Genomic DNA, 42,117 nt, shown 5'->3' with positions numbered 1-42,117 from the left:
TGGATTACTTGGTCTGTTGTTAGTTCTTCAATTCCTTCATTAAGTAATTCAATTAATCTATCTTTATATTCTTTCTTTTTCATAGATTTCCCCTCCATGATCTTTTCAATAATTACACATAACGTTTTGACAGTTACCGAAGTGGCGCTTCTCAGCCATTTTGGTAATTGTCTGTTATGCGTTGTTTATCTGTTTACATATCCTTCATATTGTACTAATCGTTTATATGCTTAAAAAAATCTTTTTCAATTGCATTATAGGCATTCTCAAAATCTTTGAAATATACATCCTGATACTTGCTCAAAATACTACTGTTCCCAGGAATCCAAAGCGGTAATAAATTATAATGGCAAAAAACATTGGGAATCTCCTTACTTCCATTTATCATATTTTCATATTCCTCTATTAACTCACTAATTATATTTTTCTTGAACTCTTTCTCTATTAAACTATTGAACTTTTGCAAATAATCCTTATATCTTTTCAAATTTTTCTTAGTAGCTGACGTAGATGTATCCAAAATAACCATATAGAAAATCAGTGGTATCTTAATAGGTATTCCAAAATCTAACTTAACGTAATCCCAAGATGGAATATCCGTATCAAAATATGTAAAATGTTTTAAGAAACACTCAAAAGCAGCTTTCTTTAATTTGGGACCATAATCAAATTTATATCTTTTCCATTCAATGAAAACACATTCAAAAGTTCTACTATCATCGTAAACTTCATCTGGATTCATACCATCGAACAATACAGAATAATACATTTCTTCATTATCACGCAAAAGATTGATGACATCATCTGGAACTCTATCTGTCCATATCATGTTTCTATAATCCCAATACAAGCTATAAGCTTTCTCCTCTAAATTCGGGAAAGTACCACACGCTTTGCATTCTACAAAGAATGATTTCAGTAACTTATGATCATTTTTCGACACCAAAAGATCAGGCATATTTTGAATGTAAGATTGTACCGCATCACTGAAAGAATCTTTTTTACTAAACTCTACGTTCATGCAATATTCAACTGCTATATTTTCAATGCCTATTAAATTTACTGAATAACCTAACAATTCAAAATGTGTTTTTGCAACGTTTTCACCAAAATTCCCCTTCAATTTATTTAATATAAATTTATCCTTATCGTTCATTACAAGACTCCTTAATATATTTATTAGATATGATTATACTTTGACAACAAATATGTTTCAGACTAAATTACGCATAACGTTCCTGTATTCATGAACCCCAAAGGGGTTGTCTGCTGAAATGCCTCATCGGAATCCTTCCAGCAGACCAAGGCTCCATGAGGAGCCGTTGCTTGAATATTATGTTATCCGATGCCACTTTTCTTTGAATAGTTGAACTATATATTCTCTTTGATAGCTTGTTTAACTATTTCTTTCAGCACCTTGTAACAATCTTTCATTTCATTGATAGCTTTTGTGATTTCGCTATCTTCTTGTGTGTGGCCGACTTGATTTCTTAACCAAGTAAATCTAGTTTCAAGCCTCGTACTTCTCTTGCGAGTACCGTCTTTTTGTTCAATTAGCTTTGTTGATCGTTGTTTTAATTTTTTTTCATCTTTCTTTGCTTTCACAATAAATTTATCAACTTCCGACTGATAATCAGTCTTAAGAACTAGCATTAAAAGACTATACAAAAACATAAATTTCCCTAAATCATCATCGTGATTAATCGCTTGACGATACAGATCATAATAAACGTGATTTGTCTTATCAGATTTAGTCAAAGATTTTATTTCATCTAACTGGGTAAGGTTAAATTTAAACGGAACAGTAAGTACCATTGAATGATCACTAAAACCACTCTTATATTCAGCAAAATTATGTAAAGTTTGCTCTATTCCATGAACCTGGATTCCACTAGTAAATATTATTCCTTTTATGATTTGGTCAATCTTTTTTTCTGCAATTCTCTTAGCTAGCTCAAATTCAATATCGTCCGTAAAATCGATTTTGATAATAACTATTCCCATGTTTTCTTTATTATCAAAAGTTATAGATATGTGCTCAATTTCATTTTTCCTTGTCGAGAAATCTATCTCTAATACTTCTTTAGATATAGGTAAATTCGAATATGCTGTGTATTCAATAAACTTTTTCATTATTCATCTCCTCGGCTTTAAGTGGTTTCGGATAACGTTCCTGTATTCACGACCTCAGCATATGCTGAGGTGTCCGGCTCCTGCCGGACCAAGGACGAATGTCCGCAGCGTGAATATTATGTTAAGTGATCTTCCTCTGAATTACCTATCAAATACGTCTTGAAAATATTTATCCATTAATCCTTTATTCTTAAATCTGTCTTTAATATGTTCTTTAGATCTTAAACAAGCATTTCTATAACCTTCACTTCTCATATTGTCCGCAAGAAAAACCATTTCAATTATTGGATCACTTGGTTCCAGCTCGTATGCTTTTGAAAGCATGTTTTTCCCTATGCTTTCCCAATGCTCATAGTCTCCAAAATGATGAGGAAACAAAGTGATCATGTAACCGAAAATCAATAAAAACTGCGTCTCTGTCGAGAAATTACGTATCCCTTCTTCTGTAACTTCGCTTAATGTCAATTCAATGATTTCATAATCGTTATCATCAAGCCCCTGAGTAACAAACGTATTTCCAGATTCGACACTCAAATACCAGGATATAAAACCTAAATTCAAGCATATACTCAAGTCACGCTTCCCTTTGTCCCACTCTCTTTTCGTTGACAGAAAGGCTTCTTGATAATTTTTTGCAGTCTCAAATTGATTTAATTGATCTCCATTAATCATCCTCTAGCTTCCTTTCAATTTTGCCTCGGAATCTCACTTAACGTTCAGGCATTCACGAACCCTCACTGCCTTAAGCGACCAACGGGAGCGGCCGCGATGCGGTTAGGCAGTGCAGGGTTGTCCGCCTGTTAATCTTCCCTGAAAATCCTCGGGCGGACCAAGAGGCGCGACAGCGACCCGCAGCGTGAATGTTTTGTTATCGGATGTCAATACCTTCCTCGAACCTCTAAAAATCTTGGAGTCAGTTTCGCTTTTGTTTTTATATCTTATAGTTTTCTTGCCTTTATCACAAAAGTTACTGAAAGCATTTTTGCTCTCTTTGCCATATCGCTGTTATCATCCCGCAATTGCATAAACTCATAATCACATTCCTCAATCATTAGCTCAATTACAAACCCAGCTTTTGCAAGCGCGTTTACATAAGTTGACAGCATACGGTCCGCTAACAATAGCTCACCTTCATCAACTGCCACCGGATACCAACCTTCATTAAAGTAACTCTTATTAATTACAAACCTATCATTTTCTGTAGTAACCCATCTGTGTATAGGGTGAGACCAACTGAAAATAAATAGCCCGTCTTTTTTAAGGTAAGAAGATATTCGTCGAAAGGTACCCTCAAGATCGGTGGTCCAACCTATGGCATAAATTGAATAAACATAGTCAAAATAATCCGTCGGGATGCCGCATTCTTCTTCCATGGGAGAACATATCAATTTTGCTGCTATTCCACATGACTTCAAATGTTGCGCTGCCTTTTCTATTTGTCTTTCTGAAATATCCACAGCCCATAGTTCAGATGCGTTTCGTTCCCCTTGATATTGCAAGGATTGACCATTTCCGCAGCCGATCTCCAGCAGTTTTTTTCCTGAGATATCACCAAAGAGCTGGCAATTTTCTTCTGAGATAAATGCTCCATAATAAGGGAGCACGATTGCTTTTAAGAAGTCATTGCCTTTGGTATCCCAATATAGGCTGTTTGTTTTATGAACAACATTCTTTTTTAAGTCTTCCGAGCTGCCGACACCATTTTCCCCGTCAACAATAATGCTTCTTCTATTTAATGAATTCTTGTCCATGAAGGCACCTTCTCTTAGTAGATATTTATATTTGAGCATTTCAGATTTGCATTAATTTCTGATAACGTTTGTGTATCTACGAACCCTCACCACCTTAAGGACCGTAGGTCCGGCCGCGATGCGGTTAGGTGGTGCAGGGTTGTCTGGTGAATAGGCTTCCTCAAAATCCCTCTTGCAGACCAAGGCCGTCAGGACGCAGCGTATATACGATGTTAACTAATGTTCCGGCCTCCTTCGAAATAATCAATACTCTGGTCTTTAAATAGTTCTTTCAATTCCCTTGATGTTTCACTAACAAAGATCTTAATAATTTCTGCTTTAAAATAGATAGGTGCTATATGAGGTTCATTCTTTAGATCTTGCAGCCATCTCACCTTATTATCCCTATACTGATTGACTTCAAGCTGCGTAATGTAAGGATTTATTGTATATCCCTTAGCTTTTAAGAGTTTTGTAAACAGTTTTTCAGTACTTCCCATTGATCTTAAGAGATCAAATTCTACTTGGCTAACTTCAAGGTTATATGTCTTTCTAATATCATTCTTTTCGCCTCTGTAGTTTTTCTCAAAATCGAAATAGACGGTATCTGTCCACCTTAAATCTGTATAAATATGTGAAAAGTAACCTATAACAAAGTCCTTCCATTCTGGCCCCGCTTGCTTCAGTAAATATTCCTTGCACTTCTCCATGATCAATTCCTTGGCTGGTAATTTATCGTTATGTACGAGATGAGTCACACCTTTTTCTTCCCTGGATACCTTCCCTCTCATATGAATCGCATCCGGAGCAATACTGCCTAATAAAAAATTGGGTGAGGGGTCATTAATAGAAAGGTTTTCTGAAATTGCAAAGTGTACCATAGGCCAAGGCAAATTAATTCCTCCTTTGATATTTCCTTCAATCATGAACTTGTCGGAATTTCAGTTAACGTTCCTGTATTCATGAACCCCGAAGGGGTTGTCTGCTGAAATGCTTCCCTGAAATCTTCTCGCAGACCAAGGCTCCAAAGGAGCCGCTGCTTGAATATTATGTTATATGACGGAATCGCTTCTTCACTACTGGTTTTCTTCGGGTACATACTCAATTAAATCTGATAATTTGCAGTTAAATGTATCGCATAGCTTGAATAAAGTTTCCAGCTTTGTTGTTTCTATATTCGTTTCCCTATACAACTTGTTGATTGAATTCCGACTTAAGCCCGATTTCGCCATCAATTCTGTTATATCATCTATTCGATGTTCTGCCATGAGTTCTCGTATATTGCACTTGATTACGTTCATCTTTTCCCCTCCATAATTCTATCTTATCTCCCATACCAGCAATCATCAACGAAAAGCGAAGTTTTAACTCTATAACGTCAAATATTCACCTTGCAATTAACTTTATAAGGTTATATAATAACTCTGTAGAGTTAATTAGAGGAGGAATAACATATGATTAATACATTAGAATCATTAACAGAGCCGCTTATAAGAATACGTTTAGAATTACTCTATACTGAGCTTCTGGAGTGTCATAAGGAGTACACTCAGCTTTCTTCGGAGACAGATCAATATTTTAAAACGCTTCGTGATGCTTTGCCCGATCAACTTCAACATACGGTTTTTCTTTACGAAGACGCCCAAATTTCTCTACAATCCATCCTAGAAAGAAGTATCTACATACAAGGTTTCAAAGATGCTCTACAACTATTTAGTGAATTGCAAAATTCTAGTATTTAGAGGGTCATATGACCCTCTTTTTCTATTTCTATTTCTATTATTTCTGATTCTGTCGTATAACGTTCCCGTATTCACGACGTCCGACGAAGTCGGATGTGTCCGGCTACCTCTACTTCTCCGAAATCCCTCTGCCGGACCAAGGGTCGGGCTTGTCCCGCCCCGCTGCGTTGAATGCAATGTTATCAGATGTTGGGGCCCCCTTCAAAATACCTACATTATCTCTTGTATTATTGTTATTTCCATATCTTCATTCTTTCTTCTAAATTTGAAGTATGTAATTCAAGCTGTATTCCATCTGGATCTAAGAAATTGATTGTCCAACCTAATCCTCTCTGTATAGGGCCTCTCACTATGTGAACCTCATTCTCTTGAAGTACCTTAACAGCATCCATGAAATACTCCTCTTCAATATAAAAAGCTATATGGTCAAATCCTAACTTTCTCTCTATATTCTCAGAGTAATTTTCTTGTTCAACTAGGCAGATCCAAGCAGTTCCCCATTCTAAATATGCATCTTTATTTCCTTTATGTCTAATCATCAATCCAAGAATCTGAGTATAAAAATCCAATGATTTATCCAGATTCTTGACATTAATGGTCAAATGATTGAAGCCTTTAACTAACATTGTCTTTGCCTCCTCGAATTACCTAGATGTGGATCTCTGATCTTATATATATTATACTTAAAAGCCCCAATTTCTGATAACGTTTGGCATTCCTGACGTTCAAGCAGCTTAAGTGACCGCAGGGAACAGGTCGTCAGACTTAGCTGGTTGAATGTATCGCCTGAATAATCTTCTTGCAAATCCTCCTAGCGATCAAGGGCGAATGCCCGCAGTAGGAGTGTTGTGTTATCGGATGTTCGGGACTTCTTCGATTTAACTAAAGTTTAGTTTTTTTAGAGCTGGTTTAATGTTTTTAGTATTTCTTTAGTTATATCCTCAGATCCGCTAATATTCAGTAATTTAAAATATACACTTCGCAAAAGATTCTTGATGTTCCCTCTAATTATGTAATATTGCGGATATATTTCTAATCTTTCAATGCCCCCAAGCTGTTGCACCCAATTAATTAAAATATCTTTCATAAGGATATCACGCTTTACAATTTGAATTACTACTTCTGCCATTCTTTCATCTTCATCGTTTATAAAATAATAGTTATTAACACAAGCCTTTTCCCCTATCAACTCTAAAATAACCAATAAATGTTTCTGAGAATAATAAGATGCGGCTGAAATAGAATCTAAACCATCAGCAGCATGTGCAATCGAATGTGCCCATCCCTTATCTAATATATATCCTCTAAAATCCTTCTCAAGTTCAAAATATAATGTCATTCTAGAGTAAATATATTCATATTCATGTTCAGTTAAATAATTAAAAATATCGTTATAATGTAAAGCAAGCGGAATGAACAGGGCTGAAAAAGAACGTGTAAACACTGTATCTTGATCGTTATCACCAATTCCATAGAATAAATGATCATCATCTAAAGTCACGTATAATACTTGTCTGACTAATTCTATACTTAGTTCTTGATTCATTATCCATCTATATAAAGTTCCATAAATGAGCTTATCCCTTAATTCGTCATCAATCGACCCAATGTGTTTAATCATTTCATGAACTACTTGATCTATGTCTGTTCCATTAGGAACTTTATAATTATTATCTCTTACATCTTTTAGAAAGCTTTTAATGCTGTTCATTTATTTCTCCTTATTTTTAGGGTTCCCCCCGAATTTCCGATAACGTTCCCCTATTCACGACGCTTGGCGTATGCCAAGTGTGTCCAGCAGCCTCTGCTTCCCTGAAATGCTTCTGCCGGACCGAGGGCGTATGCCCGATGCGTGAATATATTGTTATCTGATTTCAGGGTAATCTATGAATAACTTTCAACAGTGTTTCAACTATGATCTTCAATCAGTATCAACTTCTTATCTTTCATTTGAAATATTGATTTCCCTTGAAGTTTTAATGTTTCTCCTGCCTTCATTCCATTAGGGAGATCACTGGACAATATTCCCTCATAATCAATGTCAACCTCTGCTTTATCTCCTGTGAAAGTAATGTTCTTTATTACTTGACGCCTTTGAGAAAATACCTGAATTGACTGCTCTGCTAATGTGCGAAATTCCTGAATCCCCTTTGTTTCCGAATTCACTTCACCTTTAGAAATGTTTCGAAAATGAATATTCTCATTCAAAACTCCTATCATTCCATCAATGTTAAACGTGTTATATGCGCTCAGGTATTTTTCAATAAGATCTTTTAAATTTGAGTTCTCCAAGTCGAATCACACTCCTAGATTTTGATATTACATATTTGTCCTGATTTCAGATAACGTTTTTGTATTCATGAACCCCAAAGGGGTTGTCTGCTGAAATGCCTCTCCGAAATCCTTCTCACAGACCTAGGCTCCAACGGGGCCGCAGCTTGAATATTATGTTATGTGTAGTTATCACTCCATTGATTGACATTCTAATTTACGCCTTCCAACCCATCTCTTTATACAATCTTCTAATCTGTTTTATAAAACTATCATCTTCCCTTCCCTTATTTATAATCTCTTCATCTGTGGTTACAGCCCATCTAAAAATTTGTTCAATGCTCCCGTAACTACATTTAAATCCTTTGGCCAACTTCAGTATGTTTTCTTTAGTTGCGGCAAATGATAATACTACTCTTAACTCTTCATCTGTCCAAGGTCTCCCCTTATTTTCTGTACTATACGCTTGTTTTTTCTCATATTCAAAAATCAATAATTTCGTTTTGTGGATTACTTGGTCTGTTGTTAGTTCTTCAATTCCTTCATTAAGTAATTCAATTAATCTATCTTTATATTCTTTCTTTTTCATAGATTTCCCCTCCATGATCTTTTCAATAATTACACATAACGTTTCTGTATTCACGACCCAGCGCACGCTGGGTGTCCGGCGAATGCCGGACCAAGAGCGAATGCCGGACCAAGAGCGAATGCTCGCAGCGTGAATATTATGTTATACGACGGAACATTACTTGAATTTACATGAAGTATTTGATTCGATTAATGTTTGGAACATGCTTGTTCTAAAGTTTCAATTCCAACGAATTTCTTTAGAGATGTTGGAAAAATTTCTTCTCCGAATTCTGATGTTTCTTGGAGTTTAGTCCATATGCCTAAACTGCTTTTATCATTTGATTCGTAACCTATCACAGCTTCTAACTTAGGAATGTTGAAATGTATTTTTTCCAAAGAAGCTTCTTTAATTAATCCCCAATTTGTAGTAACCATTTGTCGTTTTGTACTGTCACTTAGAAGTTTGCCTTTAGAATTAAATTCTTCTAAATCCAATATCCTTTTTGTGTATAATTCACTTTTCTTTAAATCTTCAAGTGAATCAAATAAAAGTTCTGAAATGAAATTGTTTTTGAAGTCAAAATCATTTATACAAAAAAAGTCCACTCCAAGATGTTTACATAACTTAACCAAGATTCTGGCTGTAATCTTACCATGATGAGGAATTATAGAAATGTTTTTAAAGTTTAAGTATGTCTCTGAATACATAGAATCTTTAGTTAACAGATATACCTTTTTCTTTATAATTTCTTTGTAGGTCAGTAAATCATTTGGCCCCTCTACTAAAACCACCTTTTGACTGAACACAATTTTATTCAAATTTGGCTCTATCATTTTAATGTAATTATTAAAGTCTGCTACTTGATCCAAAGAGAAACCTTCTAAATCAGCTTCTGAAATATTCTCATCTGGTTTGTTATATTTCAAAATTGTTTCGTGTGCTTCATCATCAAATTCAAAACGAATAAGTCCTCGTGTATCAAAAGCATCTATCATTTTGTCCGAGTGAGTACTATAGATAACTTGATGCCCTTTTTCTGCCAAGTTACAGAGTACAGTTTTGTAAAAGTACTCTTGATGATTTTCATGCAAGAAACTTTCAGGCTCTTCAAATAAAAATAAACATTTATCACTCTTGTTGCTCTCAGCAATTGCTTGAATGATAGCCATAACAAACATAGAAATATATCCATCACCGAAATGATCTATAGAAATAAGGTTTTCGGTATCACCATTTAAACCGATTTTAAAAATCATATCCAAAAAAATATCTTCATAATCAGGCAATTCAAAACCTATAAAAAAATTACTGTCTCTTAGATTTGTTGAATAATTTGACCTTATATCCTCAAGAAAACTGTGTAACTTCGAATCTGCTAGAACCCTATCAGTTGAATCCTTCACTTCTCCTTCAAAAGTTTTCCTTTTTCCTTTCATATTCGCATCTGCTTCAACAATTTTTTTAATATGTTTCGCTAAAAACGAAGTAAGATTTCCCCAGGTAGTCTTCTTTGTTGATAACTCTTTTTTTACATCATGAAAATTCACATAGAAAATCCTAAAATACTTTGCTGCTCCCGAAGCATCAGGATTTTTTGTTAATTGTTCCTTGTCACGAAAAGATCGGACTCCAGCGTGCTCAATTTCATTATCCACTACGCTTATTCTTAATGAATGAAATCCTTTAAGCTCTGCTTGGTTTCCGTCTCCTTTAACTTCTATGCTGCTTTCAATTTCAGTTTCAATAAAAGGACGATTATTGTAATCACGGTTGTGAAAATCGTTAATTGTGAATGTATCCTTATTAACATTTTTCTCTTTTATCCCATATAGAATTGCGTTGAGAAAATTTGTTTTCCCTGAATTGTTATACCCAACGATAGCTACAGGTTTCTTATGATTCTGATCAGGAAAATGTATTGTCTGTCTTGTTCCAAATGATCTATAGTTTTCAACACTAATGCTTTTTATTCTAATATAGCTCATAAATATCCTTCTCCTTATTTATTTGTTCTGTCGTATAACGTTCCTGTATTCATGAACCCCGAAGGGTTGTCTGCTAAAATGCTTCCCTGAAATCCTTCTCGCAGACCAAGGCTCCAAAGGAGCTGCTGCTTGAACACTATGTTAGGCGAGGCTAACGGCATCTTCGAATAAATTCACCAGTTCTTCGTAAGTCTTTTTACTCTTTCTTTGACAAAATTCACTAGTACCTTGATGCAAATCCGATGATAATTTCAGTTAGCTTGCGGAGAATACTTTTTATTTGTTTTTTGATCGTTTCTATAAAAACTTCAAAAATTTCTCCTAACGCTCTTTAACAACACGAACTCGAGCGAGTGCGGTTCTAATAATGCCATTCTGACGCCCCATAATGTTCCATGGACATTCTAATTAATTCATTCCAAAAATCTTCCAAATCACTAAATAGACGGTTTGGGTTTACTAATTCAATCAATTGTGAAATATAACTACTAAAGCTCAGTTCATCTGCATTGAAGGACTTCATAAATCTCAATTCATCTATTTCGCTATCAGTAATACCGAGTTTTTTGACTTCTTCTACCGTTTCGAAAACATGACTAACCCAAAGCAGGGAATAGAACGATTTATACATACTCCTCCCTTTGATATTGGATTTTATTAATATTTCCCTGTAAATTTTCCTGATTACGTCGAATATATATGCCGAATCAGGTAATTCATCTATTTCTTTTCTGACATACTTCGAGGTTTGAATATATCCACCCTCTACATCAATTACATTAGAAGGTCGGTATATAGCTCTGTCTCTTACATAACAAAGCTTTTCATAAAGCCCTTTAATACTTTCATTTGGTTTATTTTCATCAGCAAATATAAAGTTGTTATAAAGTATTCTAAATACCTCATCCAATTTTTCACTTTCTTCTCTTAAACAATCACAATATTCTTTAACGTCAGTATGTGTTATCAGTGTTGAAAGGTCTTGTTCAAGTAATTTAAACTCATTCCATACATTTGGTAATTCGGAGGGATCTGATAAATCATTAAAATTGACTCCAAGATTTACAATACCGTTCGAGCATAACCTTTTGGGAACTTTTAAGTTAAAACGCTCATCTAATAACATTAACGAAATAAATAAATGATACACCGAGTAGTAAGTCAAAACTGCCCTACTAATTCTTAATCCCCCAGCACTCTCTACATCTTTAACTGATTCAAGGGCCCTTAATTCTGATAAACCAATAAGACTTTTATGAAATGAAAGTGCAGAACATGAGCACAAATAAACCATATTGGTGATATTAGTTCTATCCAAATAATTGTATTTCCCACTTTGTATATATGTAAGTTCTTCTTTCATTACCTGTCTCCTTATATAACGTTTTGGTCTTCTAAAATCTATCTAACAAATCTTATACCAGCCATCTTCTCATTTTTATAGTTTTTCAAGAGTTTCACCTAACGTTCCTGTATTCACGACCCAGCGTATGCTGGGTGTCCGGCGAGCGCCGGATCCAGGGCGTATGCCCGCAGCGTGAATATTATGTTATAGGATGTTAACGCCTTCTTCGATTCTACTGAAAATTTCATCTTACTTTATAAGATTTATCCAATAAATTAGGAATCGAATTTCTATTCTGTAGATCGAATACTCTTTTAGCTTCTTCAAGTGAATTAGCAAATGGAGTAGTTGCTTCAGCCACATTTGTCTGTTGCGCTACCTTCCTTAATTCTTGGTTCTCTAAAATTTCTTTATCTAATCCTTTATAAATAAAGACATCTTCCGAATAGCTAAAAATTATATAATTAATCACTTTTAATTTTTCCTGAATTGTGAGCTTTTTAAACTGCCTAAAGAAAGTTCTGTATCTCTTCTCTTCATTTTTTATAAAAATCAATACAACGCTATGATCCTTAAATGGCAATACACTTATGTGCATTTCACTTAATAGATACTCTTGAGAACCGCTATAGATATCATTTATAGTGTTACCTTCAAAATCAGCTATTAATGATACACAATTCTGAAAAGCTATTGGAACAACATAGTCAAGAGATTCGAAATAAGCCGAGTAAAAATGATCATTCCATTTTGATACCGTAGCCTTTTTAGAGTATTCAAATCCCATAACATACTCTTTTAAATCAAGCTCATTAATAGAGTGAATGTATTCCACAAATTCGCCCGGTAACTGCTCAATATTAGGATATAGTGCATTTTCAAGTTCTCTTTTACTAATGTTCTTCAAATAGTTTTTCATAGCCATTTGTGAAAGCATTTTATCATTCGGCTCTTTAAAGTAGTTTTCAGGGTTTTCGTAATTTTTAAAAACTTTGCTATCGCAATCGTTACATATTATTTTAAATGTCCCTGCTTCATTGATCCCTTTAGGTTTATCAAACATAACTGAGTCAATTAAATTGCCTGAATAAAGTAGGCGGCCATCTATTGCAATATTGTCCAAACAAAATCTTGGAACTGAATGGGAATTACAAAAACTACTGCACTCAGTATTACAGATATAACATCTCAATCTTTTAGAATCCGCCCGGCTCTTTTTCATTATTGTTCCTGTTAATTTGTTGAATTCAACTTTTATATTTTTGAATGATTTTATTTCAGATTGTGAGAGTCCTAAAGATCTCATTCTTACTTCTTCATTCATAAGTATTCCTCCATCATTCGAAGTTGCGTTAATTTCCGATAACTACTTATTTACGAACCTCAGAAAAAATGTTCTCTTTGTCATATTCACGAACTTCGTGAATCCTGCACTTTGTTCCTGATTCCCGCACTTTCTGCGTTTCAATCCTTCACCCTGCCCAGCCGATCCAACAAACTTTGAATCCGCCCAATGCCCCGTCTACTCACATGTGTACCGCTCCGTAGTTTGTACACTCTGACGCTCCAGCAGTTCCTGAATATAGCGAAGATCAATCCTATTTCTCCAGCAAGTGGGTCGCAAAGGAATGCGTCAGCGAATGAATGCTCATCTGTCTGCGAATATCCGCTTCAACCAGCGCTTTTTTCAAACACTTTCTGCGCTGATCGTTCTGTCAGGTGACGGCCTTCCCTCTGCCCTGGAAACAGCCAGTTTTCCGGCAGCTATCCCCTATGTACTGCTCGACCGCCGCAAACGCCGCTTCGGAAAGCAGCGTTTGCCGAACCTTCCTGCTTCATTCCGATAAAGTAGGTAATCTTCATCTCGCTTGTCTCCTTAGTATATCAGCCGTTCAAAAATTTGGAAATCTAATTTCACACAAAAAAAGGGCCTTAAGATGGAAATTCACCTCAAGGACCTGATTCTTTCGGATCAAATTATTGATCCTTTAAGTTCAATTTTCATTATCATAATTACTTAAAATGAGACTCCGAAAACAGTGGAATAGTGTAACGTTAATCTCTTGTATAAGAATATGCGGCTAAAAAGCGTAGTTTCTCGCCATTTTTTTCAGATAAACCGCTTGTATTACAATCATATATAAAGAACAACGAATTATATTTACCATCTATTTTACTCAAATCATGTAATAGTGGAGATAAAAAAGAATCAACATAGGAAACATCTTTTATACCATCATCTGACCCATCAACCAGAAAGACTCCTTCAGCAAAATCTTCGCCAAAATCATCTATTTTATGATCATTTAAAAAACCGCTAAAAATATTCTCATTCTCATCTTCCGGGTATTTGATCTCAACATATTCAAACAACTCATCTTCAGAGGCAAAGTGACCGTACCAGACGGACACCATATTTTTTTCAAAGCAATTCATATCTTCACCCCGCTAATATTTCAGTTTATACGTATGGTCTATCTGTATCCCGCACCAGCTACCATGCCCTCTACCCCACAACAGCTGTTGAAGCTAAAAAGCCCGCTGAACGCGGGCTTTGCTGTATATTTAGCCAATATCATGCCTAGTAGACTTGTTACTCAACCTTAAACTGCTTTAATTCGTCTTGCAGCTTAGTGGACAATTGGTTTAATTGTTTGGAGAGTTCAGCAACCTGTTCGAAGCTCTCCAATTGTTCCTGCGTGCTAGCGCTGACCTCTTCGGTTGAAGCGGAATTCTCTTCGGTGGTGGAAGAGATGATCTCCAGCGCCTGCAAAATCTCATCTTTGTGCTTGTGGACTTTGGAGGTGTTGGTGCTGATCTGGATCATTCGTAATTTCAAATCTTCCAAATCCTTGTTAATGCTAAAGAACACCTGCTTCGTGTCCTCTACCGATCTGGCATTTTCTTCTGCAATTTTCAGACCATGAACGGTATGCTCAACCGATACACTGGTTTTTTCTTCAATCACACGGACCTTCTTGTAGATTTCCTGTGTCGCTAGTGCCGTCTGCTCAGCCAGCTTGCGAACCTCCCCGGCAACCACAGCAAACCCTTTGCCCTGTTCTCCTGCACGCGCAGCTTCAATAGAAGCATTGAGCGCCAGTAGGTTGGTCTGTGTTGCAATTTGGTTGACCGTATCCACGATCCCCGAAATCTCATGACGGCTCAGATCGATATCCTGAATGATGGCCGACATCGCTTGGGTAGAATTGTGATTTTCTTCCGCCCATTTGGATAGCTGATCTACTACTGCAAGCCCTTGTCCGCTTTGTTCGGCAGAGGTTTGCACCATCGATTCGATGGCTTTCGTATCATTGGCAATTTCGTCAATTTGGCCGGATAAGGCTCCGGTTTTTTGTAAAATGTTATCCGTTTCGATGGATTGGTAGTTCGTTGCATTGGCTATTTCATTAATTGCTGTCGCAGTATCGTTCATCGTGATTGCGGTTCTGGAAGAAATGGATTGCAAATCATTTGAAGACTGATTCAAGACTTGAGCTGAGCCGCCTACCATTTGGAGCATGCCTTGAATTTTTTGAACCATATTGTGAACCCCTTGAGAAATTTGCCCAATTTCATTGTTGGAATGCGTATCAAACGGAACGGTCAAATCTCCATTTTCAATCAGCTTGATTTTGGCAAGCAATTTCGGGATTGATCTCAACAGATAGCGGAGCGTTATATAACAAATCACAACGAGCAGAATGGTGGCTGCAGCAAAACCGCCAATCGTAATCCAGGTAAAGGCTTTTAATTCTGCGAGCGCCTCTTGTTCAGAAATAGTTACACCTACGGACCACCCCGTGTCTTTACTGGTTGCATACCCGATATAACGACGTTCCCCATTATCATTAATGAGCTGTACTCCGGACTCACCAGCAATCATCTTCTTTCCGATCTCCCCAAGATCACCTGTGCTTTCGTTAATCTTTTCTTTCAGCACTTTATTTTGATCGGGGTGATACAAAATATCACCTGTTTTGGATGCAAGAATTGAATAGCCTGTGCTTCCAAGCGAATAGCTTTGCATAACGGCAGGGATGTCTTTGAAAGCAATATCGACAGCAGCAAATCCGATTAATTGGTTACTGCTATCTTTGATCGGATAGAAAATGCCCATGAGCACATTACCCGAATTGACGTCCTTATAGGGTTCTGAGTAGTATAAACCGTTTGCTTCAACTGCCGGTTTAAAGTACGGGCGTGTATGGATATCGAAATCCGGTTTGGAAGCAACACCATCATTCTGAAGAAAGAAGCCTTTACCAGATATTCCTGCAATCCAGGCGTCGGCAAAAGATGGCTCTGCCTTTACAATGGCTGCCAAAGTCGCTACTGTTTCCGCAGCATAAGGAGAAGTTTTCACCATTTCTGCCGATGGGGTGGTTTCTAAATATTGCTTAAAAGTGTTGTTCGTTGACATTTGCTGGACAAGTGAGCCCTTTTCCTTAAACAACGCATCGAATTGACTAACGATGGCCTGCGTCTTGGTCTGGAGCATGGCCTCTTGCTGCTTGACAAGTATGCTTCGCGTGCTTGCAAACATGAACGTCCCCAAGATTGCAAAGACGACAACGATAATAACTAACAAGACCATGGCCAATGTGTTCGCGATGCTGGATGATCTGAATTCGCGCTTCTTCATATTTTGTGACATGCTGCCATCTCCCCGAGAAATATTGAGCAAAAAGCTCTTAGATAATATGTCGGAAATTCGCAGCTGTTTGAATAGGTTTTTAGTATACACAATTTAAGGTTTTGCTATCTGATTCCTCATAGATTCCCACCTAACCTGTTCCGCAACTCCAGCAAAAGATTAGGGCAGCACAAAGAGCCTCCGTCAGACGTAGGCTCTTTACTAAAAGCTATGTATGAACGCAGGGTTATGTGGACTTAAAGTGTACGAGCGATCAGTAAGCTCAACCCCATTATTCTCTATCATTAGCCTAGCTGCATCGTTGTGATACACGTATCGTTTTTCTCATATGTAGAGAATTCAGTTTCAGCCGTTTTACCTTCATGATTGACGCTAATGCGGTAGGTTTTATCCCTGGGCAGCCATAGATCAATAAAACCATTGGGTTGTGATTTCATGGCAGCATTCTCCATGATGACATTCCCTTCGGAGTCGTGAACGGTCACATTGAATTCTCCGTTTTTTATTTCGCCTTGGCAGCCGGTTAGACTATGAGTTGCACAAGGGTGGGTCTCTTCTACATATGGCGCAATCGAAACAAAAAACTCGTTGTCAGGCAAATTATAAGTTATGGGTTGGGCATTGTCTCCATTAACAATTAACTGACTGGAATTAATGGAAGCGGATTGACCTGTTCCCTTGCCTGCGCTGAAATCATGCACCAATTGCTTGATATCTGTTGTCCCGAGCTTGTCCGCTCCTTCTTTCTGCATATTTCCTGCAATCAGGTACGTGCCCAATGCCGCAACAACCAACCCTGAAGCGACCAAGATTCCTTTTTTCATCTGGAGTTCATCTCCTTGTCCGTTTTTAAACATTATAATGTAGAACGCGCCGTAACGGACAAAATACGGTACTGAAGTCACCAGATATTCACATCTTTGCTTTTTATCCAGACGTATCTGCGTTACATTAGATGATCCCCAAAGAGGGGCAAGGAAGTATGAGCAACTCTACTGTCTCAACGTACAAACACCCCACCACTCCTATGGAGCTATGGGGCACAATTCTTTTTAACGATCCCGGTTCACAATATAATTCATTAGATGCTTCAGAAAAGCGATATTGCGTGGCACCTCTTTTAATGCTTCCATGGCAAGGCAGTAGTGCTCCCACATTTCTTTACTGGCACCTTTGTAACCAAGGATGGACACGAAATTCGAGTTATTGTTATCCGAATCCTGGCCCACAGGTTTTCCAAGTAACAGCGTATCTCCTTCCACATCAAGCAAATCATCTTTAATCTGAAAAGCAATCCCCATATGATAGGCAAATTTCTGCAAAGCAGCAATCTCTGATTCCTCGGCCTGTGCGAGCATGGCTGGCATAACGAGACAAGCCTCGAACGCCACTCCTGTTTTGTAAAAGCACATCATATTCAGCTGTTCCAAGGTCAAAGCCTTTCCTTTGGAATCCAGATCCATCGCCTGCCCCATACACATATCCTCTGCCTTACGAGCCGAGTATTGGATCAAGGCAAGCACAGTCTCAGCATTGAACTGGTTCAGTGACGATTGCTCCCCGATGGCCTTCTGGATCAGATATAGTCCGGTTAATTCCGCAGTAGCGCTATTGTGCACCTGATGTAATGTCTGACGCCCTCTACGGGTAGACGCGTTATCCTGGGAAGGCAAATCATCAAAAATCAGGGAGGCTGTATGCATATATTCCAATGATCTTAGAAGAGGCACGATTGCCGAAGCGTCTAAGCCATATTCATTCACACCCATGACCCAGGTCAATATAGGACGTATCCTTTTCCCATCCCCCTCAAGACTATAATTGGCAGCATCAATAAGATGTTCTTTCATGGCCTCGATCCCAGAAGGCTTGGTAATTTTCAATTGGTTGTTAATTTGGTCACGGACTGTTTTGACCATATTCATAAAGTCTTCTTTTTCCCTTGAATCATTTTTCAGTTGGGTAATCATCTGGTCTCGAAGCAGCTTATCCAAAAAATCTACATCCTCTGCTTTGCCCACTATCTTCTGGATGAGACGATTAAATTCCGGATTTCCGGATGCAAAAATCCCCATTATTTCATTGTACTTTTCTACACCTACCCGTTCTTTATAACGTTTGAGTCCATTTATTGCACGGTCCAGTATCACCTCGCGAGCCATAGCATCCGAGTCATATACGTTATGGATCAAATTCGAAATGACCGCCCAGTATAGTTCGAAGGGATTGATCAAATCCGATCTTTGATGATGATATTTTAAATAATAGGTATAGGGTGTTACCGCACCGTCCCTCATATCGTCGGCCATATCTGCAAAATCATCAGCAAGCTGGTTATAGATACCATAATAGAATGTTCGTTGCTCAAACCCTCCATCCTCAGGAGCACTAATCACGGAACGGACAATCAGGCGGGAAGAAGCAGATTTTAAAATAACGGGTATATAAAGCTCTTCATTGGTGTAATTAGCTTGTTTTATATCCTTATCCCGGTCGATATCTTGAGAATGAAAGAAAACATAGGACTGCTCGAAAAAGGTTTGCTGTGTGTCTGGCCGCTGATGTGCCTTAATATACTCAAAAGCATCCGAGAGCTCCGAATGGATATAGCGAATGAACTTCATATGATCGCCGGACCAGTCGCCCAGTTCTGGCACAGATCCGGTAAGAAGCGCGGTACGTATCATATGGGAATATTGTTCTTTCTCTTGAACGGTCAACAGCTGAGAATCGAGCAGATCATCAATAAAAGGATAAGTCAACCCATAGGAATACCCAAGCCTGATGGCTTTATCCAGTCTGCGCGAACGTTCAACAGGTGACACGGCTTCGTCCATTTCTTCCATCACATGCAGAATAACCCCAATGATGATTTTAATCAGTTTGCGCTGGGCATGCTCTGCATCCATTTCCTCAGGAATATGAGAAGCTACAGAGTTAAGCTTGTTGATTAGCCAGATTACAGTGGTTTCGATCCCTTCCTTTTGAGACCACCGATACACCCCGGCTAAATTCATAAACTCCGCTTGATCTCTCCTGTTAGCATGGGTGGGTTGAAGCAAATATCTTTTTACGTCAGCAATGACGCGCTGAATCCGGGTCTGTGTGTCGGCAGAATCTAGAGCCTTGCCTAGATCCCTCATGTAAATATAAGAGACACTCCGCTTCAGATATTCATCTAACTTCCCCGTGTAACTCAGCCATTGAATATATCTGTAGTAATCCCGGGTATCCGGCTTTCTCTTTTTCCGCGAAAAGAAGGATAACCATGAAGAAGAATGGATATGATTCCTTTTCCATATATGGATATCTTTTGTGATAGAGGTTACATAAGTTTTATTCTTGACCTGATTATAGAGTGATGCAAAATACTGAAGCGCCTTCTGCTCAGCCAGCTGATATCCTGTATCGGCTTGAAATTTTCCATTCATATGATGCATTACCTCAACTTCTCATTTTGTTAAACATGGTTGCATTTCTCCCTGAGGGAACGAATTTGGATCATGTTTTTATCTTTATACGGAATAAAGTCTGTGAAGTTACGAATAGATTATATCCTTCTATATATATGCTACAATTTCAGAGTAGAACGAAAATAATGATAGGGAGGCATAACGTTGAGTATTAATCTAGTTAAAGGACAGAAGGTAGACCTAACCAAAAATAATCCATACTTATCCGTGCTAAAAGTAGGCCTTGGATGGGACCCTATGAAGGGTAGAAGCATGGATATTGATGCGTCAGCGCTGCTTCTTAATGAGAACGGCAAGCTGACCCAGACGAAAAATCTAGTATATTTCGGAAACAAAAATAGCCCTTGTGGGGCCGTCGTACATAGTGGTGACAACTTGACAGGACATGGCGACGGTGATGATGAAGTCATTACCGTCTCCCTCCAGCAACTACCACCGGAAGTGCATAGAGTCGTATTTATTGTGAATATATTCCGTTTTTTCAGCTTTGGTAGACGTAAAGATTTCAGTATGGTGAACAATGCTTATATTCGAGTATTGGATGCGTCCCAAGATGAAGAGATTCTCCGATACAACTTGACAGAGGACTATAAAGGGATGTGTAGTATCCGTGTAGGTGAAGTATACCGCTATGGAGGGGAGTGGAAATTCGGTGCTATTGGAGAAGGAAGCACCATTACCTCCCTGAATGAGCTTGTAAAAACGTATGAATAAGCATTTTTGGTGTTAAGGAAAAACCCACGTCTGACGTGGGTTTTTACGCTAACTCTCCTATAGTCACCTGATACAGCAGAGAACCTTCACGGAGCAGCAGGCGGTCTTTTCTGAAATCCTGTTCGTGCGGCTGAAGGAACTCTTGATCGTCATTTAAAAAACGAATGTGTTGTCCTTTGCTCAAGCTGCCTGGCTTCACATTCTTTTTCAAGACATATTGTCCGTTCTTTCCATACCCGCCATCGAAGAAAAAGTGATACCCATCTGTAGCCACCCCGGAGCAGCCGGAAATGCTCGGATTCATAAACGTAATATTCGTACGGTCGCTACCGGAAATACGCCCTAACGAAAAGTCTGAATAGTAATAAAACCAGATTTCCTGTTCGCTGACCACGTTCAAAGCATAGCAATCATGAATGTCTGCCGCTTGGTTTTCATATATTTTGTGTCCTTCTTTATTCCAGGCGACAAGGCCGGAGGACCCCACAGGCTCATTCCAACCATAATTCCCAAATATACCTTCATCAAAATAACTGGTCCAGATCGTACCTTCCCCTGTAACCTGAACACTCTGGATACCGTCTCCAAGCAGCAGTTCATTCACAGTACGGCCTTCATAATCAATAATTTTACCATTTAGATCGTATTGGCCGGGTCCATAATAATGACAACGCGCTCCGACGAGTAACAAATGATGATGTAGAGGCTGTACATAATGATAGTTAAACTGCTGTCCCTCCACATACACTTCTTCAATATGATCGTCTAGAATGAGTATCTTGTAAGTACGTCTCTCTTTAAGAGAGGCAGGCGGGAACATCCCCCGCACTCGTTCTGGGACTTTATCAATTAGCAAAATATACACGCGCCCATCAGGGCCAAATTGGGTCGAAACGATCTCAAACCCTTTAGTATATTTGGAAATATCGATAAATGAATGAAGCTGTTTATTTAGATGCGACAATGTAGTTCCTCCTCTGAAAGATCAGTAAAGTGAAGTATGATTTGTACTGGACTTCATTTTGTCATAACAACATGCTACTGAGGAGGGCGAAAGTATGGCGATATGGATAGTAATCCCAAGAGATGAGTCATCGGCAAAAAGATAGTGAACAAAAAAACAAGCTGGGTTCTGCTCATAATAAAAGCAACCCAGCTTGATCTTTATGGATGTTCCTCTTAGAGTGTCTGGCCCTTGTCGGCCTTCTGCCATAAAGCCTCCGTCAGCTCATCGATCGTCTCCTTCATCGCCAGCTTCTCGCGCCAGTGACTCGGGATACCGCTTTGCCCGTAATAAGCTCCTGCAATTTGTCCGTACACCGCCCCGGTCGTATCGGCGTCATCCCCCAGATTTACGGCCAGCAGTGTCCCCTCCTCAAATGAAGCCGAATGGTGAAATGCCCACAGCGCAGCCTCAAGGGAACGAATGACATAGCCAGTTCCTTGTATTTCAGGCGGTTCCTTAACCTTGTAAGATCCCTGAATGATTTCTTCAATGGCTGCCGAATAAGCTGGCTGTTCCTGCCGCCGCCACTTATAGCAGATGTCGGCTGATAACATGGATTCTTTGTCCGCTCCCCGCAGACCTGCCACAAGAATGGAAGCAAGCACAGCACAGGCCTCCACACTTTCGACTGCTCCATGGGTGGTTCGCGAGCTCAGCTCGGCGTACATCACGGCCTCTTCTGGCTGGTTCGCATAGGCCATGGCAACAGGTGCAAGCCTCATAATCGAGCCATTACCAGCAGTCATGGGGTCAACGGACCCACTGTACGGCTCTCCAGTGGCCTCGAAGCGATGCAATGCTGCTCTCGTCGCACCGCCGATATCAAAGCACGTTCCCGTGCTGCTCATATATCCCAGGTGATACCAATTGGTGTAGCGACGCATTTGGTCCGCTGGATCAAAGCTATCTTTTTGCACCATGCTCTCGGCTAAACAAAGTGCCATAGACGTATCGTCGGTCCACTGCCCCGGCTTTAACCCAAAGACACCGCCGCCCACGATATCCGTTACAGGTTCAAATGTACCTGGACTGCTGAATTCCACAGTGGTTCCCAAAGCATCACCCACGGCCAGTCCAGCGAGACTTCCATAAAAACGATCCTTGATCAGTGCCATTTTGATGTACACTCCTTTAATAATTGTTATAGCTAATGCATATATTTCCATATCACTGGAAGGAAGAAAATCCGGTAACGCCATTTATTCGTAGCTTAAGGCTGTACAACCGCTATCCGGTTTTAATTCAATGAAAATTCCTGCCTCTTGATGGTAAATGAGTGGAAATCGCTCCGTATCTACATCTTCACGCACACCTCTTGAAAGCCGCCATACCTGAAGCGGGACTCCTTTCCCCCATAAGAATAATCGGTCGCCAGAAACGACCATATCCGCTTGGGGATATGGATAAATCCCGTCTTCTTCAGGCTTACAATTTAAAGGCGGGATTGCAGGAAGCACGCGTCGGTACCCGGGCTGAGTCATATCGAATAGGACAACCGCCGGTTCCACTCCTTCCTCTCCCCAATCTTCCTCCTCCAGTAAATCGGCATCCATCTGTCCCCAAACCGCCAATCTATCAGGTCCTGTCCAGCACACTGGCCCATCCCAATCTATGGTTTGCCAAAGATGGCGAACTGACGGACCATTCTCCGATTCCCATGAGTTCAGCAGCCAATTAGATAAGGACCAAGTTCGGACTACTCCTAATGGAGCCCATACCCATCCCGTATCCGCAATCCACTTTCCCTCTGGAGAAGTCAGGAGCCTCCCATGAAAATAATCTAGATAATGCTCATCTTTATTTTCGCTGTTATAAACTGGGGTAGGTCTTGCTGTCAAAAGCCTCCCCGTTTCTACATCCGTCAGATCCAGCCGATTCCATTCCGTCCCATGAACAAGGATACATGCACCGTCTTGATGTACAAAGGCCAGGGGAAACATACTTTTATCGTAGTGGTATTCGTCCCGTGATAATTGCATTTTTTCTTGAGCATGGACTAAATCATACACTGCCGCATGTCGGCCAAATCGATTGGAGATCGCCACGTACTTGCCGTCAGGACTGGTAACCATTTGGACAGGTTGCAGGGGATTAAAATCAGGAATACAAATATGTGTGCATAATTCTGCGCTGCCAGAGCGAAGTTCTAGTCTCCACAGTTCTGCCTGTGTGTTTAGTGCTAGTAGGGATATGCTTTCCTGAGAGCCACCCTTTAGTGGATGAATGGCTGTAAGACGTCCGATAGTCTGTGGTAAATCAGGTAAAGAAACGTGATGAAATGGCATCATTTAACCCCTTTTAATCTGGATAAATAATAATTTATACCCGTATTTGTGAAGCTGGATTTATCGACAAAAAATCTGAGTTCAAGCAATGCAGTCAATACTTTCATAAAAACTCCCGGTTTTTTCTTACATAATAGTTTAAGATATGTAATTTCGCTAGGATTACTTTTGAGAACAAAATAGGAGTAATTCATCAAGATCATAGTGGAGATGAACTGCTCTGTTGGAGATTGATGCTCATTGATACAGTCGATCAGCACCTCTAATACCCTATTTTTATTAGAGTTATAGGCTTGTATAAACATCGTTGCTTCTGCAAACGGCTTGTTGAAATCGTCATACGGAAAATCATATACATCATGACTGCCTAGGATGAAGCTGACCAACTGACCTTGCAAAATTTTTATTTTTCCTAGCGCTGCCCGGGTATCCATATCCATCTCATTTTTGTTAATATGCTCATGCAACATGTCAATTAGAATGTGCATATCATACTGCTGCGCGTCTTCCAACCTGTACATTATCTTATTATTTTCAATCGTTAGACGATCATAAATGTCATCCCCTAAACCCAGTTCAAATAAGAGATGGTGAAGAAAAAATAGCCTGTCCTGAGTAAGCGAGAATTCCTTCCCTCTCTCTGCTAGATGTGAAACTTGATATTGATAATAAACACAACATAAGTTTTTCCGGCTATAAGCAACATCTTTATGTATATCAAAAACGTTAAACATGAGCGAAAGCAATCGAATCAGACGTTCAGCATCCGCTAAGCTTAGAATGGGATGATTCATTTTTGTAAATAGCGACCTATCAAACAGATCATGCCATCGCACTAAAGAAATATGACTCTGCTCATTTATATTCAGAGTTAGTATTCTTAAATTTTGCTCTTGATCAGGATAGGAATAAAATAGATATTCATGATCTACATCAGAAATACGCTCATTAAAATAGGCCCTTAATTTGTAATCGTATATTTTAAAAAAAGACATTTCTCTCCTCCTTGCACCTTATTTTCGAACTCCTATATTGTAAAATTAATCTGGATCGACTGGCAAGGCGGCATAAATACAGAAACATATGTTCTTTATTTCTATATTATGATATCTTTATGCTAGGAATGAAACGTTATGACGAAGGTCATAGCCTACGATTAGAAAGGAATGAACACCTATGAAACAGCTAAGCGAAGCTCTGACCCGGTTTGTACAACAACAAAACCTGTATAATGCAACCTACGGGCTGTTCCAAGACCACGACATCCAGCCCCGGACGGAGAACCTGACAGATTGCTGGGACAACCGCATACCTATATCCCCTGAGCTTGAGTACCTATATAGCCATTATGAAATGATCGATGCTAAGGCAGCGGGAACACACAAATTAAAAAATGCAGCCGTTGAAATCGGGGATGCTGCTGTTCTCTTTTTTGTCGCACCAGAACATTTATATCGCCAACAGCTGGGCTATCGCTTCATTACATCTGGAGAGCTTGTTCATGAGTCATCTTCGTGGCCCTCCCACCATGTTGTAATTGCCACGTTTAATGATGATCCAGTCATTGTCGATACTAGCGCACCTGCTTCCCCTGTATATGCTGCAATTGAAGGTGGCGCAGCGCAGCAAGTTGCTGACTCTTTAGCTAACTTCTTTACGGCTCTTTCCATCCTGATTGAAGGTGCCTGTACCTTTAAGGGAGAATTGATAGATGAAGATACATACGAAACCAAAGCAGAATATATCGAGCACGTAAAACCATTGCTACATCATTTGTTGGGCGAAAACCAAACCACGTATTTGCTGAATTACCTATCCTTTTGTTAGAAATCCTATTTGTTAAAGAGAGGTGGGGCTTTTTATGATCTATATCGCATTACTGCGGGGCATCAATGTGGGCGGCAATAACAAAATCGAGATGAAGAAGCTCAAGCAAACGTTTGAACATGCAGGTATGGGGCATGTGACGACTTACATTAATTCTGGAAACATTATTTTTTCCAGTCAGGAGCGGCCCAACCAGGAGTTATCGTCCATACTGGAACAGGCGATTCTGGAGGATTTTAGCTTACCCATCCGTGTTATTGTTCGTAATATGAAGGAGATTCAGACCATTATAGAGGCACTGCCGAATGAATGGTCTAATGATACACAGATGAAAAGTGATGTAATGTTTCTGTGGGATGAAATTAACGATATTTCCGTTCTGGACAAGCTTCCTTTAAAACCGGGTATTGGGCATGTCATCTATACGACCGGGGCCGTTCTGTTTTCTGTCAGCAAAGAACAAGTCACAAAAAGCGGGTTAACGAAATTAGTCGGCACCAAGCTGTATCAGCAAATGACGGTGCGGAATGTGAACACAACTCGACAGATTTACAAGCTGATGCAAATGGCTGAACAGGAAGAACTACGGGATACGAGCTCTTGACTGTAGTCGTGTTTAAATAGGGAGGGATAGGCAAGATAAAAAACTCGACAAAACTCATTAAAAAAATGGTCTACATAAATCAACAATTTCTAATACTATAGGCATAGAGATTTTGCTAAACTAGAAGGCTTCTCAGACGAAGAGGAACACCTATCATCAGCATGAACTAAACACTGAATAATGGGAGAAAAAACACTGTGACAAACCTACAAAATCAAAAACAAGTATATATAATCCACGGATACACAGCTTCGCCAACAGATCATTGGTTTCCTTGGTTACAAGATAAATTACAGGAAGACGGGGTTTCGGTAAATATACTAGATATGCCCAACTCGCAAGCCCCCAAACTTAATGAGTGGATTGAGCATCTATTGCAAAATATTAAAGCTTTACATAAAGACACCTATTTTATTGGTCATAGCTTGGGTTGTGTATCCATATTAAGGTACCTGCAGCAAGTCAATATCCCGGAACCACTAGGTGGTGCCGTTTTCGTTTCCGGTTTTACTGATCCATTGCCAAGCCTGCCGTCATTAGATGAATTTACAAATGACCATTTGGATCATCAGCAGATCATGGATTCGCTAAAAGCGCGTGTAGTTATAGCTTCAAAGGACGACGCGATTGTCCCCTTTGCACTTAGTAAGAAACTAGCGGAAGATATCCAGGCTGATTTTCACGAATTAGATCATGGAGGACACTTTTTACAAAGTGACGGCTTTACCACCTTACCGATCGTCTCTCAAGTTTTAATGGAAATGATAAATGAAAATAAGTAGCGTTAAAAACCCGCAAAATAGACCTGGCAAAAAGGGTCCAGCTTGCGGGTTTTACATTTTCTACTGGATGAATTAGGGGGAATAAAGCGTATGTTTAGTCAAGATATCAATACAATGCCCATTTTTCCGTACACAGCTCTATAAATGAATGGGCAACCTGTTCACATTCGTCATACCCCAAGCTACCAGAATGAGCAAAAAGAATGGGATATTCGTTGTTACTTTTTTCCTCTCTCATATCAAACATATAGTGGTTTCCGCTACCATCCATCGCAAACGACACGGCACCCGGCATATACTCTGGCAGCTCGTAGGCGAGGTTCATTTCTCTCAAATCTTCAGTATTGAAAAACTGGAAATAACGTTCTCCATTCTGAAATTCACCGCCATTAGAATATTTCAGCAATTCTATGTAACTATCAGGAAATTGTCCTTGGGGCAGATGCCAGCCCACAGGATCTAGCGGTTTATATTGATCATAAAATGGAGACGATTTCGGGAAAGGGTTCACTTGTCTTTGTTGGATTTCGTGAATCTCCTGCTCCGATAGCTTGATGTTCCATGTGCTCAAAAAATTCGCGATTTGTTCACCAGTTGCTTCCGGACATTTTATAAATTGATGTTCAAAGTGAATACTCCACATAATAACCACCCTCCTACCTTGACGTCTCTAAAAGTTGTTTTTGCTACCTTTTTCAACCTTTTCCATCTTTTCCAAGCCACTCAGCCACACTTTCATGAGGTTGAAGGTTCTCACGTTTATAGTAAAAAACGGTCTTGAGCTCGTAATCCAAGCTTTCCGCAGCAATGAAAAATCGGGTACCAAACGTTTGATCCTCCATACAAATCACAGGCCCCTCAAGAAATCCGTAAGAGACAGTTTTTAACATTTCCAATTCCTTGTCATTAGCCAGTCTAAAGCATTCAATTGAAAATACACCGCCCGGACAGGAAAGAAACGAGACCTCGTAAAATGTAATCTCTATGTTGTGATAATAGCTAAAGTCAAAGCTCCCTGCTAGTACCAGCTTAGGGCGACTTGTATAATCATAAATGTAGTAATGGTCAATGTTATTTTGAGAAAGTATTTCATTCAGCTGCATCAGTTTGGATTGAATGGAATGATTCATGATCTACGCCTCCTCATCATTAGCGGGGCTAGCCCCTATCTATTACCGCCTGCCATGCTTCTGTTACAGCTATAGGCGATTTTTGGCTGGTCTCTCCGCCACCTTCCTGAGTCCATAGCGGCGGATAATAAGCAAATACCTCTCCTGGCTGAAGTTGCTCCATATCCGACTGCCAACCATTCCAGCGGAATGTCTGGTAGAACAAGCCCAAATCTCCCTCAGCCAACCAGCTCAAGAAACCGGAATAGGCCAGCTCAGTGGATTCCCACTCCAATGCATCCGGTGCAAAATAGTAGATATGGCCGCTACGTCCAAACTTCCCTGTATCCAATCCAAAGAAGCCACCTGCTGCATCATAGGCCACAATCAGCATTCCCCCAAGTGCAGGAACGCTCGCTGGCTCTTGCAGCCCGTTCCACGAAGCCAAACTACCGTAAATTTCAGGCCCACCTGCACCCAGTAAGGTGATCCATCCGTGGTCAAATATGATCCCTCCTGTTTCATAGGCAACCGTTCCCAAGTACGATTTTGTGCTCACTTGCAAACGGTAGAGCGAATCTCCCCTAGCAGATTCCGATTCTGCCGGTACAATGCGAAATGGATTATTCCCTTCTTGCAGAATGTTTCTGACCTCTTCCCATGCATGGTTGTCCTGATCCACCAGCTCATCAACCGTTAACGTATGCATATCCATTCTCCTTCCTGTATTCCGATATCTATCTTTCAACCTTTGAACTGATTTTCGAAAACCTGCGTTTGCTCTAAAATCACCCACTGATTCAGCTCGTCGTAGCCCTGGACAATCGCCGTGATCTCATGCCTCGGATACATCCACTCAGATGGGGTCTTTTCCGCATATGAATGGGTGTCTGCCAATCCGACTGTATTGTGCTGGAAAATATGAATAAGTGTTCCGTGTGGAAAAAAGGCTTCAATATATCCAGTTACCTTAGTCCCAACCGGCAGTGCGGTTTTGACTTGATGCCATTCCTTGTTGGAGGTGTGAAGATTGCTGGACCAGATGTCTTCAAACTCTTTTTTTGTAATTTTCGTATAATAGGGCTCTGTATCATCAATCGCTTTCTCTGCTAACAAGAAATGATATTGCTCGTGCTTACGATTAGAAGCAATAAAAGTACCGTCATCTTGGATCACAATTTGCCGATAGGCTACGCCGTCTGAGTCTATTTCAAAATACCAGGTTCCCATGCCTGGTTCCGGACAATCTTTAAGATATTTCATTCGTACCTCCTAAAAGGATGTATAACCGTGTTATTTCATCTTTCTTTTTCCGCTATAAGTCCTTGTCAAATATGCGAGATATTCCGAACGCGTCAGTCCTCCTGTTTGGCGATTGAACTCATCGTACGAAATGTCTTCCGGGAATCCGAATTCGGCCAGTGCTTTTCGACGCTCCTCCCGATACAACGGATTATCCAGCGTTTTGTGCCACTCCCGCTCTTCCCAAGGACCAAAACAGTCCGTAATAATACCTGAATACACACCGTTATTTAGAAATTTTCGTGAAGACTTGAACACTGTCTCCTCTTCCGGTTTGGAAACCGTACCCGTTCCCCAGGATAGACTATATGTTCTGTCTTTTCTGCTATCCGTGCTATAGCCGTAACCGATCGGGAACACAATATCCTCTTCTACCAACGGTTTATGCCCTACCTGCTCGTAGGACCCCCGCATAAAGAAATCATCCATGACAATCCAGGTTGTTTCGGATAATGGGGCGGATGTGATAGATTCCAAAGCTGTTGAACGGTCACGACTTGTACACAAATACGGACGTACGAACAAAGGCATTGTCATGACACTATTCCATATGCTCTCCTTTGCAAACAACTGATCCTTTTGCATTTGGCGCAAATCTCCGACGACCAGTACATAGCCATCTGTAAAAAGGTCTATTTCCACGCGGAAGATGTCTCCCGGAATGGTTTTATAACGCAGGTTTTTCATATGCTTCAATCGTTCCACCTTACGATCATAGTCGTTAGGTCCAAGCGACGGGTAACGTTGAAGCCAATCGGTGATCTCTTCTTTACTATGTAAATGCTCACATCCAGTGATGGGCAATCTCACGCCAGTTTTGCTATTCACAGCAGTAACATAACTAATATTACGATCTCTTCGAATGCCTGCTGAAAAGGACACACCTTCTGCTGTGATGCTCGAAACACTTGTATAATTCAGTTTTTTCTCTTTGCCACGAGCCGTTTTAGGCAGAACAAATGCCCGATCACGAGTAAAAATCTCTACATCAGCTTCTCCATAAGCATCCTCTTTGGAAGAAATTCGCTTGCGAATAACATCTCCATCCATACAAATAAAATATCCTTCTTTAATTTCTACTACGTCCCAATGTTCTTCCAGCGTCTCCAGCCCAAAATAGGGTCGTAACGCGTTCGTTAACCAACTATTCATCTGCTCCTCCTGTTCCGAGTACAATTCAGTAGACTTCATTTCTGTTCTTCCAGAAATTATAACATAACACGGCATGTAGCTCGTTTATTCATACATTGTTCCAGCTTGGACCAACTCCTCCTGAATCCAGCTACTGCTAGTAGACAGTTGGAGCAAGTCGGCCGTGATCTGTTTAACCTGTTCTTGCAGCACGTGTGGCTGATCTGTTCCTTCCAGAAAGCGACTCATAAAATGAAGAAAAACGTCTACCTTCCTAAGCAGCATTAACACAGGCAAAGCGTCAACCTCGGATTGGCTTAAACGAACTTGACGGCTGAAGCCCCGGCAAAAATCACGAACAGCTGTCGTTTCCTCCGGTTGTCCCAAAAATCCTGATAAAATGACCGCCGGATCCATGACCCGAACGTCCAGCGTACAAAATTCAAAATCAAGCAGTGCAGCCACCTGACTAGGGTCAGAATCCTTTACCAACAAATTGGAAGCGTTCAAATCTCCATGTACAAACTGATGCGGCAACTCTTCCAATGCACGAAGCGAATTTGTAATCTCTTCATATACTTTTCCTATCAGGCGCAGCTCTTCATGTAAATTCTTGAGAGGCTCCGGCGGGTTTAAACAAAAGCCTTGGATTACTTCCGGGCTACATAATGGATAGGATTGCTGCAAAGCATAATACGGCCGATAGACTGGGGTCATATCAAGATTAAGTGTTGCAAGCACGGCAGACAATTCACCAGCTGCCTCGCCAAAAGAATGGGCAAAGCTAGGATCCTGCTCCGATGGGGATGTGCCTTCTATGTATTCGAACAGACACACATATTTTCCACTATCCTTCTCAACCTGTGCAAGTGTCTCTCCCGTAATCGTTCGGATTGGCATTGGAACCCTGAATGATAGAGAATGCCTGCTCAGTTCCTGCAAAACCGCATGCTCAAATTCTATTTTGTTCCGATCCCTGTGTGTATCGTAGATGCGCAGTACCCCACTTCGCCCACCGCTCTTAACAAAATACGTCGTATTATTCCAACCTCCGGTTCGTCTCTGTAGTGTCCCGTCCCACTCCGGCCAGTGCCGTCTTAATACCGCTTCCAAAATGTATCCTCCCTATTAAACATCCGCTTATGAATTTGCCGATATTATAACAAATATAGACGCCCATTAGAATTGGACGTCCTTGTGTATCCTTCATTTCCTCATTTGTTTGTTTCGGATATTCTGCGGGGTGGCACCATACGCTGTTTTAAATTTTTTATAGAAAAAACTCATGCTGTTATATCCGACCTGCTTAAAGATCATTTCGAATGGCAGGTTGGTATTGACTACCAAAGAATAGGCCGCATTAAGTTTAATGTTGGCAATAAGCTGCGTGTAAGTAAGACCGGTTACTTTTTTCAACTTATTACTTAAATACGTACTATTGTAATTAAAATGAGTAGATAATTGCTGGAGGCTTAAATGCTGATAATGCTCTTCCATGTAATTCAGAATAGAAGTAATATTACTTTCCTGCTGGTTTAAGTGAATATTATGCTCGCTTTCCAATACACGGACCAATTCCCCAAATACAATGGACAAATAAGCCTTGACCAGCTCCATTGAATCCTCTTGCCTGGAAAAATATTCGATCAAGATTCTACGCAATATATATTGAAGGTTTTCATTATGCTGTGACTCAAAAATAATAAAGTGATTATGATGCTGATGCTGGAGGACTGAATTGGCAAGAAACTCGCCGATCAAACTTTTTTTCTTAGATAGCCGCTGTAGAAATAGGGATGAAATCGTTTCTCTTTGCAGGAGGATATTAATCAGTATATCGTTTTCTCCCAAAGGTGCGATGCTGTGCGGTACATCCTTATCGAGGACACACACTTGGCCTTCACAAAGCTCAATTTCTTTACCCGCTATGATTTGGTTGCACTTACCTGAGTAAACATAGTTTAACTCAATAAATTCATGCATGTGCTCCAGCATCGGAGCAAACCTGTTGTGCTTGCTAATATAAATATCATGTTCTCCGAAGAAAAATAAAGCAGGCATTCGATACATATTCTGATTTATATCAAAAAATCGCTCATTTTCCGATTCTTTGGAGAGATCATTAATCACTTGATTGTTTTGCTGTTGTAAAAGTTCAATTTCAGTTTTACTTCTCAGCAACTGATCCAACTCATGAAGGTTCATAAACACAGACTCCTCCTTCAGACTCCCATTAACTGTGAACTGCCGTCTGTGTTTTGCTTCCCTTTCCTCTAATAGCGATTCCCAGACAGAGGAGCGCAGCAATCATAAATACAATCGCAGAGACGAGAAAGGAAAATGAGGCAGTTTCATTCCCAGACAACACCCCAACTAACTTGATAACATAAGGCGAAGCAAACGCTCCCAAATTGGAGCCTACCATTGCAATCGAAATAGATATCGTCTCACTGCCTTTAGGTACGATTTTAGTTAGTATCGTAAAAATATAAGGAATAAACAGCGCAAAGCTAAAGCCAATGATCAGCATGGCAACCGTAACCATGGTCACATTCTGAGCAAACCACAGCAGGACAAAACCTGTCGCTGTTAATAAACTGGAGATAAAAGGTGCGTAATTTCTGAACCATTTATATATTCTACCGAACAAGAAGCCTGCAATCATAGTTGATAAGGAGAACAGCGTCAAAGCGGTCCCTAAAAACCCTGCGTTAGGCATACTCTTTTCAGCAATCATAATACCTGTTTTGGTATACACAATCATGATAAAGGTCATAAACAGGAAAAGTGCAGCCCCTAATCCAAGTACAGGTAGGGACATTCCCCCACTCTTTTGGCCCGTTCCTGTCGTGCTCACTGTAGGCTCCTCACGCTCTGGTTCAGGAATGATAAAAAAGAACAACAGTGCGATAGGAATCGTGATCGCATAGCACAAAAAGGCAAACGGCCAGTCGATTAGGGCAAGCTGTCCTGCCACAAAGGTAGCCAAGCTGCTTCCGAGCCCTTGTACAGCGCTTTGAAAACCTACCAATTGAGCACGTTCATCCCCTTCAAAAAAATCACTAATTAAACTGACAGCCAGCGAATTGAACATCCCCAGACCTGCACCTAGCACCAAACGCAACGCGAGAATCCATGTAATGTTCGTAGTGAGCATAGGAAGTATTCCGCCGATGACCACGAGCAAAAGTCCTAGCAGGACTGTATTTTTTTTACCCAAGCGGGAAGAGATCGGGCCACTCAACAGCACAAACAGCATCATCGAGAAAGATGGGATTGTAACTATGCTTTCAATCAGTGAACTGGAGACTCCCGGTAATTGGTTCAGCATCATCGGGATGATAGCTGAAATAGCACTCGCTGATGTCAGGACTAAGGAAATGGACAACAATGCTGTTTTAAACCATATTTTGTTTTTAATATTCATCAAGCTTCTCACCTCTAGTCTATGTTATTTAGCCTCTGGTTGTATTTGTACTGGAACGTATACTGTCCAGATCCGACGGTAAACGTCAATTCATGATCTCCACTCAGTTCGAAAATCGCCTGTTCTCCGGGAGAACCTGATTTCCCGGCCAGCTCTTGTGGCACATTACCAGGCGGATACTGAATCGACGGGTATTGCTTAGTAATGGTCTGTTGTAATGCATCTGGCTCTAGAACGCCCGGAAGCGTAATCTCAGCTGTCGTATTATGTGGTACGTGAACCGTCATCCGCATTTCTTCATTCACGATTTCCCAATGGACAGCAACCTCACCATAAGGTGTCTCCAGCTTGCCATGGGCCGAAGTAAGATTAACAGGCGGTTTGGGTGCTAACCGTGACTTTTTGTAGCCCGCTTCAAGCACATCGATACCGGCAATATTTTGGTACATAAAGTCTCCAACTGAACCGTACGAATAGTGATTGAACGAGTTCATATCGGTGCTCCAGAACGAGCCGTCCACTTTGATACTGTCCCAATGCTCCCACATGGTCGTTGCTCCCCGTTCAACCTGATAGAGCCAAGAAGGATAATCTTTCTGAAATAAAATTTTATAAGCTATATCTGTATAGCCATTGTCGGATAAAACCAGGCATAGATAGGGTGTGCCTACAAAGCCAGTATCCAGATGCATATCATTTTTTTCTATCAGCCGTACGAGCTCCTGAACCACTTGCTTTTTATATTTTTCTGGTACCAATCCGAAGTGCAAAGCCACAACCTGTGCAGTCTGGGTATTAGAAGTCAGTTTGCCAGCGTCATCAAAATAACGGTTCGCAAAAGCGCTTCTAATCCCCTCATGCAAGCTTTGATAAGTGTTGTAATCGGTATAGCGATTCAGCAGTTTGGCGGTCTGCGCCAAGATATGAGTCGAATACGCAAAGTATGCAGTCGCTACCAACGTTCCATCGGTCGCTCCAAAATAGCTTCCTTCCTCGCTATCCAGCGCCAGCCAGTCTCCCAGCTGCAAACCAGTATCCCACAAATGTTCCTCGGTCCCCTGGGCACGAATATAATCGACCCATGCTTTCATACTGTCATACTGCTGAGCTAGAATTTGCTTATCCCCATAACATTGATAGATCGTCCACGGACATATAACTGCTGCATCTCCCCATGCGGCTGTCGTTTGGTCCATATTGTCTGCAAAGGTTCCTTTGAGGACATCCGGCACGACAAAAGGCACAGCCCCATTCTCCAGCTGGTTGTAAGCCAAATCTTTCAGCCACTTTCGAAAGAAGGAAGCACTATTCATATTGAAGCTGGCCGTTCTGGCAAAAATCTGTGCATCGCCGGTCCAGCCTAATCGCTCATCACGCTGCGGGCAATCGGTCGGCACATCCAGGAAGTTCCCTTTTTGTCCCCATACAATATTGTGCTGGAGTTGGTTCAGCTTTGGATCGGATGTCTCGAACAAGCCAATTGTCGCCATGTCTGAATGCAAAACAACGCCTGTAAAATCTTCAATGGCTACGCCAGCCGGAAAGCCCTCAAGCTTCACATACTGGAAGCCTTGAAAAGTGAAATGCGGCCTAAATATCTCCGTCCCCTTGCCGCTGCAAATGTACGTAATCTGCTGCGCTGCATCACGAATATTATCTCGGTAAAAGTTCCCTTGCTGATCCAGTACTTCACCATGAACCAGATTCAGAACCGTACCTTCGGGGGCTTCCACTTTAAATTCCAGCCAGCCTACCATATTTTGACCCAAGTTAAGTACTAGTTCGCCTTTAGGAGTCCAAATCAGTTCAACAGGCTTTAATCGGTTCATTACACGGACAGGCTCGTTCTCCTGAGCAACCAGATGACTTAACGGAAACGGGGCGACCTGCATCATTTTCCGTTCGTTCAAGAAGCGATGTTCGGCTGCCTGCTGCTCCAGTCGAGCATCATAGATTTCGCCGTTATAAATATCTGACATCAAAATGGCACAGCTCGTTTCCTCCCAGGAAGAATCAGAGCAAATGAGTTCTGAACGGCCATCTTCATAGCTAATCTTCATTTGAAATAGCAAAGCATTCGTGTTCCCGTAGGTATCCTTGCGCTTTTGCCAGCCTAGATAGCCGCTGTACCAGCCTTCTCCCACCGTGGCTGTGATGCGGTTATGTTGTTCTCGAACGGTAGAAGTCACATCATAGGCTTGCACCTGAACACGATCGTTATAATCTGTCCATCCCGGGGTAAAGTAGGCATCGCCTACTCTTTGTCCATTGAGCTCCAGCTCATACAGACCAAGGCTTGTGGCATAAATGACTGCTTTTTTCACTTTTCCCTCAACTGAAAAACACTTGGAAGCAGCAAAAGGGGCTCTTGTCTGAAACTTTTCATGGATGCTTCGCTCCTGCACTGTAATCCATTGTGCCTTCCAGTCCTGCTCATGGAGCAGCCCCATTTCCCAAAAGCCAATCTCACTCCATTCCGATTCCTCGGGTTCGGTGTCACCCGCTCCCTGAGCCCATACTTTTACCCGGTAATAATATCTTTGTCCTGATTCGAGTGGAGGACCTTCATAGGGAAACAAAATGGATTGTTCCGAATAGGAAAAATGATTCCAGAGCAGCGGTTCAAAAGCGGGATTTATGGCTACCTGCAATTGGAAGCGTTTTTGGAAAACGTATATGTTGTCAGATTCAATTTGCCAACTTAATCGAGGCTTTAGACAACCCAGTCCAATCGGATTGTTTACATGTTCACATCTAAGCGCTTTCACTTTTAGCATCTTATGTCCTCCCTGAGATCTTCTTTTGTGTTTCTATACTCAAATTAAAACGCTTCCATTAGTTGTGCGCAATGTTGTATCCCTGCATGTTGTATGCTTGATTTACAGGTGTTGAATGTCCATCCCTCATATCGAATCTTAAAATGGGTCTATTAGAAAAATATGTACGTGTGACAGCGCAGTACTCAAAAGGAAAACTCTTGTTTTTTGTACATATGGATTGTAGTATTAAGCCGATCAGTGAAAGGAGAATTACAGTAATGGAAACGAACTACAGAAAGCTGCTGGATCAGATGATCGCACCCTATGATGAAATGCTGCAGATTCTAATAAGTGATCACGCCGATTTTTCGAAGGTTGACTATTTGGAGCAACACAGTGAGGAATATGGAAAAAGTGATGCCAATTATACCAATCGCTTGAAGGTGCTTTTGGCTATGTATAATCGTGAGGATCGAGATTCCCCGCATTACGAACCGATTGTGAGAAGGCTGCTCGTTAATGAGATTATAGATAGGGAAACGAACAGTTTTCAGGGGATTGGCGATGCTCTATACTACGCCGTTTTTTTACTGCAAAAATATGAGCGTGAGCAGGACCAAGTTTTGTTCCAGCAGGCCAAGAAGGCCAATTTTGATACATATGCCGGGTTTGACCCTGCGTTGATTTTGGAAACATATTTATTCAGCAAAGATACAGCTGATCTTGAAGATTGCATCAATATCGCGAGTGAACTCGGGGAAGATGTATACCTATCATTATTTATTGATTTGTGGATCAGAGAGCAGACGGATTGGGACAAAGAAAATTTGCGGACACTCGTTTATCATGAGAGATGGCGCAACCATCCAGAAGGTGAAATTGAAGCCCTCAAAAAGCTGGCTGAAATGGAGAAAATAGAAGAAAATTCTAGTAACTACTGTTCTACTGCATCCAGCTTGGCAGAAAAGCTCATTGAAACAGGACGATGGGATGAAGCTTGGGAAACGATGGCAACCATCATTCCGCTTATTACTAAGGAAAAAGAATGGTTCCTGTACGGACTTGGCCGCAATATAATCACAGCCTGTATCCATATCATCATGCATTTTGGAGCAAAAAGCCGACAGGCTACTTCGTTATGGCAAACAATAAAAGGGGTTCTTCAACCTGCCGCTAACAATATGGGGACCATTCAATATCAGCTTGCTGTATCTGTCAGCAAATTTATGGGTGATACCAAATTGGAGCAAAAGTTACTCCGGATTCGGAAGCAACGTCAATAATCCAGTTGCCATAAGGAGCCTGTCGCATGCAATGTAAAGAACGAGGCATTTGACCCAGCAGCTCGCTTTCCAGTTGCCCCTCGAAGCGAGGGGCAGCGAAAATACGGATTGCAGTGCATTGCCTTCCTCTACAGATTTCCGGTCACGATAATACCATCTGCTTGCTTCAAATGCGCTCTGACCCATGCTGTAAAGGAATCGATAAATATGCGTAATTCTGGCTCCTTGGCAGGCCAAGCATCCAATTCTGTTAATATTTCATGCCATACCGACGCCTGAATCGGATTATCCCAGCAGGCATCAAAAGCCTCATACGTTTCCCCCGTGTCAGGATCGACAAGTGGGTATTTGGACTTTAACACAGACAGCACGATATCAAAGTCATCTGCGTAGATGAAGATCATCTCCTCCAGCTTTGGCTCATCTGTATCCCCATAGCGCAGCGGTTCAAAAGTATATCCAATATTGGCTCTTGGACCACTATAGCGATAGATTAGTGTCTGAATCTCTGTTTTTCCTTTCTTAGTCACTCTCTCTTACTCCTCTCTTCGGCTACAACTCGAACCAATCCGCAGCGCATTTCTCTTCTTCCAGTGCCCTACACATTCCTTCCCTCAACCTTATCGCATCTCCGCCGCCAATATGAAATAGACAATAGATATAAGGTTCATCATCTTCTAACCCTTCAATATTTCTTGCCTCTTCCACTGAAATCTGAAGCGCTTCAGGCCAATCAGAATTATTCTGAAGCAGAACAAAACCATCCTCATCCCTTTGCATCCGATATCCCTCAATCCTAGGCAATGCTTCAGCTAAGCGTTCCATTAGCGCTTTAATATCCTTAACATCTGCGACCTTAATCCCATACTCCCAACCCATCTGCATTCCTCCAATTTTATGAACTCCTCCTTATTAGAACCACCCCTAAATTGGGTTTCACCTTCTCATTCACCTCAGGAAATTCACTTGGATTCAGTCATAGTCCGCATATAAGAGGTATTCCTTACAATGCCTGCACTGAAATAAATAACCCCGGAACGATCCGTCACGTTTCATGCTTTCCCGTATTCGACTCTTAGCCTCTTCTTCATTATACAAAGCCAGAATAGGCATAAACATCAGGTTGACATCATTTTCTATCCCTCTACTGACAAGCTCCTACCAGCCCACAAAATCTATAAAAACACAGTAGTCATCACAGTGATCCAGCCACGCGGCGGTCTGCCATGCCTCATAACCGGGAGTCCGATGCAGTAGCTCATCCAGCTTTGGTTCCTCCAATTGTGCACAGCAAGCAGGGTCATGAAATGTTCCCTGTAGCATGCTCGCAGCGCTACCATTCGCAATACACCAAGGACAGATCGCCTCATAAGATAATGCTGTATAAAAGGGACCCGCGTACCAGATATCGGTCTGCCGTCCACAACAGGAACACGTTTTCAAAAAGCCTGATTTAAGGATCTGAGTGCGTACAGGGTCTTGATGATAAGTAAACACAGGGAGATCGGAAGTTTTCTTGCGCTTGGCTACTTTGATTAAAGGCTTAATCACCGGCAGTCGAATCGGGCTATTAATCATCTCTTGAATACTCCACTGTTTCTTCAAATCTGCTTTATTTTTCCGGTTCATGACGGACATAAAAACCTCTAGCGCCTCTTCGTATTGATGCAGGTGAAGATACAACTCTGTCAAAATTCTGGCAGCCTGCTCGCTTTCTAAGCCCTCAAGCTCTTCCTTCAATTGGTACATGGCTTGTACAGCCTCGGGACTGGGTGCGTACAAACTATATCTTTTGTTTAGTGCCACCCATTTTTGCTGGATTTCCATAAGCCCCCCACTTCCTTCTGATTTTCCTGAAATTTCTTATAACTTATTATAATAGATATAGGCTTCCGGTGAGTATACCCCGGAAGCCTATGGATTCATCTAACCAATCTTTTATTTATTTTGCCTTATGAGGAACAGGCTCACTATTCCCGTTTCTTTTTCTCACTACCCACATAATAACAGCCATAACAGCTACCAAGACTGCTATAAGCGTAAAGGGAATATATTTGTCCACTCGATACAAGGTGGTCGTCAAAATAGGAGCAATGATCGCGGAAATTCCCTGTACCGCAGCTACCAGCCCCGCTGCTCCCCCTTGCTGCTCTTGACTGACTGAAAGCGAAGCACCTGCCATAAAACCGGGCATCAGTAAGCCTGTGCCTATGCCAAACATAAAGAACGCTGCATAGTAAACGACCAAGCTGGCTGAAATCAGAAATAATGCCATTCCAGCAATCAGGAATAGAGAACCAAGTAAAATCATCGGCTTAGGCTGCCATTTAAGCCATTTCATCTGGATGATCTGCACAATCAGCATCGCTGCCCCGGAGAACATAAGTCCAAAGGACACGACTCTTGCTGTTTCTTCGGATGTAAGACCTAACTGATCTTGAAAATAAAAACCACCTATAACCTGAATAGTCACAATACTTATCATCGTAACCAAGCCTGCAAACAAATACATTCTTAGACCTGGCTGGAGGGGGTTAATTCGAGCGGGTTTTTGCTGAATAACGGGCTGGGCCGCCGGAATCGCCAGCAGAGACACCACGAATGCAACAGCGGCAATGACAATTCCAAAATATAAGGGCCATAACAGCCCTATTAAAGTAAAGGCACCTGCAATCGCGGGACCAAATACCAGCCCAAGCCCATTCGCCGCACTAATAATAGCCATACCACTTCCACGCTCTTCTCCTTCCGTTACATCTCCCATATAAGCTTGGGACGATGACAACACCGCCGGGATAAAGCCACCAATTAAGCCGCGTGTAACAATCAGCAGGACTAACAGCAGCCCCCCACTGAGCCAACCATTTAATCCTGCAAAAAGAGTAAGTGTAAACAACAGGCAGCTTACACACATCCCTATGAAACCAAGCAGAATCACCGGCTTGCGTCCCTTTGCATCACTTAGATTTCCCCATACTGGAGCCATTAAGGCCATCGTTATAGAACCAAGCGATATAATTAATCCGGAATGGCTTTCTCTTAAGCCTAATTCACGAATAAGGGGCGGCATAATTGGAGCAATGAGCATGAGCCCTAGCATAGCCACAAATACACTGAAAAAGATGCTCCCTTTTATTCTATTCATCCTCGCACACTCCTCTGTTAAAGATTCTCTCTATGCAGAAGTATACGGAGCATACCAAAACGCTACTGCCTATAGACGGATAAATTTGCGGTTAAACGGATTTAATTTTGCGTATAAAACAGCAGCCAGTCTTCAGACAGTAAAAAATGGCCTGCATTCTATGGCCCAATGGGCGTCGTTAATTATAGAGTCGCTCTTTCGTTGTGAAATGAACTACATCGGTCTCTTCATCGCTGACTGGATGGAAGGGCTTCATTTCCTGGCATGTTATTACGATATATGATGTACAGTCTTTTGCCTTTAGTAATTAGCGTAGCTGTGGGTTGAGTCTGTATATCGATGTCTAAGGGGGAAATCTCAGTGAAAACAAAAATAGGATCAATCATGAAGGTAAGATCGTTAAGAACGAAGTTAACCATAATGTGCTTGATTATTTTAATTGTACCCACATTCGTGATTGGAATCAGTTCTTATGTTGTTTCCAAGAATGAAATGAATGAATCAGGCAAAGTAGCACTTAAGAATAGTGTGCAAATGGTAATTGGTATGATTAGTTTCCTCAATGGGCAAGTCGAAGCCGGTAATTTAACATTGGAAGAAGCACAGGAAAAACTGCGCATCGAGCTGCTCGGTGTAAAAGATGCTAATAACAAAAGACCGGTAAAGATTAAATATACTGTAGGTAAAACAGGTTATCCGTGGGCAGTCAACCAAGATGCCGTTTCAGTGATGAACCCTTCAAATGAAGGCCAGGATTTAATAAATGCCGTATCGGAAGACGGTGTGCATGTGGGAAAAGAGTTTGTAGAAGCCGGTACAAACGGCGGTGGATTCGT

The 42,117-nt window shown here is 40.9% G+C and carries 41 protein-coding genes and 1 pseudogene (1 of these 42 cut by a window edge); 8 read left to right on the top strand and 34 right to left on the bottom strand.

Features of this window, described 5'->3' with window-relative positions; translation table 11 throughout:
- Nucleotides 1-214: 214 nt before the first annotated feature.
- The 6 genes from ACWA2B_RS24325 to ACWA2B_RS24300 all read right to left on the bottom strand — a co-directional run bounded on the left by ACWA2B_RS24325 (nucleotide 215) and on the right by ACWA2B_RS24300 (nucleotide 5,164).
- Nucleotides 215-1,156 (bottom strand): hypothetical protein, encoded by a 942-nt coding sequence (locus ACWA2B_RS24325; protein ID WP_449292703.1) that lies wholly within the window; start codon nucleotides 1,154-1,156, stop codon nucleotides 215-217.
- Between the two features lie 215 nt (nucleotides 1,157-1,371).
- The gene (locus ACWA2B_RS24320; RefSeq protein ID WP_449292702.1) at nucleotides 1,372-2,133 is read right to left on the bottom strand and encodes a hypothetical protein; all 762 of its coding nucleotides are present in this window, start codon (nucleotides 2,131-2,133) and stop codon (nucleotides 1,372-1,374) included.
- Between the two features lie 141 nt (nucleotides 2,134-2,274).
- Entirely contained in the window at nucleotides 2,275-2,805 is a 531-nt protein-coding gene (locus tag ACWA2B_RS24315) for a hypothetical protein (protein WP_449292701.1), read from the bottom strand.
- 266 nt (nucleotides 2,806-3,071) lie between these two features.
- Entirely contained in the window at nucleotides 3,072-3,884 is an 813-nt protein-coding gene (locus ACWA2B_RS24310; RefSeq protein ID WP_449292700.1) for a class I SAM-dependent methyltransferase, read from the bottom strand.
- 212 nt (nucleotides 3,885-4,096) lie between these two features.
- On the bottom strand, nucleotides 4,097-4,789 hold the full coding sequence (locus ACWA2B_RS24305; RefSeq protein ID WP_290415792.1) for a hypothetical protein: 693 nt from the start codon (nucleotides 4,787-4,789) through the stop codon (nucleotides 4,097-4,099).
- Between the two features lie 150 nt (nucleotides 4,790-4,939).
- The gene (locus ACWA2B_RS24300; RefSeq protein WP_010345209.1) at nucleotides 4,940-5,164 is read right to left on the bottom strand and encodes a helix-turn-helix domain-containing protein; all 225 of its coding nucleotides are present in this window, start codon (nucleotides 5,162-5,164) and stop codon (nucleotides 4,940-4,942) included.
- Nucleotides 5,165-5,317: 153 nt separating this feature from the next.
- On the opposite strand from ACWA2B_RS24300, the gene ACWA2B_RS24295 reads away from it, so the two are divergent.
- Nucleotides 5,318-5,605: a DUF6809 family protein gene (locus ACWA2B_RS24295; protein ID WP_029515468.1), complete on the top strand. Its 288-nt coding sequence runs from the start codon at nucleotides 5,318-5,320 to the stop codon at nucleotides 5,603-5,605.
- 233 nt (nucleotides 5,606-5,838) lie between these two features.
- Here ACWA2B_RS24295 and ACWA2B_RS24290 read toward each other — a convergent pair whose 3' ends face one another.
- The 7 genes from ACWA2B_RS24290 to ACWA2B_RS24260 all read right to left on the bottom strand — a co-directional run bounded on the left by ACWA2B_RS24290 (nucleotide 5,839) and on the right by ACWA2B_RS24260 (nucleotide 13,101).
- Nucleotides 5,839-6,231 carry a VOC family protein gene (locus tag ACWA2B_RS24290; RefSeq protein ID WP_209950156.1) on the bottom strand — a complete coding sequence of 131 codons (393 nt, stop codon included), beginning with the start codon at nucleotides 6,229-6,231 and terminating at the stop codon, nucleotides 5,839-5,841.
- Nucleotides 6,232-6,503: 272 nt separating this feature from the next.
- A complete protein-coding gene (locus tag ACWA2B_RS24285; protein WP_069010391.1) occupies nucleotides 6,504-7,316 on the bottom strand; it encodes a DUF2785 domain-containing protein in 813 nt (270 codons plus the stop codon).
- A gap of 197 nt (nucleotides 7,317-7,513) precedes the next feature.
- Complete coding sequence (locus tag ACWA2B_RS24280; protein ID WP_209950154.1) at nucleotides 7,514-7,897, bottom strand: nuclear transport factor 2 family protein; 384 nt, start codon at nucleotides 7,895-7,897, stop codon at nucleotides 7,514-7,516.
- A 196-nt stretch (nucleotides 7,898-8,093) separates the two neighbouring features.
- On the bottom strand, nucleotides 8,094-8,465 hold the full coding sequence (locus ACWA2B_RS24275; RefSeq protein WP_449292699.1) for a hypothetical protein: 372 nt from the start codon (nucleotides 8,463-8,465) through the stop codon (nucleotides 8,094-8,096).
- 188 nt (nucleotides 8,466-8,653) lie between these two features.
- A complete protein-coding gene (locus ACWA2B_RS24270; RefSeq protein WP_137078961.1) occupies nucleotides 8,654-10,432 on the bottom strand; it encodes an ATP-dependent nuclease in 1,779 nt (592 codons plus the stop codon).
- A 361-nt stretch (nucleotides 10,433-10,793) separates the two neighbouring features.
- Nucleotides 10,794-11,795, bottom strand: a complete 1,002-nt coding sequence (locus tag ACWA2B_RS24265) for a hypothetical protein (RefSeq protein WP_137078962.1) — start codon at nucleotides 11,793-11,795, stop codon at nucleotides 10,794-10,796.
- A gap of 226 nt (nucleotides 11,796-12,021) precedes the next feature.
- A complete protein-coding gene (locus ACWA2B_RS24260) occupies nucleotides 12,022-13,101 on the bottom strand; it encodes a hypothetical protein (RefSeq protein ID WP_449292698.1) in 1,080 nt (359 codons plus the stop codon).
- A 316-nt stretch (nucleotides 13,102-13,417) separates the two neighbouring features.
- Here ACWA2B_RS24260 and ACWA2B_RS24255 point away from each other — a divergent pair, with 316 nt between their 5' ends.
- Entirely contained in the window at nucleotides 13,418-13,624 is a 207-nt protein-coding gene (locus tag ACWA2B_RS24255) for a hypothetical protein (RefSeq protein ID WP_290409353.1), read from the top strand.
- A gap of 208 nt (nucleotides 13,625-13,832) precedes the next feature.
- On the opposite strand, the gene ACWA2B_RS24250 is transcribed toward ACWA2B_RS24255, so the two are convergent.
- From ACWA2B_RS24250 to ACWA2B_RS24235, 4 genes are all read right to left on the bottom strand, one after another.
- On the bottom strand, nucleotides 13,833-14,213 hold the full coding sequence (locus tag ACWA2B_RS24250; protein WP_449292697.1) for an immunity 22 family protein: 381 nt from the start codon (nucleotides 14,211-14,213) through the stop codon (nucleotides 13,833-13,835).
- Between the two features lie 157 nt (nucleotides 14,214-14,370).
- Nucleotides 14,371-16,434, bottom strand: a complete 2,064-nt coding sequence (locus ACWA2B_RS24245) for a methyl-accepting chemotaxis protein (RefSeq protein WP_341071041.1) — start codon at nucleotides 16,432-16,434, stop codon at nucleotides 14,371-14,373.
- 284 nt (nucleotides 16,435-16,718) lie between these two features.
- On the bottom strand, nucleotides 16,719-17,258 hold the full coding sequence (locus ACWA2B_RS24240; RefSeq protein WP_165149793.1) for a CueP family metal-binding protein: 540 nt from the start codon (nucleotides 17,256-17,258) through the stop codon (nucleotides 16,719-16,721).
- Nucleotides 17,259-17,486: 228 nt separating this feature from the next.
- On the bottom strand, nucleotides 17,487-19,874 hold the full coding sequence (locus tag ACWA2B_RS24235; RefSeq protein ID WP_449292696.1) for a polyprenyl synthetase family protein: 2,388 nt from the start codon (nucleotides 19,872-19,874) through the stop codon (nucleotides 17,487-17,489).
- A gap of 177 nt (nucleotides 19,875-20,051) precedes the next feature.
- On the opposite strand from ACWA2B_RS24235, the gene ACWA2B_RS24230 reads away from it, so the two are divergent.
- Nucleotides 20,052-20,621, top strand: coding sequence for a TerD family protein (locus ACWA2B_RS24230; protein ID WP_449292695.1), 570 nt, complete (start codon nucleotides 20,052-20,054; stop codon nucleotides 20,619-20,621).
- A 43-nt stretch (nucleotides 20,622-20,664) separates the two neighbouring features.
- Here the strand turns inward: ACWA2B_RS24230 and ACWA2B_RS24225 are convergent, their stop codons facing one another.
- The 4 genes from ACWA2B_RS24225 to ACWA2B_RS24210 all read right to left on the bottom strand — a co-directional run bounded on the left by ACWA2B_RS24225 (nucleotide 20,665) and on the right by ACWA2B_RS24210 (nucleotide 24,907).
- A complete protein-coding gene (locus ACWA2B_RS24225; protein WP_449292694.1) occupies nucleotides 20,665-21,585 on the bottom strand; it encodes a hypothetical protein in 921 nt (306 codons plus the stop codon).
- Between the two features lie 215 nt (nucleotides 21,586-21,800).
- A complete protein-coding gene (locus ACWA2B_RS24220) occupies nucleotides 21,801-22,742 on the bottom strand; it encodes an ADP-ribosylglycohydrolase family protein (protein WP_449292693.1) in 942 nt (313 codons plus the stop codon).
- A gap of 84 nt (nucleotides 22,743-22,826) precedes the next feature.
- Nucleotides 22,827-23,912 carry a hypothetical protein gene (locus ACWA2B_RS24215; RefSeq protein ID WP_449292692.1) on the bottom strand — a complete coding sequence of 362 codons (1,086 nt, stop codon included), beginning with the start codon at nucleotides 23,910-23,912 and terminating at the stop codon, nucleotides 22,827-22,829.
- Nucleotides 23,912-24,907 (bottom strand): hypothetical protein, encoded by a 996-nt coding sequence (locus ACWA2B_RS24210; RefSeq protein WP_449292691.1) that lies wholly within the window; start codon nucleotides 24,905-24,907, stop codon nucleotides 23,912-23,914. The genes ACWA2B_RS24215 and ACWA2B_RS24210 overlap by 1 nt, the downstream gene beginning before the upstream one ends.
- A 181-nt stretch (nucleotides 24,908-25,088) precedes the next feature.
- Here ACWA2B_RS24210 and ACWA2B_RS24205 point away from each other — a divergent pair, with 181 nt between their 5' ends.
- From ACWA2B_RS24205 to ACWA2B_RS24195, 3 genes are all read left to right on the top strand, one after another.
- A complete protein-coding gene (locus ACWA2B_RS24205; protein WP_318627423.1) occupies nucleotides 25,089-25,739 on the top strand; it encodes a hypothetical protein in 651 nt (216 codons plus the stop codon).
- 34 nt (nucleotides 25,740-25,773) lie between these two features.
- Complete coding sequence (locus ACWA2B_RS24200; protein WP_449292690.1) at nucleotides 25,774-26,343, top strand: DUF1697 domain-containing protein; 570 nt, start codon at nucleotides 25,774-25,776, stop codon at nucleotides 26,341-26,343.
- A gap of 197 nt (nucleotides 26,344-26,540) precedes the next feature.
- Nucleotides 26,541-27,125, top strand: coding sequence for an RBBP9/YdeN family alpha/beta hydrolase (locus ACWA2B_RS24195; protein WP_165149781.1), 585 nt, complete (start codon nucleotides 26,541-26,543; stop codon nucleotides 27,123-27,125).
- Between the two features lie 106 nt (nucleotides 27,126-27,231).
- Here ACWA2B_RS24195 and ACWA2B_RS24190 read toward each other — a convergent pair whose 3' ends face one another.
- The 9 genes from ACWA2B_RS24190 to ACWA2B_RS24150 all read right to left on the bottom strand — a co-directional run bounded on the left by ACWA2B_RS24190 (nucleotide 27,232) and on the right by ACWA2B_RS24150 (nucleotide 36,871).
- On the bottom strand, nucleotides 27,232-27,768 hold the full coding sequence (locus ACWA2B_RS24190; protein WP_069010521.1) for an SMI1/KNR4 family protein: 537 nt from the start codon (nucleotides 27,766-27,768) through the stop codon (nucleotides 27,232-27,234).
- 52 nt (nucleotides 27,769-27,820) lie between these two features.
- Nucleotides 27,821-28,255, bottom strand: a complete 435-nt coding sequence (locus tag ACWA2B_RS24185; RefSeq protein ID WP_069010520.1) for a hypothetical protein — start codon at nucleotides 28,253-28,255, stop codon at nucleotides 27,821-27,823.
- Between the two features lie 28 nt (nucleotides 28,256-28,283).
- On the bottom strand, nucleotides 28,284-28,943 hold the full coding sequence (locus tag ACWA2B_RS24180; protein WP_449292689.1) for a DUF2625 domain-containing protein: 660 nt from the start codon (nucleotides 28,941-28,943) through the stop codon (nucleotides 28,284-28,286).
- A gap of 35 nt (nucleotides 28,944-28,978) precedes the next feature.
- Nucleotides 28,979-29,497, bottom strand: coding sequence for a hypothetical protein (locus tag ACWA2B_RS24175; protein WP_449292688.1), 519 nt, complete (start codon nucleotides 29,495-29,497; stop codon nucleotides 28,979-28,981).
- A gap of 30 nt (nucleotides 29,498-29,527) precedes the next feature.
- Nucleotides 29,528-30,688, bottom strand: a complete 1,161-nt coding sequence (locus tag ACWA2B_RS24170) for an immunity 26/phosphotriesterase HocA family protein (protein WP_449292687.1) — start codon at nucleotides 30,686-30,688, stop codon at nucleotides 29,528-29,530.
- Between the two features lie 84 nt (nucleotides 30,689-30,772).
- On the bottom strand, nucleotides 30,773-31,780 hold the full coding sequence (locus ACWA2B_RS24165) for a phosphotransferase enzyme family protein (protein WP_449292686.1): 1,008 nt from the start codon (nucleotides 31,778-31,780) through the stop codon (nucleotides 30,773-30,775).
- 93 nt (nucleotides 31,781-31,873) lie between these two features.
- On the bottom strand, nucleotides 31,874-32,872 hold the full coding sequence (locus tag ACWA2B_RS24160; RefSeq protein ID WP_029515487.1) for an AraC family transcriptional regulator: 999 nt from the start codon (nucleotides 32,870-32,872) through the stop codon (nucleotides 31,874-31,876).
- A gap of 28 nt (nucleotides 32,873-32,900) precedes the next feature.
- Nucleotides 32,901-34,094: an MFS transporter gene (locus ACWA2B_RS24155; RefSeq protein WP_029515488.1), complete on the bottom strand. Its 1,194-nt coding sequence runs from the start codon at nucleotides 34,092-34,094 to the stop codon at nucleotides 32,901-32,903.
- A gap of 14 nt (nucleotides 34,095-34,108) precedes the next feature.
- Nucleotides 34,109-36,871 carry a family 78 glycoside hydrolase catalytic domain gene (locus tag ACWA2B_RS24150; RefSeq protein ID WP_449292685.1) on the bottom strand — a complete coding sequence of 921 codons (2,763 nt, stop codon included), beginning with the start codon at nucleotides 36,869-36,871 and terminating at the stop codon, nucleotides 34,109-34,111.
- Nucleotides 36,872-37,131: 260 nt separating this feature from the next.
- Here ACWA2B_RS24150 and ACWA2B_RS24145 point away from each other — a divergent pair, with 260 nt between their 5' ends.
- Nucleotides 37,132-38,136 carry a hypothetical protein gene (locus ACWA2B_RS24145; RefSeq protein WP_340932806.1) on the top strand — a complete coding sequence of 335 codons (1,005 nt, stop codon included), beginning with the start codon at nucleotides 37,132-37,134 and terminating at the stop codon, nucleotides 38,134-38,136.
- 128 nt (nucleotides 38,137-38,264) lie between these two features.
- Here the strand turns inward: ACWA2B_RS24145 and ACWA2B_RS24140 are convergent, their stop codons facing one another.
- The 4 genes and pseudogenes from ACWA2B_RS24140 to ACWA2B_RS24125 form a co-directional block, all read right to left on the bottom strand.
- The gene (locus tag ACWA2B_RS24140) at nucleotides 38,265-38,666 is read right to left on the bottom strand and encodes a hypothetical protein (protein WP_029515491.1); all 402 of its coding nucleotides are present in this window, start codon (nucleotides 38,664-38,666) and stop codon (nucleotides 38,265-38,267) included.
- Between the two features lie 22 nt (nucleotides 38,667-38,688).
- Complete coding sequence (locus ACWA2B_RS24135) at nucleotides 38,689-39,015, bottom strand: hypothetical protein (protein ID WP_165149765.1); 327 nt, start codon at nucleotides 39,013-39,015, stop codon at nucleotides 38,689-38,691.
- Nucleotides 39,016-39,108: 93 nt separating this feature from the next.
- Nucleotides 39,109-39,714, bottom strand: a pseudogene (locus tag ACWA2B_RS24130) (CbrC family protein).
- 364 nt (nucleotides 39,715-40,078) lie between these two features.
- Nucleotides 40,079-41,281: an MFS transporter gene (locus tag ACWA2B_RS24125; protein ID WP_029515494.1), complete on the bottom strand. Its 1,203-nt coding sequence runs from the start codon at nucleotides 41,279-41,281 to the stop codon at nucleotides 40,079-40,081.
- A 360-nt stretch (nucleotides 41,282-41,641) separates the two neighbouring features.
- On the opposite strand from ACWA2B_RS24125, the gene ACWA2B_RS24120 reads away from it, so the two are divergent.
- On the top strand, nucleotides 41,642-42,117 hold the start of the coding sequence (locus tag ACWA2B_RS24120) for a methyl-accepting chemotaxis protein (protein WP_029515495.1). The gene runs 1,285 nt beyond the window's last position; the window shows 476 of its 1,761 coding nt (coding positions 1-476); the start codon lies at nucleotides 41,642-41,644; its stop codon lies beyond the right edge, outside the window.

This window comes from Paenibacillus sp. CMM36 (assembly GCF_053570945.1).
This window is presented reverse-complemented; position numbering and strand designations above follow the sequence as displayed.

Coding starts and splice junctions, on each gene's coding strand:
- ACWA2B_RS24315 (WP_449292701.1), bottom strand. CDS start 2,805: ATGATTAATGGAGATCAATTAAATCAATTTGAGACTGCAAAAAATTAT.
- ACWA2B_RS24175 (WP_449292688.1), bottom strand. CDS start 29,497: ATGAAATATCTTAAAGATTGTCCGGAACCAGGCATGGGAACCTGGTAT.
- ACWA2B_RS24250 (WP_449292697.1), bottom strand. CDS start 14,213: ATGAATTGCTTTGAAAAAAATATGGTGTCCGTCTGGTACGGTCACTTT.
- ACWA2B_RS24295 (WP_029515468.1), top strand. CDS start 5,318: ATGATTAATACATTAGAATCATTAACAGAGCCGCTTATAAGAATACGT.
- ACWA2B_RS24260 (WP_449292698.1), bottom strand. CDS start 13,101: ATGAATGAAGAAGTAAGAATGAGATCTTTAGGACTCTCACAATCTGAA.
- ACWA2B_RS24310 (WP_449292700.1), bottom strand. CDS start 3,884: ATGGACAAGAATTCATTAAATAGAAGAAGCATTATTGTTGACGGGGAA.
- ACWA2B_RS24170 (WP_449292687.1), bottom strand. CDS start 30,688: ATGAATAGTTGGTTAACGAACGCGTTACGACCCTATTTTGGGCTGGAG.
- ACWA2B_RS24290 (WP_209950156.1), bottom strand. CDS start 6,231: ATGTTAGTTAAAGGCTTCAATCATTTGACCATTAATGTCAAGAATCTG.
- ACWA2B_RS24200 (WP_449292690.1), top strand. CDS start 25,774: ATGATCTATATCGCATTACTGCGGGGCATCAATGTGGGCGGCAATAAC.
- ACWA2B_RS24245 (WP_341071041.1), bottom strand. CDS start 16,434: ATGTCACAAAATATGAAGAAGCGCGAATTCAGATCATCCAGCATCGCG.
- ACWA2B_RS24325 (WP_449292703.1), bottom strand. CDS start 1,156: ATGAACGATAAGGATAAATTTATATTAAATAAATTGAAGGGGAATTTT.
- ACWA2B_RS24135 (WP_165149765.1), bottom strand. CDS start 39,015: ATGGGTTGGGAGTATGGGATTAAGGTCGCAGATGTTAAGGATATTAAA.
- ACWA2B_RS24285 (WP_069010391.1), bottom strand. CDS start 7,316: ATGAACAGCATTAAAAGCTTTCTAAAAGATGTAAGAGATAATAATTAT.
- ACWA2B_RS24220 (WP_449292693.1), bottom strand. CDS start 22,742: ATGGCACTGATCAAGGATCGTTTTTATGGAAGTCTCGCTGGACTGGCC.
- ACWA2B_RS24300 (WP_010345209.1), bottom strand. CDS start 5,164: ATGAACGTAATCAAGTGCAATATACGAGAACTCATGGCAGAACATCGA.
- ACWA2B_RS24210 (WP_449292691.1), bottom strand. CDS start 24,907: ATGTCTTTTTTTAAAATATACGATTACAAATTAAGGGCCTATTTTAAT.
- ACWA2B_RS24125 (WP_029515494.1), bottom strand. CDS start 41,281: ATGAATAGAATAAAAGGGAGCATCTTTTTCAGTGTATTTGTGGCTATG.
- ACWA2B_RS24180 (WP_449292689.1), bottom strand. CDS start 28,943: ATGCATACGTTAACGGTTGATGAGCTGGTGGATCAGGACAACCATGCA.
- ACWA2B_RS24305 (WP_290415792.1), bottom strand. CDS start 4,789: ATGATTGAAGGAAATATCAAAGGAGGAATTAATTTGCCTTGGCCTATG.
- ACWA2B_RS24215 (WP_449292692.1), bottom strand. CDS start 23,912: ATGCCATTTCATCACGTTTCTTTACCTGATTTACCACAGACTATCGGA.
- ACWA2B_RS24270 (WP_137078961.1), bottom strand. CDS start 10,432: ATGAGCTATATTAGAATAAAAAGCATTAGTGTTGAAAACTATAGATCA.
- ACWA2B_RS24275 (WP_449292699.1), bottom strand. CDS start 8,465: ATGAAAAAGAAAGAATATAAAGATAGATTAATTGAATTACTTAATGAA.
- ACWA2B_RS24190 (WP_069010521.1), bottom strand. CDS start 27,768: ATGTGGAGTATTCACTTTGAACATCAATTTATAAAATGTCCGGAAGCA.
- ACWA2B_RS24255 (WP_290409353.1), top strand. CDS start 13,418: ATGAATGCTCATCTGTCTGCGAATATCCGCTTCAACCAGCGCTTTTTT.
- ACWA2B_RS24320 (WP_449292702.1), bottom strand. CDS start 2,133: ATGAAAAAGTTTATTGAATACACAGCATATTCGAATTTACCTATATCT.
- ACWA2B_RS24205 (WP_318627423.1), top strand. CDS start 25,089: ATGAAACAGCTAAGCGAAGCTCTGACCCGGTTTGTACAACAACAAAAC.
- ACWA2B_RS24185 (WP_069010520.1), bottom strand. CDS start 28,255: ATGAATCATTCCATTCAATCCAAACTGATGCAGCTGAATGAAATACTT.
- ACWA2B_RS24155 (WP_029515488.1), bottom strand. CDS start 34,094: ATGAATATTAAAAACAAAATATGGTTTAAAACAGCATTGTTGTCCATT.
- ACWA2B_RS24160 (WP_029515487.1), bottom strand. CDS start 32,872: ATGAACCTTCATGAGTTGGATCAGTTGCTGAGAAGTAAAACTGAAATT.
- ACWA2B_RS24235 (WP_449292696.1), bottom strand. CDS start 19,874: ATGCATCATATGAATGGAAAATTTCAAGCCGATACAGGATATCAGCTG.
- ACWA2B_RS24150 (WP_449292685.1), bottom strand. CDS start 36,871: ATGCTAAAAGTGAAAGCGCTTAGATGTGAACATGTAAACAATCCGATT.
- ACWA2B_RS24265 (WP_137078962.1), bottom strand. CDS start 11,795: ATGAAAGAAGAACTTACATATATACAAAGTGGGAAATACAATTATTTG.
- ACWA2B_RS24240 (WP_165149793.1), bottom strand. CDS start 17,258: ATGAAAAAAGGAATCTTGGTCGCTTCAGGGTTGGTTGTTGCGGCATTG.
- ACWA2B_RS24145 (WP_340932806.1), top strand. CDS start 37,132: ATGGAAACGAACTACAGAAAGCTGCTGGATCAGATGATCGCACCCTAT.